Source organism: Bacteroides rodentium JCM 16496, assembly GCF_000614125.1.
Taxonomy (GTDB): domain Bacteria; phylum Bacteroidota; class Bacteroidia; order Bacteroidales; family Bacteroidaceae; genus Bacteroides; species Bacteroides rodentium.
The window spans coordinates 1-57671 of record NZ_BAKJ01000020.1 but is presented as its reverse complement, the minus strand read 5'-3'; the positions used below and the strand labels follow the sequence as shown (position 1 = coordinate 57671).

The 57671-nt window shown below is 47.6% G+C and carries 36 protein-coding genes and 10 pseudogenes (1 of these 46 running past the window's edge); 23 read left to right on the top strand and 23 right to left on the bottom strand.

What is annotated here, in order from left to right; translation table 11 throughout:
• From JCM16496_RS10730 to JCM16496_RS10705, 9 genes and pseudogenes are all read right to left on the bottom strand, one after another.
• On the bottom strand, positions 1-2907 hold the 5' portion of the coding sequence (locus JCM16496_RS10730) for a glycosyl hydrolase family 28-related protein (RefSeq protein WP_025834219.1). 96 nt of this gene lie to the left of the window's left edge; the window shows 2907 of its 3003 coding nt (coding positions 1-2907); it begins with the start codon at positions 2905-2907; its stop codon lies off the left edge, out of view.
• A gap of 29 nt (positions 2908-2936) precedes the next feature.
• Positions 2937-5956, bottom strand: a pseudogene (locus JCM16496_RS10725) (glycosyl hydrolase family 28-related protein).
• A 144-nt stretch (positions 5957-6100) separates the two neighbouring features.
• The gene (locus tag JCM16496_RS10720) at positions 6101-6820 is read right to left on the bottom strand and encodes a DUF3823 domain-containing protein (protein WP_025834217.1); all 720 of its coding nucleotides are present in this window, start codon (positions 6818-6820) and stop codon (positions 6101-6103) included.
• 25 nt (positions 6821-6845) lie between these two features.
• Positions 6846-7655, bottom strand: a complete 810-nt coding sequence (locus tag JCM16496_RS23725; RefSeq protein WP_244440322.1) for a RagB/SusD family nutrient uptake outer membrane protein — start codon at positions 7653-7655, stop codon at positions 6846-6848.
• Complete coding sequence (locus JCM16496_RS23720) at positions 7640-8809, bottom strand: RagB/SusD family nutrient uptake outer membrane protein (RefSeq protein WP_244440321.1); 1170 nt, start codon at positions 8807-8809, stop codon at positions 7640-7642. The genes JCM16496_RS23725 and JCM16496_RS23720 overlap by 16 nt, the downstream gene beginning before the upstream one ends.
• 13 nt (positions 8810-8822) lie before the next feature.
• A complete protein-coding gene (locus JCM16496_RS23715) occupies positions 8823-10001 on the bottom strand; it encodes a SusC/RagA family TonB-linked outer membrane protein (protein ID WP_244440320.1) in 1179 nt (392 codons plus the stop codon).
• A complete protein-coding gene (locus JCM16496_RS23710; protein WP_244440319.1) occupies positions 9980-11254 on the bottom strand; it encodes a SusC/RagA family TonB-linked outer membrane protein in 1275 nt (424 codons plus the stop codon). The genes JCM16496_RS23715 and JCM16496_RS23710 overlap by 22 nt, the downstream gene beginning before the upstream one ends.
• Positions 11251-12240, bottom strand: a complete 990-nt coding sequence (locus JCM16496_RS23705) for a SusC/RagA family TonB-linked outer membrane protein (protein ID WP_244440318.1) — start codon at positions 12238-12240, stop codon at positions 11251-11253. The genes JCM16496_RS23710 and JCM16496_RS23705 overlap by 4 nt, the downstream gene beginning before the upstream one ends.
• 235 nt (positions 12241-12475) lie before the next feature.
• Positions 12476-13483, bottom strand: coding sequence for a FecR family protein (locus JCM16496_RS10705; RefSeq protein ID WP_128809542.1), 1008 nt, complete (start codon positions 13481-13483; stop codon positions 12476-12478).
• Positions 13484-13635: 152 nt separating this feature from the next.
• On the opposite strand from JCM16496_RS10705, the pseudogene JCM16496_RS10700 reads away from it, so the two are divergent.
• The 4 genes and pseudogenes from JCM16496_RS10700 (at position 13636) to JCM16496_RS10685 (ending at position 18444) form a co-directional block, all read left to right on the top strand.
• Positions 13636-14213 (top strand): annotated as a pseudogene (locus JCM16496_RS10700) (RNA polymerase sigma-70 factor).
• Between the two features lie 354 nt (positions 14214-14567).
• Positions 14568-15062 (top strand): hypothetical protein, encoded by a 495-nt coding sequence (locus JCM16496_RS10695; protein WP_025834213.1) that lies wholly within the window; start codon positions 14568-14570, stop codon positions 15060-15062.
• Positions 15059-15988, top strand: coding sequence for a ThuA domain-containing protein (locus JCM16496_RS10690; protein WP_025834211.1), 930 nt, complete (start codon positions 15059-15061; stop codon positions 15986-15988). The genes JCM16496_RS10695 and JCM16496_RS10690 overlap by 4 nt, the downstream gene beginning before the upstream one ends.
• Positions 15989-15993: 5 nt before the next feature.
• Positions 15994-18444, top strand: coding sequence for a glycoside hydrolase family 9 protein (locus JCM16496_RS10685; RefSeq protein WP_025834208.1), 2451 nt, complete (start codon positions 15994-15996; stop codon positions 18442-18444).
• Between the two features lie 6 nt (positions 18445-18450).
• Here JCM16496_RS10685 and JCM16496_RS10680 read toward each other — a convergent pair whose 3' ends face one another.
• Entirely contained in the window at positions 18451-20394 is a 1944-nt protein-coding gene (locus JCM16496_RS10680) for a hypothetical protein (RefSeq protein ID WP_128809541.1), read from the bottom strand.
• Positions 20395-21184: 790 nt separating this feature from the next.
• Positions 21185-23818, bottom strand: a complete 2634-nt coding sequence (locus tag JCM16496_RS10670; protein WP_025834204.1) for a valine--tRNA ligase — start codon at positions 23816-23818, stop codon at positions 21185-21187.
• A 101-nt stretch (positions 23819-23919) separates the two neighbouring features.
• On the opposite strand from JCM16496_RS10670, the gene JCM16496_RS10665 reads away from it, so the two are divergent.
• Entirely contained in the window at positions 23920-24966 is a 1047-nt protein-coding gene (locus JCM16496_RS10665; RefSeq protein ID WP_025834202.1) for a DUF3810 domain-containing protein, read from the top strand.
• An 11-nt stretch (positions 24967-24977) separates the two neighbouring features.
• Positions 24978-25768: pseudogene (gene mazG / locus JCM16496_RS10660) on the top strand (nucleoside triphosphate pyrophosphohydrolase).
• Between the two features lie 97 nt (positions 25769-25865).
• Here mazG and JCM16496_RS10655 read toward each other — a convergent pair.
• The 6 genes from JCM16496_RS10655 to rpsA all read right to left on the bottom strand — a co-directional run bounded on the left by JCM16496_RS10655 (position 25866) and on the right by rpsA (position 31002).
• Positions 25866-26339, bottom strand: a complete 474-nt coding sequence (locus JCM16496_RS10655; RefSeq protein WP_025834200.1) for a hypothetical protein — start codon at positions 26337-26339, stop codon at positions 25866-25868.
• A 25-nt stretch (positions 26340-26364) separates the two neighbouring features.
• Positions 26365-26730, bottom strand: coding sequence for a hypothetical protein (locus tag JCM16496_RS10650; RefSeq protein ID WP_005831990.1), 366 nt, complete (start codon positions 26728-26730; stop codon positions 26365-26367).
• 47 nt (positions 26731-26777) lie between these two features.
• On the bottom strand, positions 26778-27332 hold the full coding sequence (locus JCM16496_RS10645; protein WP_025834196.1) for an RNA polymerase sigma factor: 555 nt from the start codon (positions 27330-27332) through the stop codon (positions 26778-26780).
• Between the two features lie 54 nt (positions 27333-27386).
• Positions 27387-28301 carry a ribonuclease Z gene (locus tag JCM16496_RS10640; protein WP_025834194.1) on the bottom strand — a complete coding sequence of 305 codons (915 nt, stop codon included), beginning with the start codon at positions 28299-28301 and terminating at the stop codon, positions 27387-27389.
• A gap of 34 nt (positions 28302-28335) precedes the next feature.
• Positions 28336-29127: a DUF8479 domain-containing protein gene (locus JCM16496_RS10635; RefSeq protein ID WP_025834193.1), complete on the bottom strand. Its 792-nt coding sequence runs from the start codon at positions 29125-29127 to the stop codon at positions 28336-28338.
• Between the two features lie 81 nt (positions 29128-29208).
• A complete protein-coding gene (rpsA, locus tag JCM16496_RS10630; protein ID WP_025834192.1) occupies positions 29209-31002 on the bottom strand; it encodes a 30S ribosomal protein S1 in 1794 nt (597 codons plus the stop codon).
• A 195-nt stretch (positions 31003-31197) separates the two neighbouring features.
• Between rpsA and JCM16496_RS10625 the strand changes: the two are divergent.
• A pseudogene (locus JCM16496_RS10625) lies at positions 31198-32017 on the top strand (alpha/beta hydrolase).
• 3 nt (positions 32018-32020) lie between these two features.
• On the opposite strand, the gene coaW reads toward JCM16496_RS10625, so the two are convergent.
• Together coaW and JCM16496_RS10615 are read right to left on the bottom strand one after the other, a co-directional pair.
• The gene (gene coaW / locus JCM16496_RS10620) at positions 32021-32851 is read right to left on the bottom strand and encodes a type II pantothenate kinase (protein WP_025834191.1); all 831 of its coding nucleotides are present in this window, start codon (positions 32849-32851) and stop codon (positions 32021-32023) included.
• Positions 32852-32920: 69 nt separating this feature from the next.
• A complete protein-coding gene (locus JCM16496_RS10615; protein WP_244440315.1) occupies positions 32921-35179 on the bottom strand; it encodes a DUF5686 family protein in 2259 nt (752 codons plus the stop codon).
• Between the two features lie 248 nt (positions 35180-35427).
• Here JCM16496_RS10615 and JCM16496_RS10610 point away from each other — a divergent pair, with 248 nt between their 5' ends.
• Both JCM16496_RS10610 and JCM16496_RS10605 read left to right on the top strand, forming a co-directional pair.
• Complete coding sequence (locus JCM16496_RS10610; RefSeq protein ID WP_025834187.1) at positions 35428-37617, top strand: glutamine synthetase III family protein; 2190 nt, start codon at positions 35428-35430, stop codon at positions 37615-37617.
• A gap of 227 nt (positions 37618-37844) precedes the next feature.
• A pseudogene (locus JCM16496_RS10605) lies at positions 37845-38545 on the top strand (Crp/Fnr family transcriptional regulator).
• Between the two features lie 88 nt (positions 38546-38633).
• On the opposite strand, the gene trxB reads toward JCM16496_RS10605, so the two are convergent.
• The 4 genes and pseudogenes from trxB to JCM16496_RS10585 form a co-directional block, all read right to left on the bottom strand.
• On the bottom strand, positions 38634-39584 hold the full coding sequence (gene trxB / locus JCM16496_RS10600; protein WP_128809540.1) for a thioredoxin-disulfide reductase: 951 nt from the start codon (positions 39582-39584) through the stop codon (positions 38634-38636).
• Positions 39585-39621: 37 nt separating this feature from the next.
• Positions 39622-40254, bottom strand: coding sequence for an outer membrane lipoprotein periplasmic chaperone LolA1 (lolA1, locus tag JCM16496_RS10595; protein WP_025834183.1), 633 nt, complete (start codon positions 40252-40254; stop codon positions 39622-39624).
• 41 nt (positions 40255-40295) lie between these two features.
• Positions 40296-42799: pseudogene (locus JCM16496_RS10590) on the bottom strand (DNA translocase FtsK).
• A 290-nt stretch (positions 42800-43089) separates the two neighbouring features.
• On the bottom strand, positions 43090-43326 hold the full coding sequence (locus tag JCM16496_RS10585) for a hypothetical protein (protein ID WP_025834181.1): 237 nt from the start codon (positions 43324-43326) through the stop codon (positions 43090-43092).
• A 360-nt stretch (positions 43327-43686) separates the two neighbouring features.
• Here JCM16496_RS10585 and JCM16496_RS10580 point away from each other — a divergent pair, with 360 nt between their 5' ends.
• From JCM16496_RS10580 to JCM16496_RS10515, 14 genes and pseudogenes are all read left to right on the top strand, one after another.
• Complete coding sequence (locus JCM16496_RS10580) at positions 43687-44292, top strand: DJ-1/PfpI family protein (protein WP_025834179.1); 606 nt, start codon at positions 43687-43689, stop codon at positions 44290-44292.
• Between the two features lie 8 nt (positions 44293-44300).
• Positions 44301-44759: a hypothetical protein gene (locus JCM16496_RS10575; protein ID WP_128809539.1), complete on the top strand. Its 459-nt coding sequence runs from the start codon at positions 44301-44303 to the stop codon at positions 44757-44759.
• A gap of 481 nt (positions 44760-45240) precedes the next feature.
• The gene (locus JCM16496_RS10570; protein WP_244440314.1) at positions 45241-45441 is read left to right on the top strand and encodes a hypothetical protein; all 201 of its coding nucleotides are present in this window, start codon (positions 45241-45243) and stop codon (positions 45439-45441) included.
• A gap of 237 nt (positions 45442-45678) precedes the next feature.
• On the top strand, positions 45679-48498 hold the full coding sequence (locus tag JCM16496_RS10565) for a DUF8487 domain-containing protein (RefSeq protein WP_025834172.1): 2820 nt from the start codon (positions 45679-45681) through the stop codon (positions 48496-48498).
• Positions 48499-48578: 80 nt separating this feature from the next.
• Complete coding sequence (locus JCM16496_RS23700) at positions 48579-48887, top strand: BT4734/BF3469 family protein (RefSeq protein ID WP_244440313.1); 309 nt, start codon at positions 48579-48581, stop codon at positions 48885-48887.
• Positions 48823-49377: a DUF5063 domain-containing protein gene (locus tag JCM16496_RS10555; protein WP_025834168.1), complete on the top strand. Its 555-nt coding sequence runs from the start codon at positions 48823-48825 to the stop codon at positions 49375-49377. The genes JCM16496_RS23700 and JCM16496_RS10555 overlap by 65 nt, the downstream gene beginning before the upstream one ends.
• 3 nt (positions 49378-49380) lie before the next feature.
• The gene (locus JCM16496_RS10550) at positions 49381-50004 is read left to right on the top strand and encodes a 3'-5' exonuclease (RefSeq protein WP_025834166.1); all 624 of its coding nucleotides are present in this window, start codon (positions 49381-49383) and stop codon (positions 50002-50004) included.
• Between the two features lie 49 nt (positions 50005-50053).
• Positions 50054-51235, top strand: coding sequence for a class I SAM-dependent rRNA methyltransferase (locus JCM16496_RS10545; RefSeq protein ID WP_025834164.1), 1182 nt, complete (start codon positions 50054-50056; stop codon positions 51233-51235).
• A gap of 315 nt (positions 51236-51550) precedes the next feature.
• The gene (locus tag JCM16496_RS10540; protein ID WP_025834162.1) at positions 51551-52807 is read left to right on the top strand and encodes a nucleoside permease; all 1257 of its coding nucleotides are present in this window, start codon (positions 51551-51553) and stop codon (positions 52805-52807) included.
• A 26-nt stretch (positions 52808-52833) separates the two neighbouring features.
• Positions 52834-53417 (top strand): annotated as a pseudogene (locus tag JCM16496_RS10535) (bifunctional nuclease domain-containing protein).
• Position 53418: 1 nt separating this feature from the next.
• Positions 53419-54116 (top strand): annotated as a pseudogene (locus JCM16496_RS10530) (16S rRNA (uracil(1498)-N(3))-methyltransferase).
• 22 nt (positions 54117-54138) lie between these two features.
• Positions 54139-55691 (top strand): annotated as a pseudogene (locus JCM16496_RS10525) (DUF4836 family protein).
• A gap of 41 nt (positions 55692-55732) precedes the next feature.
• A pseudogene (locus JCM16496_RS10520) lies at positions 55733-56376 on the top strand (ATP-binding cassette domain-containing protein).
• An 18-nt stretch (positions 56377-56394) separates the two neighbouring features.
• Positions 56395-57603 carry a transporter gene (locus JCM16496_RS10515; protein ID WP_025834160.1) on the top strand — a complete coding sequence of 403 codons (1209 nt, stop codon included), beginning with the start codon at positions 56395-56397 and terminating at the stop codon, positions 57601-57603.
• Positions 57604-57671: the final 68 nt, after the last annotated feature.

Sequence of the window (57671 nt, the reverse complement as noted above, 5' to 3'; positions counted from 1 at the left end):
TACCCGAATACGTCTCTGCTCTTTACCGGACTTGCCGTAGACGAATATTTCCCCGTCGGCCACGTAAACATTCCCGTCGACATCGGTCACATTGCTGTATTGGCCATAGGGGCACACAACGCCTTGCTCCGTCAAACTACCATCCTTTCCTACAGAGCATTGCACTGTCGTTTTATTCATCTCATTCACCACATAGACCGGTTCGCGTTGACCGGGGACTGTAGCAGTCAGAGCACATGAACGTCCCAAATCATAGGTTTCCGGAATAATTGTCACGCCATCCGGAGCGACAAAACTATACTCAGGCATACTGGCAACCACCTTGTCAAAGTCACCCCTCCAACGGCTGGAAGGATGAATGACACGCCGCACCTGTTTCACATCAGCTGTAGCCACACGTACCATCGGTTTCATGGTGGCATCCACGTTGTCCGGATTAAAAGAATACCCTAAAGCACTCCATCCGCTGTTGCCCCAACCGCTGTACATCGGATTGTCATCCGGCAGACGGGTGACTGTCTCCTGCCTGCCGTCCACCAGATAGCCCGGTTGCGGGTCGTAACGGAAGATAACCAACAGATTGTCCTGCGTATCCGTAGCCAACGTAAAGGGTTTCCAAGGATAATCGGCAATTAGGGTGACTTGTTCCGTGTCTGCCGACCACTTATAGATTTTCTTCAGGCGATTTTCGCAGAAATAGACGTTTCCTTTACTGTCGGCAGTGGCACCGGAGGCAAGCTCGAAGCCGGTGGCAAGCTTCACGGGCTTATCCATGACTGTACAAGAAGGACGAAGGCTCTTCTCACTGCCCGAAACCGTGAGGCGGGCAAAGTCCCAAGAATAAACAGGCAACTCCTTATTCATGTCATATACGGGGAACTCGATAACCGGCAATATCTGCGTATAATTGTGCATATTACGAAAAGTGATGTCCCGGCAATCCCACATGCGGAAGCCTATCTTCTTGGGCATAAAGGCACGGATAACGCGATACATCCATACGTTTATCAATTCGATATTCCGGCAATTTGACATTTCTGCCATGTGACAATCAGGCCCTTCACGACCTTCTTCCTCAAACTGGAAAGCATAAATTTTCCAGTTTGCCACATTGTGGAAACGGGCTTCGGTACGGACATGATGCTCCAAAGACATGGCATAGATACGTCCCGGAGTATTCGTTTCGCTAATATAAAGCCCACTGGCAGCATACGTACTGGCTGTCCAAACATCCTTAATAGTCCCGCCGCCATTGTTTGTAATCCATAAACTCCAATACTGGTTGTCCCAAGCCATATCCTTACCGGTTTCCATGACCGGAGAAGACGGGGAACTAATCCGACGCTCGCCCCTGCGGTAGGAAGGCTGCCCGGAAGCACCGGGAGAAGGCTTGCGCAAAGTGCCATGACCACCGACAAACTTCACATCATTCAAATAGGAGTGCTCGCCCGCCATCCATTTACAGCCGACAGCACGATAATTGTATGCACCGGTATTAATGCCTATGCCATTCAGTATGTCGCCGCCGCCTTCGGAAGATTCGACCAAAGGCACAGGCATGCCGAAACCGCTGAATGCAGGCTCGCTTTCTTTCAACAGAAATTGAGTCCCAAAAGGATGCAGCCCAATCAGCTTGGTGCCGGGAGACAGCTTCAACGTTCTCGTCAGGCGATACCAACCCTGGGGCACATAGATGTTTTTATGCAAAGAGACAGCTTTCTCAAAAACGCCCGTATCATCAGTCTCGCCATCACCTTTTGCACCCAAATCACGGATATTGACCCAGGTATCCATAGCAGGCAGAACAGGCAGGTCCTTTCCAAGTGTAACCGGCAGTTTTGCCACCGGCTCTATTTCACATATTTCCCTGAAAGAAGAAGCGTCATTCAAATCCTGATACACCAGGCCGTAAATAAACTCCTTGACTCTATACATTTTTGCTTTTCCGGCAACTTTCTTTCCACTTTGGGCATAGTCCACCAATACGGGCACATTCCTGCAATCCACATTCACCAGATTCAATTGCGAAAAAGTATTTCCCTCTACGCTTACCCTGACACCGGCTTCCGAAATATTCTCCCACAACGAATTCTCCACATGAAGACGGTCTGCCAGGTTCTCTGCCATTTCAAAGGCAACGGGTGTATTCTTCACATGCATATTGACGATGGCAAACCCCACCTCTTTTGAATAGACAGCCGCCTTCCGCTGCCCTTCAAAGTAAGTATCGACCATCATCATAGGCCACCCCGGAGAAGTCCTGGAGGAAATTATCCCATATTCACCACCATAGAACCTGACATCTTCCAGTTCATTGCCTACATCATACATGCCGGCTTTCCCCGAACCAATCCGAATGTCGCAATGATTGATAAATCCATGCTGGGCAAAATGCGCACGAATGGCGACGGCTTGAGGATTGCCCTTGTCGATGCGGAAATCCACATTGGACACTGCACTGTAGAAAGTACCCGCATTGGCATCCGAAGGCTGCCTGCCCTCCTGTGCCAGCCCTCCCGTAAACCATATCATATAGTTTTGGGCAGTCTGGTAACCGGGAGTATCGGCACCCAGATAGATGACCGGGCGCTTCTTTCCATAACCTATCAGGCGGACGGATGCGGGAATTTGAATGGTCCGGCTGATGCGGTAGTTTCCTTCGGGCAAGAACAGTATTCCAAAGTTCTTCTCGCGCTTCACCTGGTTGATAGCCTCTTGAAGCACATCGGTCACGTCGGACTTTCCGTCAGCCTTGAAGCCGTAGTTCTCCGGGGTGAAATAGAATGCTTCGGGGTCGTCCGGCCTTTGTGTATAGACGGAACTGCTTCCTGCCGCCCACCCGGACGGCATATTACAGATAATCCAACAGACTATCAGCAAGTATCTCATGATTTGATAATTTCTCATTACACAGATTGTTTTAATATGGATTTTCCTTATTTAATACGTACACCAAAGAACTTGGAACGGCCTGTGACAAACAATGTATTGCCATCCTTACCGCCAAACTGTAATGTGGACGGACGTTCGGGAACGCGAATCATCCCTTTCTTCTTGCCATCCTTATCAAACACATATATTTCTCCGTCAGCCACATAGAGGTTGCCCTCCTTATCTACAGCAGAACCAAATTCGCCCTGCTCCACAAAATAGTTCAAGTTAGAGAGCGTGCCGTCATCGGCCACATCCATCTTCACCATTCTGCGGTCATATTCATCAGAGGTATAGAAAGGCTTTCCCGGATAGGCTTCCAGCAGGGAAGAGCTGCGTGACAAGTCGAAGTAATGGGGAATGATGGTCTTTCCGTCCGGTGCCAGGAAGCACATTTCCGGTGTGTAAACCGATACTTTGTTGAAATCGTGGAAATCTCTCCAGCGGTTGGACGGATAGAGTGCCTTGTAGACATTCTTCACCTGCCCCATGGGAACACGCGGCAACAGTTTGATAGTTTCTTCCGGGTTTTCGGGGTCGATGGAGTACACACGCATCGTGAAACCGGAGTTACCGTAGCCACTGAACGAAGTACCTTTCGTGTCAGGCATAACCGGCATCTGCTCGGGCTTACCGTCAATCAGATACCCCGGCTGCGCATCATATCTGAACAATACCAACAGATTATCTTCTGAATCAAAAGCCAGATTGGAGGGTTTCCACGGGAAATCTGCCAACAGCGACAAGCTGTTTGTCTCGACCGACCACTTGAAGATGCGGCGCAGACGGTTGTCACAGAAATAAATATTTCCCTTACTGTCACGTGCAATACCTTCGGTAAACTCGAAGTAGGAAGCCAACTGGCTGACCTTGCCTACTTCGCTGCTGAACGGTTGCTGATTTGCTTCCTTGCCGGTTACAATCAAACGGGAGAGTTCCCAAGGACGTATATCAATGTTCTTGTTTGCATCGAACACGGCAATGTTGTTCGTATACTTGATTTGAGAATAGTTATGCAAGTTCAGGAATGCGATGTTCTCACAATCGCGTACACGAATGGAGCTGTAGTAAGGCTTGTTGATACGGATGACACGGAACATATAGAGATTGGCAAACGTCATGTCTTTGCAGGCATCCATTTCGATGGGCTGGCAATCGATACTTTCCACCGACTCTTCCTCAGTCTGCATGCAGTAGACCTTCCAATTGGACACCTTATTAAAACGCACCTCATTACGAACATGGTGTTCGATGGACATGGCATAGATGCGTCCTGGTGTAGTGGTGTTCTGTGCATAGAAACCGCTGGTGGCATATGTACTTGCCGTCCAAATGTCTTTGAAAGTACCACCACCGTTGTTGGTCACCCAAAGGCTCCAGTACTGATTGTCCCAAGCCCTGTCCATACCCGATTCTCTTACCGGTTCGTCGGGAGTGCTGACACGTGCAGGGCGTCCCCACCATCCCTTCGGAGCTTCCACACCGGGCTTGGGCTTCCACATGCCTCCATGTCCGCCTACAAATTTCACGTCATTGATATAAGAGTCGGCACCGGCCATCCACTTCACGCCTACAGCACGATAATTGATGCCACCGGTATTGATACCGATACCTATCAACTGGTTGTTTCCGCCTTCCGAGGATTCTACCATAGCTTTCGGGCCACCAAAGCCACTGAAGGCGGGTGTACTCTCACTCAACCGGAATTGGGTGCCAAAAGGATGCAAACCTATCAACTTGGTGTCGGGTCTCATCTTCAACGTCTCTGTAATGCGATACCATCCTTGCGGTACGTAGATGTTGTCATATCGGTCTATGGCCGCTTGGATAGCTTTCGTGTCATCGGTCTCGCCATCACCTTTCGCACCCAGTTCACGCAGGTTTACCCAAGTGCCCATGGCAGGCAGTGCCGGAATATCCATCTGTTGCATGGCAGGCATCTTCCGAATGGTTCAATGTCGACCAAGGTCTCATATTCAGGCATGTCCAACATGTCATCCATCTGAAGTCCGTGGTCGTAAGACTTTATCTTATAGATTTTATGGGAAACCTTCGTGTCCGTGTTGCTACGGGTATACTTGGCCAGCGTAGGCACATTTCTACAATAAACGTTGCGGAAGGTAATTTGGTTATTGCTGTTGTTTTCGTTAGTGATAACCACAGCCGGACCACTTACGCTTTCAAAGTAACTGTTCTCCAAGAAGAGCTTATCACAATAGTTAGGGTCAATATCGAATACGACAGGTACGTTCTTCACCTGCAGGTTTACCATGGCCAATCCTGATTCTTGACAACGCAGAGCAGCCACCCGTTGGCCTTCAAAGTAGGCATCGACCATCATCACAGGCCAGCCCGGAGAAGACTTGGTGGTATAGATACCATAATCACCTCCATAGAAAGCCACATTCTCCATTTCGTTACCGATGTCGAACAGACCGGCTTTGCCTTTACCTATGTTCACTGTTACATAGCTGATGAAACAGTGTTGTGCATAGTGTGTGCGCAAAGCCACGGCGTGCGGATTACCGTCTTCTATGCGAAGATTAATATTTGACATGGCGCTATAGAAAGTTCCTGCGTTGGCATCGCGAGGTTCTTTACCCTCTTCTACCAGTCCGCCCGTAAACCAGAACATGTAGTTTGCTTTTCCCTTATCCGTCGGAACTTCTTCTTGGAAACCCGGAGAGTTCTTCGCAAGAATAAATTCCGGTCTTTGTTCTCCATAACCTATCAGACGGATAGCCCCGGGAATATAGATAGTTTTGCTGATTTTATATTTTCCCTCAGGAATAAAAAGAATACCAAAATTCCTTTCTTTCTTCACTTGATTGATTGCTGCCTGCAAGGCATCCGACACATCCGTCTTGCCATCCGCTTTTATTGAGTAATTCTCCGGAGTAAAATAAAAGGCTTCAGGGTCATTGGGCTTCTGAGGATAGATAGAACGCTGCTCTACCGCACCAAGTGGATTACAAAACATCTCCAATAACAACAGCATCAACAGAATGATTTTCACCTTTTTCATAATAAACTATTATTTGATTAATTATTACAATAAAGGCGTTCTGTTCTTCCTTTGGACAGAACGCCTTTGTTTATTCAACCATGTCTCCCTTCACATCAAAGGGACTTGTTGCGACAAATATAGTCTTTTTGATATATCCGCTTCCTAAAATGATATAGAAACCAACGGGCTATAATTATGCCGGATAGTACCTACACTCGGAATATCCGCTTTCGCACCAATGCGGAAGAAGTAGTTCTTGCCGGTATATTTGAAAGAACTCTTGTTGGCATCAATGTCAATAGCCAGTCTATACGTTTGAGAGGGGTCGATATCAATAGCAGGAGCAAAGTCCATCTTGTCGGTACCACCGCTAAGACCAAACTTCACAATATTCCCGACCCACATATCCGAGAATGCAAACAACTGGATAGAAGAGAGCTTTTCATCACCCTTTCCGCCTTCCAACGAGAAAGTAGCCACTATCTGATTGCCGTTCTTCTCAATCTTCGGATTCTTGATGCGGATATAGGGAGTCACCTTGAAGTCCTTGGTATTGTCGCCTTTCTTCACTACCACATCTTTCTCTACAAAAGGATAGCAGTTGTTGTTTTCCATACGGATGTCATACGTTGCGGCAAACACCAGATTGTTGCGGTATTCACCCGTATTCATGAGTCTCCAGCTTTGAGTCTGCGGATTTTCAAATCCTAACTCTACCACTCTCAATTCACCCCCATCCTGCACATCCATACCCACCAGTTCACCGGTCTGTGCATCAAGGATAGAACCGTGAATGGAAGCGTTTGGGGCTTCATAATTATCTATTTCACAAGATGTCAGTGCAAATAAGCAGCTTGAAATCAGTAACAATATCTTTTTCATAATCTTCTAAGATTTTAGTTGAGTATTAATAACCAGGATTCTGAACTAAGCCATTCGTAGCAGTACCGGGAATGCCACGGTAATAAGATTGCGGTGCAAAGGTACGACCGTTTTGCTTCTCATCGCCGTGGAAGTTTGCACGTACGAAGATATACGAAGGTGTATCGGTGCGCAAGTCAATCATCGGAACAAGAGCCGAACGCATACCACCGTTATAATAGATGTGATTGTCACGACGACGAACCATGTCCCAGAAACGTTTTCCTTCAAAAGCCAGTTCCACACGGCGTTCCTTCAGGACGTTCTCCAGAGTAAGCGGAATATTGTCTGTGTGGGCAGCACGGTGACGAAGGGCATTCAGCAAGGCAGCAGCCTTGGCACGGTCTCCCTTACCGCTTTCAACCACGGCTTCGGCATAATCCAGATAGATTTCGGCCAAACGGATATCAATAAACGGAGTGGTCACGGAATTGTCGCGGCTGGAGAGAGAAGAAAATTTCTCTTCTTCCATATACTTACGTACAGAGAAGCCTGTAGTAGTATAGTTGCCGTTTTCCGAGTTACCGATATTGCCGAAACCGGAGTAACCGCTCGTACCTTCCGCACCGAAAGCAAAGTAGGTCTTTCCATCCTTACCTACGGCTGATGAATTGTTATAGACAACAACGCTGCCATTGGTTTGCACCAAACCACCTTGCATAAGAATAGGCACACCCGCATACGTTGAACCGGGAACGATGATACTTGCCTGCAAACGGGCGTCCTTATTCTGGAACGGCTCTGACAAGCTACCATACTGAATGTAAGGATCACCGGCATTTACACTACCCGGCAATTGCACATTGGCACATTTGCCTCGTTGCCATCGGCACGGGTCTTGATAGGGGCACTCTTGCCTGTTCCGTCGTCGGTATAATCTTCGAACAAATCAACCAAGTCAAGCGTAGGACTGAAACGGCCGTAGCGCAAAGCACCGGGATTCACTTGTGCCAGACTGTAGAACAACGACCAGCCATGACCGGAACGGTTGTTATTGACAGAGCCATCTACATAGCCGCGTGACAGCAACACCTCATCTACCGGCGTAGACTGGATGAAAAGTTTCTGGAAATTCTCGCGGGCTTCGGCCACGCTTGCCGGATTCGCTCCATAAAGTGAACCGCCATAGTTGCTCAGAATCTCTTCGGCTGCCGAGATACATTCACCATAGAAATAGTCGGCCTCACTCTTGTCTATACCTACCAATTTCTGTGTAACGGCATCGCCTGCCAACGGAGCTTTGTCCCAATACTTAGCCAAGGAGGCAGCAAACAAGGCTGTGCGCGACTTCATACCCAATGCCCCCCACTTGGTGAAACGATAGCCGTCACGGGCTGCGGGAAGTTCCTTAGCCACATCGCCAAATTCCTTGATGATGAACTTCCAAGTATCCGCCTCCGTGCTACGGGGCACCTTCAAAGCATCCGGATTGCCCGGTACGTAATCGCCATCCTGTACGCGGTCGATGACGGGCACGCCACCGTAACGTTTTGCCAGACCGAAATAGATATAGGCACGGGCAAACCGGGCTTCAGCAATCATACGGGTGGCATCTTCCTGATTCAAGATACCTTTTTCCAGAGAAGATTTCACCGTTTCTATAAAGATATTCACCTGACGGATGTCACCGTATGGCCAATAGTCAAAATTCTCGGTAATGCCACCGCCACCTTCGCTACGTGCTGCCTCGTCAGAAAGGAAAGCAATGTTGGAAGTACCGTTCACGCCATCATAATTGCGGGCATTGAAACCCGTATAGGGACGGAAAACAAAATCTTCCATAGGCACCGTGGCATATACATTTGCCAACAGGGCTTTCATACCCCCATCAGTCTCAGTCAGTCTGTCTCCCGACACTTTGTCGAGAGGTTCCAATTCCAGGAAACTATCACAACTTGAAAATCCTACAAGAGCACAAAGTGCCAAAGCGGACAATATGTTTTTCTTCATAACAATCTAAGCGTTAAAAATTAATATTCAAACCAATGTTATATGCCTTCATCAACGGATAGGCCAAGCTGGCACCCCAGTCGCGCTCTTCACGTTCGGGGTCCGCGTCTTTCAGCAAGGAATTACAGAATGTCAAAAGGTTGAAACCATTTACAAAGACACGGAGGTCGCTGATGCCCACCTTACGGGTAAGATTCTTTGGAAGCGTATAGCCCAATTCCAAACTCTTCAAACGCAGGTAAGTGGCATTCGGGTTCCAGAAAGGAATGGCACCCACACCCCAGCTGTTACCATTGTCCTGCGTACCGGTGAAGTCGCGGCGCAAAGCGGGGAACTTGCCCGACACCCACTGAGTGGAAGGATTGTAAGGGTCGTCGGTGATATTGGCTGTATGCCAACGATCCATGTACTTCTTCATCAATGTGGGGTTTGTCTTGGATCCATAACCGAATACGTCATCGTTGGCATAACCGATGACATAGCCGGCAGCACCCTGGAACAAGACATTCAGGTCGAAGTTCTTGTAAGTGAAACCTAAATTCAAACCAAACTGATAAGGAGGATTGGCTCCGGCACGGCGTGATTCGGGCAATTGGTCTTCGTATGAAATCACTCCGTCACCATTACGGTCCACAATGCGGAAGGCACCCGGAAGCATCATGGAGTTACCGTTGCTGCCGCCATAAAGAGGAGCTGTCTCAAACTCAGAGATATTTTGGAACTGTCCGTCTGTCTTCTGAATCCACATACCACCACCGGAATGGTTCCACATACCACCAATGGTACGGTTTTCGTAACCATTCAAGAAGCGGTCCATGGAGCTTTGGTAAGGAGCATGTTCTACTTTCAGATATTTATAGCGGGTAAACGAATAGTTGGCACTGATGGTATATCCCCAGTCCTTTCCAATCTTGCCACGCGTACCGAGTTCAATCTCCAGACCTCTGTTTTCTTCAGAGTTGATGTTCTCTTGCGGGAAGCTTGCACCGAAAGTATTGGGAATATCCTGGCGGCGGCTTGCCAACAGACCATCGTTGACACGGCGATAGATTTCAAATGTACCGAACAGTTTTCCGTTCCACAGGTCGAAGTCCACACCCAGGTTGGCAGTCTTTGTCACAACCCATGACAGATTGTCGAGAACGACACCCGGAGCTACCATGCCCATGGTCAGCTTGTTGCCATCGAGCACATAGCCAAGCTGCCTTGCGTATAACCTGCCACATACTGGAAGGCATTACCGGCATCATATCCGCTCTTGCCATAAGAAGCACGCACCTTCAAGTTGGAAACAAACGGCAATTTCTCTTTCATGAATTTCTCTTCAGAAACACGCCATCCGGCACTTACCGAGGGGAAGAAAGCCCAACGATGCCCCGGAGCATAGCGATAAGAACCGTCATAACGTCCTACAACTTCCAGCAAGTACTTGCCTGCAAAGTCATAATTGGCACGTACCAAGTAGGCGGCAAGGCGGGTCTCGTTGCGATAGCCGCTATTGGTTGCCGTGCTGGCATCGGCCTGGTTCAGGATGTCGTTGCTGAAATAACCATCGTACAAGCGACGTCCGTACAATTCATCGTAGCGGCTGCCCGATGCTTCGACAACACCTGTCACATTCAGGTTGTGCTTGCCAAAGCTGTTCATATAGTTCACTTGGGCACGTCCGTAAAGCTTTTGGAAAATACCCATCGTGTTCTGGTAGCGGTTCTCGCCGTATGTCTTGGTGGGCTGGTTGGTGAAGTAGTCGTACAACTGGTATGACTTCTGCAACTCAGAGTTATTGCGGTTGTTACCATTGAAAGAACCCAGAACACCTACGCTCAAGCCCTTGACGAAAGGCACTTTCCAAGTCAGGTCAACGTCTGCCGAATAGTTCACACCACGATTGCGGCGATAACCGTCCTTATCGGGATCAACCAAAGCTGCCGCATTCTTGCTTTCGGGAGCGATGTCTGAATAGTGGTCGGTAGAACCGATGGCATAAGGACCTACACCACGGTCGTTCACCAACAATGTCTTGAAAGTCCACATAAAGTCTTCGCGGGGGCGTTGTGTCTGATTCCAACGACCGGCAACCTTTACGTTCATGGTCAATCCTTTGGCCAGTTCGGCTGTAACGTTGGAACGGAAAGTGAAACGCTCGTAATACTGGACGCCGCTCTTCAACAGACCATTGTCACGGTTGTAACCGGCACTGACGAAATACTTCACCTTGTCGGTCCCCCCACGCACGGAGAGGGTATGGTTGGTGGCAAAAGCCAGCTTGTTCATATACATGTCAATCCAATCCCAGTCTTGATAACCTTCCACGCCATTCTTATATTTATCCAGAATATCTTGTGAATATACTTCGGCTTTCTTTCCGTTACGGCTCATTTCGTTTTCCATCACACGGAAGGTGTAAGCATCTACAGTCTCTTCCATACCCGTGGCATGTTTCATACCGAATAAACCGGAATAAGAAACGCGTGTCTTTTCCGAAGCCCCTGCTTGGTGGTAACGATGATTACACCGTTTGCAGAGTTCATACCGTAGATGGCTGCGGAAGCATCTTTCAAGATGGAGATGTTCTCGATGTCCTCGGAGTTGAGCTGGGCGAACTCTTCGTATTCGCGCGTTACACCATCGATGACAATCAACGGATTACCACCGCCACGGATACTGATCATGTTGTCGAAAGTACCCGGCTCACCGGTTTTCTGACGAATCATAAGACCCGGCATCTTACCTTGAATGTTATTGATGAGGTTCTCACTCTTGGTTGTCTGAATGCTTTCTGAGGAGATGGCTGTCACGGCACCCGTCAACGACTGCTTCTTCTGTACGCCATAACCCACTACTACCACTTCGTCCAACACTTCGGCATCTTCTGCCAACACGATTTTGAAGGAAGTCTTGCCTGCTACACGGACTTCCTGGGTCTTATAACCCACATAACTGATGATAAGGGTGGCATCCTGAGCAACGTTGCTCAACGTAAAGTTACCGTCAATATCTGTAATGACACCATTGCCGGTACCTTTCACCTGAATACTGGCACCGATGACCGGTTCGCCTGTGGCATCGGTCACCGAACCTTTCACCGTCAGCGTCTGCATAGTTGCCTGCACCCCATCGGCTCCTATTGCCTTATCATAGAGGACGATGTTGCGGTCGAGCACTTTATAGCCTACGTTGGTTCCTTTGAACACATCGTTCAATACCTTGAATATAGTCTTATTATTGGCTTGGACCGATACGCGGCGTTTCACATCAATCTGCTTGTTGTTGTAGAAGAAAACAAATTCGGTACCTTGCTCTAATTCTGTCAATACCTCATCGACAGTCTTGTCTTCAAGCGCAAGGTTTACCATTGTCTTTTGGGCATAACCTTCATTAGCCATGGTCATACCAACCAGACAAAACAACATAAATAATGCACATCTCATAGCAAGAGGGATTTTTTTCATGCACCTCATCAGGACACTTTTTGCCCTAAACGATTGGATACAACAGTGTTTTTTCATAATTTTGTATTGATTTCTAGTGAAAAAATAAAGTTTCTTTATCTGTCGCCAAACAGATATTTAAAAGTTACTGTGTTTCATGCAGGAAAATGCGCCAACATTTTTCTGCATGTTTTTTTATACATGCTACTGTTTCATCATACTGTTTTTTTTTAAGTTAATAAACTTCTATTACCTGTCTCTCTGTATTTGCGCCGTCATCTTCCACATACTTGAAGTGTATGTTCGAAGATATACGGAAATGCTCTAATATACGTTCCAAACGTTGTTTGGTGAATGTGGCTGTAAAAGAATTTTGCATTAACGAAGCATTCTTCAACCTAAACTTCACATTATACCGTTTACTCAGATTCTTTAACACCGTATCGAACGGAGTATTCTTAAAAATCAGGCGTCCGTCCTTCCAACTTGTCGCTACATCTACATTGACCTTCTTCAAAATCACCTTCCCCTGTTCTATGTCATAAACGGCCTGCTGCCCCGGCTGCATTCTTACCAGGCTTCTCTTGCCGTTGTTCACATAAGAGAAGCTGACACTGCCCGAAACCAAAGTGGTCTGAACAGTATGGTCCTCGCCGTAGGCCTCTACATTAAACTCAGTGCCGTGTACCGACACCTCCGATCGGTTCAGTGTGCCGACTACAAACTGCTTCTCACTTTTTACGACCGAAAAGAACGCCTCGCCTACCAAGTGTACTTCCCGCCTATCGCCTGCAAAACGAGAAGGATAGCGCAACTGCGAAGAAGAGTTCAGCGTCACTTCCGTCCCGTCCGGCAATTCGACCGTCGTTGTCATTCCGGGATTGGTGCGGACTTCCATCATCCGTACTTCCTCCTGTTTTCCCTTTCCTATATAAAGCATGAACCACGATATTGCCAGAGGGATGAATAAAATGGCGGCCGCCCGTTGCATCCCTATCAACAATCTGTGATACCTATTCCCTATATTCATCTTCCGATGTACAGCCGACAAGGCACTCCCGACATCTATCTTGGATGATGCCTGCGCCACGTTTGCAGCCAAGACTATCATCTGGATTTGCAGCGCTGTCCTCTTGTTTTCTTCAGAAGCGTTCAGCCACTCCTCTACCCAAACCGTTTCTTCTTCGGTCGTCACTCCTTCGTAGTATCGAAGCAGCAAGTCTTCAATTGCTTCTTTTTCCATGGTATCTATTTTTAAAAAGATTTTCTCTTCTATACTTTAAAGACGGACGGGAGAAAAGGATTCCTAAATGAAAACCAAAAAAATATTTTATACAGCTAAAAAATAATTAGAAAAAAGGCTACTTTTGCATAACAAAAAAGAATCTCCATGCTATGAAGGACATGTCATCAGAAGATATTTCTCTATTATCCGCCATCCAGAGGGGAGACAAAAGCGCCTTTGACATGCTGTTTCAGAAATACTACACGGTGCTCTGCACGTACTGCCATCGTTTTGTCCGGCTGGAAGATGCGGAAGAGATTGTACAGGATGTCATGCTATGGCTTTGGAAGAACCGCGAAAAGCCTGTTGTAGAATATTCACTCAAACAATACTTGTTCAAGCTGTCTATCACCGCTGCATGAGCCGGATTGCCCAAAACGAGGTGAAGCAGCGGGCAGATACCGCCTACCACGAACGAATGACCGCCATGCTGCACGAAGTGGACGTCTGCCAAATCAACGAACTGAGCAAACACATACAAAAGGCCGTCAGCGAACTGCCTCCTTCTTATAAAGAGGCTTTTGTGATGCACCGTTTCCGGAACCTGAGTTACAAGGAAGCTGCCGAACAGCTGAATGTCTCTTCCAAAACCGTGGACTACCGCATTCAGCAGGCTTTGAAGATACTGAGAAACAAGCTGAAAGATTATCTGCCATTGGTATTGCTGCACCTGCTCACCTCGCATTAAAACCATACACAAGCGGAACGTCCCCTATACCTTGTCGGCTACACACCGGGACTTAGCCCTAAAGAGTATAGGACTGAGAGGTCAAAACATCCGGATGTTTTACCCCAATACATGGGGATGTTTTCACCCAAAACACCCGGATGTATTGCCCTAAAACATCCGGGTGTTTTAATGGAAAGGATGCGGATGTTATGACCTCTCAGTATACGGGTCAGACCGGTTCAGTCCTGATGGGAGAGACACTAAGTCCCTATACATCCCGTATTCATTAATTATTCTAAAAAAAGTTAGGGAAAACTCCGGGCCACCGGTCATATAAGCAAGAAGTAACCCTATTATTATCATAACCTCAAAATGCACGCAATGAGAAAACTGATTATCCTATTGTCGGCGCTGGTGTACGTCATCCATGCACAAGCACAATTTTCAGTGACAGCCCACCAGGAAGGCTGGGACAATATTCCTCCCAAAGCACAAAAGCCGGGCTTTTTCTTCCAGCAATCCGTATTTGCCAACATGGACGGAGACGAAGCCCTTGAAGAAGTAATGCTTTTCGGACGAGACAACGGACACTACCCCACTTTCGACCTTTTCAAGGCATACTATGTAATCGTAGACAACTATACCAAGGAAATACAATATATCTCTGACGAGATTTATGTCACCGACAAGTACAATCTCCTTGTAGAAGACCGCAACAATGACGGTATCTCCGAACTCTACATATCCTACTTCAAAGACGGAAAGTTCAGCGTAGACGAACAAGGCTACAACCTGCGCGCGACACGCTGCTACGACCGCATAGAATGGAACCCTACTGGCAAAAACTTTAAATCTTCCGGAAAATGAAAACAAGACTGACACTTATCCTGGTACTCCTTATATATATAGGAACCGCCCCACACGCATACGCACAGCAAAAGAAAGTTATCAAAACCATGATGATAGCCGGACAGGACGGCAGCCACTACTGGCAGGGCGCCTGCGAGTGCATGAAGCAGATACTGGAGAACAGCGGAATGTTCAAGGTGGACTTTGCCTTCACCCCGAATTTCGGAGGAGACATCGCTGCCTTCAATCCCGACTTCGGGAAATACGATTTAATCGTCATCAACTATGGCGGAGCCACGTGGACCGAAGCGGTGCGCAAAAGGTTTGAGAAATACGTTGCCGATGGAGGCGGCGTAGTCGTGATACACTCTTCCGTTGTCCCCATGGCGGACTGGAAGGAGTACAACGAGATAATAGGCATGGGCGCCTGGGACGGACGAAACGAAAAGGACGGCCCGTACCTCTACTGGAAAGACGGGAAATACGTCTACGACTACTCTCCGGGATATGCCGGCTATCACGGTTTGCAACACGAAACCGTCATAGAGCACCGTGCTCCGCAGCATCCCATCCTGCAAGGACTGCCCACCGAATGGAAGCACTTCAAGGATGAGATATATACCCGTCTTCGCGGTCCGGTGAAGAACATGGAAATCCTTGCCACAGCCTACGAACGCGGTCGCCACGAACCGTTGATGTGGACCGTAAGCCACGGGAAGGGCCGCGTATTCGTTGACCTGCTGGGACACTGCGGCAACGACCCGAACATGACTTACTCCATGCTCTGCACCGGCTTCCAAGTGACCCTGCTCCGGGGATGCGAATGGGCCGCCACAGGGGCCGTCACCCAAGAAGTACCGGCAGACTTTCCGCTGAAGGACACCTACACACTACGTCCGGAGTTCAAAGCTCCCTTCCATGCTTACCCCGAAAATAAAGATTGAATACCATGAAACACATCATCCGAACCCTGCTGCTGGCATGCTGCTGCCTGCAAGCACAAGCACAAGCCCCGTGGAAACCCGATGCGGAGCTGGAGAAACAATTGCAGCAAAGCAACTACGTGCACCGCATCATGCAAGCCAACCCTGCGCACGCCGGACTGACGCGCTGGGAAAAGAAGGAGGTGCTGAAAAGCCGTGAACTCCCCCTTGCAGAAGACTTCAAAGCCCTGCGCCACACCGGACCCGGAACCATACACGTGGACCGGAAAATCACCATCTCCGGCAAAGGAAGCGTACGTCTGGACACGCCTGCCTCCCTGGGCAAGAAGAACCCGACCAACCGCAACTACGCCACTCCGGAGATTATCCGCCCCCTCGACCGGGAAGACTTGCGGGAGTACAACCGCTTTTCCGTCTGGGTATACGTGGATGCACCGGGCGTCTACCTCACCTTTGCCGGATTCACCTTATACAATGAAGGAGAGAAAATCATGCCGACTCCCGGACGCTTCGAAGGACAGCACTTTGAAACGGTCTATCCTAACAAGTGGCAGCGTATCATCTGGGAAATACCCGACCTCTACCGAGACTGTGTCACCGGCTTTTCTGTAAACATCATGCTTGCCGGTGCCCCTGCCGGAGCCAGCGAACGTATGAGCCTCTACATAGACGACATGCGCATCGAGAAGGTGGAAGCGGAGAACAGCCGGGGATTCGACCTGCGGAAAGATGCGATAGCCTATTGCCACAGCGGATATAAACCGGGAGCACGCAAGCAGGCACTGGTTCAGCATACGCAGGAAAAGGAGTTCAGCCTGCACGATGCCGTCACGGGACAAACCGTCTATCAAGGTACGGGAAACCCTATGAGCCAAGACTACAAGCAGGATAAGAAACAAGGCAAGAAACAGGACAACAAATCTGGCAAAGGCTTCCTTGTTCTGGACTTCAGCGACTTCAACACGCCGGGGCGATACTACCTTTCCATAGGCGACGTGCAGTCCAAGCCCTTCCCCGTCGGGAATGATGCCTACCTCTCCACAGCATGGCACACGCTGAACTTCTTCTTTTCCGAACGTTGCGGCTTCGACCAGCCCGGCATCCATCAGGAGTGCCATCAAGATGTCTTCGCCTACCACCCCGACGGGCGCAGCATGAGCGTTGCCGGAGGATGGCACGATGCCGCCGACCTGACCCAAGGAACGGGCAACACCGCCGAATCGTGCATCGCCCTCCTCGAAATGGCAAACGCCGTACAAGGCAAAGACAGTATCTTTTACGAACGCCTGCTGGAAGAGGCACGCTGGGGAGTGAACTGGGTGCTTCGTACCCGCTTCGGCGACGGCTACCGGCTGGGTGGACTGATTATAGGCATCTGGACCAAGAACATCCGCGGCGACAAAGACGACATGCAGACCGAAGCCCGAAACACGCCTACAGACAACCTGAAGGCCGCTTCCACCTGTGCCCTCGCCGCCCCTCACTTTGAGAAGAAAGACCCGGTATTCGCCCGCTGGTGCCGGAACAGCGCCATCGAGGACTTCCAATTTGCCATCGACCTGCTGGACACGCAACGAACGGAACAGAACGAAACCGAACTTTATGCCCTGGCCACCGTCACAGCCATGCGTTTGTACCGCCTTACACAAGATGTTTACTATCTGGATTGGGCAACCCGGCTGGCACGTACCGTCATGGCGGGCCAACAGTTGGAAAAGCGTACCGACTGGAAAATCCCCCTGCAAGGTTTCTTCTATGAATCTTCCTCAAAGAAGCGCATCCTTGCCTACTATCACCAAAGCCAAGAGCACTTGATGGCCGAAGGTCTCTCCATGTTGCTGACAGATGCCCCCACCCATCCGGATGCCCCGTTGTGGCGAGCCTCCTGCGAAGCCTATGCAGACTATCTGCGCGACATCTCGCAACTGACAGCCCCTTACGGCATCCTGCCCAGCGCTGTATACGAAGTGGATAATACCGATTACAAGAACCTGTACCATGAAGGTGACAAAGTGGGGCTTCCCAGTCTGGAAGAGTACAATGCGCAAGTGCGCAACGGCATCCCGTTGTCGAAGAATTTCTATCTGCGCCGTTTCCCTGTCGCTTATCAGTTCAGGGGATTCCACGCCGTGGTGATGGGCAAGGCAAAGGCAGCCTTTATCCTGGCACGCCTGTTCGACGACAAAGCGCTGAAGGACATTGCCACCCGCCAGATAGAATATATATTGGGGTACAACCCATTTGCCATGAGTACCGTTTATGGAGATGGATATGACTATCCGCCCCTCTATGGAGCCTACGCAGGAGATGTGGTGGGTGCCGTGCCCGTAGGCATTGAAACATTCGAGAATGACGATGAGCCTTACTTCCCGATGCAGAATAATTGTACTTACAAGGAAATCTGGACACACACCACAGCAAGGCTGATGTGGTGTGTGGCAGAGCTGTTCAGGTAATCATCACTATTCATTCCACAAATCAGGGATAGCCCCATGTCCGCGGGCATTCTCCGGTTGACGGTCAAAGGGCTGTTTGGTTCCCAAGTGGATTTCATACAGCACTTTGGCCGTTTCCATCATGGCCTCCACTTGTTCTTTGTATGGGCGGTCGGTCACATCAATCAGTCCACAGTTGTAATTCTCCCCGTCATTGCGCCCAGTCAAATCTTGGTCGCACCACTGGAAGTATCCGGTACCTATCAGCCCGGGATGCGCATAGGCATGCTCCGTATAATAGCGGTAAGCCACCCCGCGCTGTTCCTGCGAATCTACTTGCCAAAGCGACTGTGCCATTCCCCGGTCCACCGTGCCAAAATGGTATTCACCGATAATCATAGGCAGATTTGCCACCTTGAGCGCACGATCCATCATAACCGGATTGGGCACCAAATCGTAGCAGTTGAAACTGAGCACATCGAATGATTCGCCGCATATCCTCAGAATCTCTTCATCCAGTTCGAGGATATTACCAAAACGGATGCCCAGATTCAAGTGGTGTGGGTCGTGCTTCTTCAAGAACCGGTTTGTGGCAGACAGAAAAGTGCGGAAAGTAGTAAAGACAAACTCCTTACGGTTCTGTGGAGTGTCGCCATTCTCTTGCAGATACTTCTTCAAAGCCTCTTTGATGGGACGTTCTTTCCCCTCCAGAATCAGGCTGCAAAGGCGTGCTTCCTCATCCAACCAGGCAGGCTCGTTGCCGATGAAGTAGCCTATCAGCCAAGGATTATCTTTATAACCGGTCACAAACTTCTCCAAAGACTTGTCCACTTTTGCTTCAAAAGCAGGGTCGTAGACATCGCAAAGTCCCATCAAATCGCGCTCAATGCCAATGCCATGCAAAGGTATCAAGAAAGCTTTCCGGTTCATATTCATGACTTCGGCACTCGACCAGTTGGCAATGGTATTCAGCCCCCATTTGTCCATGCGCTTGAATATCAATTCTTTTGATTTTTCGGGGAATGCCTCGCCATGTCGGCGATACTGGTTCCAGAAACCGAAAGAAGCGGAACAGCTGCCACGATAGTTGCGACCGGCAAACTTTTCCATCAACTCAGCAAGAGGAAGTTCCTTGTACATGCCTTCGCGATGCTCTGCACCGCGCACGATGCCTCCTCCACCGGGGCTCACACAGTCCACGCCAACGGAGAGGAACAAGTATCCTTCCGGGTCGACAAACCACCAGCGGTCATCAATCTTCTCGGTACGGAAGAATCCGGTAGCTTTTACCCGCCGCTGCTTATAGCCGCCAAATTTGGAATAGTTATAAGCATCGGTGGTAACCGCTTCATTGTCTTCGGCTTCCCACTCCCGCTGCAATTGCTCAAGGGAATGCACTTTTCCCTCATATTCCACCAAGTTGGACTGCCCGAACTCATCCACAGCAGGCACATCGCCCATATACATGTCTCCCGGGTCCTCACGCGACAAAGTCACCGAACGGATTTCAATCATCGGGTTGTGAATAGGCTTGCGCATGCGGATGCCAATGGAGTCCACACCTTGCAACGGGCCTCGGTTGCCTCCCAGATTAATCCATCCCATGTATCGGGCATGGTTAAAGGTAGCAGCCAAATCAACAGCCGCATCAGGCAGTTCGGTGAAATATTTTAAAGGAATGGCCAATTTGTTCCAGGCGTTAGGAACGTATGACATGATACGCAATTCATTGTAGCCGTAGTCGGAGGTGAAACCCAGATGGAAACGTTGGGCAGTGGATATCTTATACTCCAGTACCACAAACTGATACCCGTCCCAGTTATCCGGCAGTTCAGGATTAATGTCTTTCAGAGCAAATTTCTGCCCTGATACTTCTTTGGTACTGTCAAACAGGATTTTGAATGTCTGTTCCGCCGGCTTGCACTGCACGAACAACGACATTGCCAAAGTTGCCCATAAAAGGGGCTTCATGTTGTTTTTCATATTCAGGAATTTATTAGGGGTGAATAATTAATATCTTTATTCTACTTTAGTCGCTCTCTTGAATTAAAGACACATTCCCTAAACAAATTCCTAAATATTCAATGTATGTTTCTAAACATTGCTTCATATAGAAATGGTTGCCCAAGTCCAAGCATAAGATTACTGAAACATTTGAAAAGAAGCATATAAGATAAAAATACTGTCCCTTCAACACCTCTAATGAATGGATGCGAACAACCACCCTTTCATCCTTCATCGTCATTCAGAAAAAGACACATCAATAGGTTAATTGCATTTTAGGTTCATCCCTTCATAACTGCAAAAAAGCACGAATTCATCGGGATAATATATGACTGCACACCTTTTCAGAGCCCTTTCATATAGTTATTTTTTGCTACATGAAAAATTAAGCTGAAGGGATGAATGAAGAATTCAGGAAAGCCATAATAAAGGTAAAAAGAGATGAAAGGAAAGGAGACGGTACATCTATATATCCAGCGTGCTACATCTATATATCCAGCGCGGTGCATCTATAGATGCAGGATAGCAAATTTAAACCTAAGGTTTACGCTTGCCCAACCTTAGGTTTAGCGACATAAACCTCTATCTGAGTTGACAGCATCCGGTGTTTGAGCCGTCAGATACCGGACTTTGTCAGCTCAAACTCCGGTGTCTATCAACTCAGATAGAGGTCTATAAAATTGAAATCAATAAAAAAGGAAAGCCCCGAAGCCTTCAGACTTCGGAGCTTTCCTCTCATTTCATACTCTACAAACAATCATGCCTTCTTCAATGCCGCAATGCTTTCTTGCAGGGACTTGATGATACTTTCGGCATCTGCCTGCTTCTTGCGTTCCATCTCAATGACAGCGGCAGGGGCGTTGTTCACAAACTTCTCGTTGCTCAATTTCTTCAACACGCCTTGCAGGAAGCCTTGTTTGTGTTTCAACTCAGCTTCCATACGGGCTATTTCGGCTTCCACATCAATCATGTTGCCCAGGGGTACGGCATATTCGGTAGTGCCCACCATGAAGGAAGCGGCACCGTCTGCCTTGCTCTCTACCACATTGATTGCAGAGAGATTGCACATCTTCGTGATAACCGCGTTGAATGCCATAACCGGGTTCTCGCCGATAACCTGCAGTTCGAGTGCTTCTTTCTGGGCGATGTTCTTCTGCAAACGGATGGAGCGGATATTGCTGATAACCTCTTTTACCACCTCAAAGTTGCGAGTGATATCCTCGTCCGCCTGTGCCGACATTGACAGCGGGCTTACCATCAGGCTCTCGCCATCCTTGCGGTCGCAAAGATGTTGCCACAACTCTTCGGTGATGAACGGCATGAACGGATGGAGCAAGTGCAACAGATTGTCAAAGAAGCCGATAGTGGCATCATACACCTGCTTGCTGATGGGCTGGCCGTATGCCGGTTTAATCATCTCCAGATACCAGGAAGAGAACTCATCCCAGAACAGCTTGTAGACAGCCATCAACGCCTCGCTCAGACGATACTTGCCGAACAAGTCTGCCACTTCGGCAGCCACCGCATTCTGCTTGGACTCGAACCAGCGGATAGCCAATTCCGAAGCCTCGGGCACAGCGACTTCCGCACTTACCTCCCAGCCCTTGATCAGACGGAAAGCATTCCATATCTTGTTGTTGAAGTTACGTCCTTGCTCACACAGTGCATCGTCAAAAAGGATGTCGTTTCCGGCAGGAGCCGAAAGCATCATACCCATACGTACACCGTCGGCACCGTATTTCTCAATCAAATCCAGCGGGTCGGGAGAATTACCCAACGACTTGGACATCTTACGTCCCAGTTTGTCACGGACAATACCCGTAAAGTAAACGTTCTTGAACGGCATCTTGCCTTCGTACTCATAGCCTGCCATAATCATACGGGCTACCCAGAAGAAGATAATGTCCGGACCGGTCACCAGGTCGCTGGTAGGATAATAGTAGTTTATCTCCTCGTTACCCGGATTGTTGATGCCGTCAAACAAAGAGATGGGCCACAACCAGGAGGAGAACCAAGTATCCAGACAGTCTTCGTCCTGACGAAGGTCTTCCTGTTTAAGACCGGCATTACCCGTTTTCTCTTTTGCCAACGCCAAGGCTTCTTCGGGAGTGGCAGCCACTACATAACCACCTTCCTGCAAAAAATAAGCAGGAATGCGATGCCCCCACCACAACTGGCGGCTGATACACCAGTCCTTGATATTTTCCAACCAGTTCTTGTACGTATTCTTATATTTGGCAGGATAGAACTTCAACTCATCATTCATCACCGGCGGCAAAGCCATGTCGGCAAAGTGCTGCATCTTCAGGAACCACTGCATGGAAAGTTTCGGTTCGATGGGCACGTTGGTACGTTCGGAGAAACCTACCTTGTTGGTATAGGCTTCCACTTTCTCCAACAGACCGGCAGCAGCCAGGTCCTTCTCAATCTGCTCGCGCACATCGAAACGGTCCATACCGATATACAAGCCGGCAGCTTCACTAAGCGTTCCGTTATCATTGAAGATGTCGATGCTCGGCAGGTTGTACTTCTCACCCAGCATATAGTCGTTCACATCGTGGGCAGGGGTTACCTTCAGGCAACCTGTACCGAATTCGATGTCTACATAATCGTCCTCGATGACCGGGATAACGCGTCCTACCAACGGAACAATCACCTTCTTGCCCTTCAACCAAGTGTTCTTGGGGTCATTCGGATTGATACACATGGCGGTATCTCCCATGATGGTTTCGGGACGGGTGGTGGCAACCACTGCATAACGTCCTTCGGGGTCACCTTCTACCATATACTTCAGATAGTACAGCTTGCTGTGCTCTTCTTTGTAAATTACTTCCTCGTCACTAAGTGCGGTCAGTGCCTTGGGATCCCAGTTCACCATGCGGACACCACGATAAATCAGACCTTTGTTATACAAGTCTACAAAGACCTTGAGCACGCTTTCACTGCGTTTCTCATCCATAGTGAAAGCTGTACGGTCCCAATCGCAGGAAGCGCCCAGTTTGCGGAGCTGCTTCAAGATGATGCCACCATGTTCGTCAGTCCACTCCCAGGCGTGCTTCAAGAACTCGTCGCGGGTAAGGTCCGTCTTCTTGATGCCTTGTGCGGCAAGCTTGTTCACCACCTTGGCCTCGGTAGCAATGGAAGCATGGTCAGTTCCCGGCACCCAGCAGGCATTCTTGCCTTCCATGCGGGCACGGCGTACCAAAATATCTTGTATGGTATTATTAAGCATGTGTCCCATGTGCAACACACCGGTGACGTTTGGAGGCGGAATGACGACGGTGTAAGGCTCACGACCATCGGGTTTCGAACTGAATAATTTGTGGTCCAACCAATACTGGTACCACTTTCCCTCCACGTCAGCGGGATTGTACTTACTTGCTAATTCCATGTTTTTAAATCTCTATAATTAATTTATTGCGAATAACGGGCGCAAAATTAATGAATTAAAATTTAAATATATATTTTTGTCCCTACAAAACAGTATATAAAATGAGGGGGAAGCTAAAAATCCGATATATCATATTAATCGTATTACTGTCTATTGTATGGGCAACGCAGCTCATTCCAATATTGGGCGAAGTATATGCCCGGTCCATATACCCCACTATTTCCCATTTCTTGTCCTCCTTTTCAAAACTCATACCTTTTGCCGTAGGAGACTTGTTTATTTTCCTCAGTGTACTCGGCCTCCTTTTCAATCCAATCCGGGCACGCTATATCCAGAAAAAGAAGTGGAAACAGATTCTGCTGAACGAGATGGAATACTTGCTGTGGATATATGTATGGTTCTATCTGGCATGGGGACTGAACTACTCACAGAAAGATTTCTATGGCAGGACAAACATACCTTATACTGCCTATACTCCCGAAATTTTTCAGTCATTTGTTGACAGCTATATAGACAAGCTAAACGCTTCTTATACAGACATCACCTCCATTGACGAGCCACTTGTCTGCCGGGAAAGCGTATACGGATACAACCAAATCAGTGATACGCTGGGGGTACACCGCCCTCCTCACTCTTCTCCACGTGTGAAAACCATGCTTTTCACCCCGTTCATTTCCATGGTAGGCGTCACGGGAAGCATGGGCCCCTTCTTCTGCGAATTTACACTGAACGGTGATTTGCTCCCGTCGCAATATCCCGCTACTTATGCCCACGAGCTGGCCCACCTACTGGGCATCACCAGTGAGGCTGAAGCAAACTTTTACGCTTATCAGGTCTGTACCCGTTCGCAGGTAAAAGAGATTCGTTTCAGCGGGTATTTCTCTGTACTCTCACATGTGCTGGGTAACGCCCGCAGGCTGATGAGCGAAGAAGAATACGCAGAGCTTTTCAGCCGGATACGTCCTGAAATCATAGAACTGGCCCAAAAGAACCAGCAATACTGGATGGAGAAATACAGTCCGCTCATCGGAGACATCCAGAACTTTATCTACGACTTGTACCTGAAAGGAAACAAGATTCAAAGCGGACGCAAGAACTATTCGGAAGTAATAGGCTTGCTTATCTCATACGAAGAATGGAAAAACTAAATTTCAAAACCATGCATACAAGAAAAGAACAGATGGAAGCCTTCGGTCGCTTCCTTGACATACTCGACGAGCTCCGCGAGAAATGTCCCTGGGACCGCAAGCAGACCAACGAAAGCCTGCGCCCCAATACCATCGAAGAAACTTATGAACTTTGTGACGCCTTGATGCGCGATGACAAGAATGACATCTGCAAAGAGTTGGGTGATGTGCTGCTGCATGTGGCTTTTTACGCAAAGATAGGCTCCGAAACCGATGATTTCGATATGAAAGACGTATGCGACCGTCTTTGTGAGAAACTTATCTTCCGCCATCCCCATGTCTTCGGCGATGTAAAGGCCGAAACCGCAGGCCAGGTTTCTGAAAACTGGGAACAGCTGAAGTTGAAGGAAAAAGATGGGAACAAAACAGTGCTGAGCGGTGTACCCGCTGCCCTACCCTCACTCATCAAAGCCTATCGTATCCAGGACAAAGCCCGCAATGTAGGATTTGACTGGGAGGAACGCGAGCAAGTGTGGGGTAAGGTAAAAGAAGAAATCCAGGAATTCCAGGCTGAAGTCGCCACATGGATAAAGAAAAGGCTGAAGCCGAATTCGGCGATGTCATGTTCAGCCTCATCAATGCTGCCCGCCTCTACAAAATCAATCCGGACAATGCACTGGAACGCACCAACCAGAAGTTCATCAACCGATTCAACTATGTAGAAGCACACAGCATCAAGGAGGGTAAAAATCTCCATGACATGACGCTGGAAGAAATGGATAAGCTATGGAATGAAGCGAAAGCGTTGGAGAAGGAATCCTAGTATTCACCACAGAGGACACAGAGTCGCACAGAGTTTTTTCAGGTCACTGACAACATAATATAACTCTGTGCGACTCTGTGTCCTCTGTGGTGAATACTTATCTTTTCCCTAGCGATTTTCTCTGAGGGCCATCCCCCTTTTTATGCATGCCTTTCAGTAATTCACGGTGGAAACGCATCTCGGCTTTTTGCACCAGATAAATCTTTTTACAAGGCAATATCTTCTTGAACTTATCAAAGTAGGTCTTGTCCAACCGGTCAGAAGCAATACGGGCATCATATACACCTTCCATAATTTCCTCATACTGTGCTTCGGTTGTTTTTTCATCTTTCCCTTGCCGGAGCAACTTCCAAGCCTCGTCATTCAGCTGCTTTTTCCGGTCCTGCAATTCAAAATACAATGGGAAGAACTTGGCTGCCTCCTCACTTGTCAGTCCGGCTTTCTCCGTTATAAACGCTTTTTGTTTGGCACGAAACTCTTCAGGTGACAGATGCTGGTCACATCCATCGCTCGCCCAAAGCAGAGGCATAATGCCACATATCATAACCAATAAAACAATTAGTTTCTTCATTTTTAAATAGTTGAGTGTTGTTACCTTATTCTGCATCAGAGTCTGCCAAATAAACATACAATGAATAATCATCCAGCATGGAATTCTCTACAGCCATATTAATATATTCCATTTCTGTTTCCGTATCATCAGCAGCCATACGCTCTACAGATGGAGTATGCTCCGAAGAAGCTACACGGATAATCAATGCCGCACCTATAAACATGGCGGTCATATACAACCAAGGCCTTACCTTCTGCCACATTGTAGGCTCTGTCTGCACTGCAATGAGTTTTTCTTTTTCGGGAAGCCGGTTCATTACCTCTGAAGTAAGATTCTCAAAGTAGCCTTCAGGAACGCGGAAAGGATTTTCCGTCCCTATCTTTTTCTGTATTTTATCTTCTTCTTTCATAAGCTTTCTCCTTTCTGTTTAGTTAGACATTGTTTTATGGCAAAGGTTTAATACTCCTCACCCAAAAACTTTTCTATTTTCTTCACGGCATGGTGATAGGAAGCCTTCAAGGCACCTACGGAAGTGCCGAATATCTCGGACATCTCGTCGTATTTCATTTCCTGGTAATACTTCAGATTAAACACCATACGTTGTTTTTCCGGCAAGGCAAGCAAGGCTTTTTGCAAAGCCATCTCTGCTTTATCACCGGAGAAATAAGGATCACTTTCAAGCTTTTGAAGTGCATCTGCCTCGGGATCATCCAGAGAGACTGTGGAAGCAGCCCGTTGTTTGTTCAGAAAAGTGAGACATTCATTCAAGGCTATGCGATAGAGCCACGTGGAGAGTTTAGCCTCCGCCCGGAAATAATCTATGTTGGTCCATGCTTTAATGAAAGTATTCTGAAGCAAATCATTGGCATCTTCATGAGAGAGGACCATACGACGAATTTGCCAATACAGCTGTTCGCTATATTGGGCAACAATCATCTCAAATCCCCGCTTTTGTGTGCTTTCCTCTTGTAGAAGAGCCAACACTTCGCGTTCATTATAGGAAGGGGTCATAAATTTCTATTCGTATTTGTTGTTTTAGACTGCCAAAGATACGAAAAGTTTAATTCATACCGATACACAAAGTGTTTCTTTGGCAAGCTGGGTATCCGGGAAAATAGCGGATGCTTCTTGAAGCAAGATATTCTCATCTTCGTATCGTGCCGAAAAATGCCCTATCAGCAACTTCTTCACTTCAGCTCTCTTGGCTATTTCAGCCGCTTGTGCAGCAGTTGTATGAAATGTTTCCCTAGCACGCGGTGCATCCTCATCCGCAAATGTCGCTTCATGAAAAAGCAGGTCAACCCCTTTTATCTGCTCTACGATAGAAGGAAGACAGATGGTATCCGAGCAATAGGCATAACTGCGGGACGGAGCAGAAGGACGGGTCAACAAGCTGTTGGAAACAGTTTTTCCCTCCGGTGTCACGTAATCGGCCCCATTCTTTATACGATTCAATTCGTATACCGGCACTTGGTAGAAATCGACCATTTCACGGATAATATGGTTAGGACGCTGCTTTTCTGCAAACAAAAAGCCACAACACGGCATACGATGACGCAAAGGAATAGTAGTAACCGTCAACGAACGGTCTTCATAAATCAGCGTCGGTTCTTTCGTATCAAACTCATGGAAAAGGACCTTGTACGTCATCTGCCTATTAAAAAAATCCAGCATAGGTGTCAGCAATGTTTCCAGCCCTTTTGGAGAATGGATATGCAATTCGGCTGTACGTCCTAAAAGGTTAAGTGTAGAAATCAGTCCCAATAAGCCAAAACAATGGTCTCCATGCAAGTGAGAGATAAAGATATGATTCAAACGTGAAAACTTCAGGTGTGATTTACGGAACTGCAACTGCGCCCCTTCCCCACAATCAATCATAAACAGCTTGTCACGCACGTTCACAATTTGAGACGTAGGGAAATGACGCGTTGTGGGTAAAGCGGAACCACAACCAAGAATATGTAACTCAAATTTTTCCATTCCAAACCTTCCGAACTGATTTCTACTTCTTGATTTATAGAAGAGCCTTTATCTCTGAAACTCCAAAGGATATTTCCAAAGTCTCTCCGGAATTATTTCCCTCATACAAATAACCCACACCCTTATCGCACTTCACACATGCTTCCAGAAACATGCGCAAAGCAGGATCGGAGGTATTCAAAGAGTTCTTTACATTTGCCTTCATCTGTTCGGCATTCTCCTTCAAAGCAGCCACCTGCACCACTGACTCGTCAATCGTATAGTGATAAAGTACCCTATCAGATTCGATTGTCAATTTATCAAGCGTAGTGGCTTCGTCCACCTGCATCGGGCACGATACGTTGGTCATCCTTACTTGCTCTTCCAACTTCTTCTTGTCACTGCCTTCAGCCGTTAAACCGCCATTCAATATATCTTTCAAGTCCTGAGTAGTCAGATAGCACTCCACTTCTTTGCCGGATGCCTTGCCTTTATATATGAATTTCATACCGGAGCCGGTGCTGACAACCAAATCCAGCATCTCTTTAATGGTCCCTTGCGGATTGCCGAACATAGCAGTCACAGCAGACTTCATGGCATCAGGATTTTCTTTCAAAGCATCCATATTGAGAATGCTTTCATTCATAATCATCACATATATCACATCCGACCCGTCGAAAGTGATACTGGATATTTCACCGGAAGCTCCCATATCCATGGGACACTGTTTGTTGGCAATTTCTATAGCTAATTTCAGTTTAGATTTCTGGCCGCATGCAGTTAGTAACATCAGTGACAGGCAAGTGAGCACCATCATCTTCCCCGCATTTTTGAGCATATTTTTCATAATGAATAAAGATTAAATAAAAGAAAGGGCACTTGTTGTGTGTACAAGCGCCCTACTCTTAGTTTATAGATTGGTCAATAATTACTTCTTTCCAGCTTCCATCTGTTCCTTCAAAGCAGCCAAAGCGTCGATATCACCCAAAGTAGTAGATGCAGCCTGGTTTTGGATAGCAGGAGCAACGTCTTCTCTCTTACCGGTTGACTTCTTAGCAGCCTTCTTTTCAGCTCTTTCTTCTGCCTTTGCAGCATCTTCGAAGATACGGCTGTGAGAAAGGATGATACGCTTAGCGTCCTTGTTGAACTCAATTACCTTGAATTCAAGTTTCTCGTCCAACTGAGCTTGTGAGCCGTCTTCCTTAACGAGGTGCTTCGGAGTAGCGAAACCTTCTACACCATAAGGCAGAGCAACTACAGCACCCTTATCCAGCATTTCGATGATAGTACCTTCGTGTACAGAACCTACTGTAAATACAGTTTCGAATACATCCCAGGGATTTTCTTCGAGTTGCTTGTGGCCAAGGCTCAAGCGACGGTTTTCCTTGTCAATTTCCAGAACTTGTACGTCAATGTCAGCACCAATCTGAGTAAATTCAGACGGATGTTTAACCTTCTTCGTCCAAGACAGGTCAGAGATGTGAATCAAGCCGTCAACGCCTTCTTCGATTTCAACGAATACACCGAAGTTAGTGAAGTTGCGAACTTTTGCAGTGTGCTTGCTGCCGATAGGATACTTCTCTTCGATAGTTTCCCAAGGATCAGACTTCAGCTGCTTGATACCCAAAGACATCTTACGTTCTTCGCGGTCCAAAGTCAGGACTACTGCCTCTACTTCGTCACCTACCTTCATGAAGTCTTGTGCAGAACGCAAGTGTTGTGACCAAGACATTTCAGATACGTGAATCAACCCTTCAACACCCGGAGCGATTTCGATGAATGCGCCGTAGTCAGCCATAACAACAACTTTACCCTTCACGTGGTCACCAACTTTCAGGTTAGTATCCAGTGCATCCCAAGGATGCGGAGTAAGTTGCTTCAAGCCGAGAGCGATACGCTTCTTCTCATCGTCGAAGTCGAGGATAACGACGTTGAGTTTCTGGTCGAGCTCAACCACTTCTTTCGGATCGCTGACACGGCCCCAAGAAAGGTCTGTAATGTGAATCAAACCATCTACGCCACCCAAGTCGATAAATACACCATAGGAAGTGATATTCTTAACGGTACCTTCGAGAACTTGTCCTTTTTCGAGTTTACCGATGATTTCCTTCTTCTGTTGTTCCAGTTCGGCTTCGATAAGAGCCTTGTGAGAAACAACCACGTTCTTGAATTCCTGGTTGATTTTAACAACCTTGAATTCCATAGTTTTGCCAACGAATACATCGTAGTCGCGGATAGGCTTCACGTCGATCTGAGAACCCGGCAAGAAAGCTTCGATGCCGAATACGTCTACAATCATACCACCCTTTGTGCGGCACTTGATGTAACCCTTGATAATTTCTTCGTTTTCCAAAGCAGCGTTTACGCGATCCCAAGAACGGGTAGCACGAGCTTTACGGTGAGACAGAACAAGCTGTCCTTTTTTGTCTTCCTGATTTTCGATGTATACCTCAACAGTATCACCTACTTTCAGTTCAGGATTGTAGCGGAATTCACTCATCGGAATGATACCGTCTGATTTGTAACCGATGTTCACAACTACTTCACGCTTGTTCATTGCGATTACGGTTCCGTCAACTACCTCGCGGTCGTTAACCTTGTTCAACGTATTGTCATACGCCTTTTCCAAGTCTTCGTGACTTGCAGTCGTTACGGTTTCGCCGTTTTCATAAGCATCCCAGTTGAAGTCTTCAATAGGAGCTACATTCTTTAAATTTTCCATTAATAAATAAATTGTTTAACTCGTTAATTAAGTGAGACTTTATGTTGACTCATTGTAAATCGGGTGCAAAGATAGAAGTATTTTCTTGAACTACAAAACAAAAAGCATTCAAAACAACAGTGGAATAATCAATTAAAGAACAAAAAAATGTTACCTTTGCAGCGTTTCATTTATACATAATCTCAATAACTTATCATGAAAAAGATAATCGCATGCATTTCCATCATTTGCTATACATTATTATGTTATAGCCAAAATCAGACAACGGACAACAACTACCGTACACAAAAGAACATTTCCTATCTTCATCCCGGCGAAAAGGACAGTTATAAGCTGGAACGATGCAAACTCGACCTCCACTATCCTACTGACAAAAAAGGATTTGCCACCCTTATCTGGTTCCACGGTGGAGGGCTGGAAGTCGGAGAAAAACATTTTCCGAAGGAGTTCCTTGAGCAAGGCTACGCCGTGATAGCCGTAAACTACCGACTCAGCGCGTGCCCAAAATCCTGCCTACACGGAAGATGCCGCAGAGGCCGTTGCCTGGACTTTCAAGAATATAGAAGATTTCGGAGGAGATAAAGACAAAATATACATAGCCGGTCATTCAGCCGGTGGTTATCTCTGTCTGATGCTCAATCTGGACAAGAGTTACCTGGCAAAGTGGAATATTGATGCCAACAGCCTGGCAGGCGCTTTCCCCATCAGCGGACAGACCACCACTCATTATACCATCCGCAAAGAACGCGGACTGCCTTCCGACACTCCGATTATAGATAAATATGCTCCTTCCAATAACGTAAGAAAAGATGCTTCACCCATGATACTTATCACTGGCGATAAAGAGTTGGAGATGCTGGCACGCTATGAGGAAAACGCCCATTTGTATGCCCTCCTCAAAGCATTGGGACAAAAAACCATCCTCTATCAGATGGAGGGATTTGACCACGGTACGGTGGCCGCTCCCGCCTGCACCTTGATAAACAGCTATATGAAGAAGGCAGACAAGAAGTAACCACTACCCTTGCCTTTCTTTTATGTATGCCAATGCCGCTCCTATCGCTGTTCTATATTCAGCATAGGGCGGTATATGGAAATGTACATGATAGATGGCTTCCATTTTAGAAAACACCTCCCGGCACTGAGGCAGTTGTGTAAGATTTCCTATCAGAACGAAATCCTTGATAGGACTATTCAAAGCAGACAGTACGGCAGCCCCTCCAATGGTTTGGAGTACCGTATAAATTATACCGCAGGCAATATCTTCTTGAGAAGCATTACTATCCGCTTTTCCGAAAAGAGAGGCGGTAGCACTCACCGGCAAGTCAGGCAAAGCAGTGTTGCAAATATCACCTATCTGCAAGTTGACATGGGTCACATCCCCTTTCTCAGCCAACTCGGACACTTGATGAATATCATGAGTTTTCAACAGCAACCTCGATAATCCCTGCAAGGTACCTCCACCAATCCCCAAGCCGCCAATATGCTGCACCTTGTCTCCGTCTATTTTCACAAAAGAAGTGCCGGTACCCATGCTGACTACAATCAGTTGGTCGATATCCGTTGCATGTCTGGCTCCCAAACCATTGGCAATAAACTCATCTGTTTTGCAGGTAGGCAGTCCATATAGAGGGCTATTGACAAATGCGCTTCCCACTCCCGTCAGCATCACCTGCTCCACATCAGCCAGCTGTATACCATTGTCATAAATATACTTGCCGAATGCTCCGAATAAGGAAGTCACCGGGTCAGTAGCCGTAATAAACATTGGAGACTGTATCTGTTCTCCATTGATTCCAACGATTTTCGTGGTACTTCCACCTACATCTATTCCTATTACTATACCCATAGCTCCAAGTAATTTGCAGCAAAGATACAAAAGAATCGATAATTGACAATTAATCACATTACCACATTGCTATCTGTTAAACAGCTCGAAAGTAAATTTGCAACCTATTTCCTGATACTTCCAGTTTGCAAAGCTGGCAAACAAGCCAAAGTCAAATATATGTGTACCAATGCCATATCCTACTTCCAGATAAGGTTTCAAGTGAGGAACCACCAATGCATTCAGATACAGACGTTCATTCAACACATATTGGGTATATTTCATCAGATGGCGGAGCAGCAGGAAAGGCGCTTCATAGGTAAGGTGTCCGCGGACGTATTTGCGGGAAGAGTTATACCAACGGCCGTCCAGCAACTGGAACACCCCGCCAATATCATCACTCCAACCCATAGGAAGATTGGAACGCCGCAAATTGGCAAAGTCCACAAAGTACAGCTCCTTCTGATTGGTGAACTCTCCCCATCCAAAACGCCAATAAATATCACGCATCAATCCCAAAGAAACCTGATGCTGCAAATCAATCTCTACACGCTCGTATGAACCGCTGCTCTGCAACACCCCACTGAGTCCCCGCTCCCAATCTACTGAGATGGAAGGATACTTGGAATGAAGATTTACCTTACGGTCGCCATTCATATAATAGTATTGTCCCGGAGTCCAGGTGAGACGGACGCGGGGGGCAAAGCTATTATAGGTATGGCGGAACTTGTTCAGGATATTCGGGTCGAAATTCGGAAAGAAGGATGAACCGCCGGAACCGGCACGGGTGGCCGACTTGGTAGGCGGCATGCTCGGGTAGTTCAGTTCAAACCGGGAGCGGTTCACTTCCGTACGTCTGTGCATGGATACACCCACTTCCAGCGACAGACCGTTTACTATTTCCCAGCTATGACGCAGATTCAGATACAAATCTTTGAAATAATCCAAGTGTATCTGGTTGAAGTCAAAAATACTGTCGGGAATGGCTTTCAGGTCGTCCAGCACATCACTGCTGTAAATCCGGTTACCGTTACCTAACTCCAGATGCAATGCTGCACGCTTACGGGGCCAATAATCAAAATCGGACCTCACCCTCCAGTAAAACTCTTTTTCCTTAAAATTATAACCTATCCGGGGAACGATGCGCAGCAGGCGATCACCGGTAAAAATACGGTTGTACTTGAACTCTTGCCGATACGAAATTCCATGCTTGCCGCTATAGCTCAAAAGAAAAGGATTGATTAGCGGTGAACAGCGCACACTCCCCAATTTATCAAGGTCTACCGTATAGCGACTGATCAATGCATCTCCAATCTGCCCCCAAAACTCCAGGTTCTTATTCACCGGTTTCTTTTTCCGGGTGAGCGTATCCCGACGCAAGAAGAAATCCTGATACAGTGTCTCCTCATGCGGAGTCAAAGGAATGGGACGCAAAGTTTTAAAGTAAGCAGTATCACGTAGATAAGCATTCGTATCAGTACGCAACGTGTATGAATCGGACAAGTCATATTGGCTTTTCTGTGCCGACTTCCGTATATCACTGCCGGGAGACTTCTGAATGATGTTCTTATAATCAAGTACAGCTTCATAAGTGCCATCTACCACATTTCCCAAAAAACGGAACGTTGCATCCACATCATACTGCACCGGAAGAAATTCGTCGGAATCGCCCACATTGCCCATCTTCACCAGATTATTGAACCGCACCATCTCATTGCGTCCGGAAAAACGCATCTCGCGTACACTCCACACATTATCACTCACAATCAGATAACCGCCCACCAGCTGAAAGCTTTTGCTTTTCGGCATAAAACGGATTTTATACTGAAGGGCATGCCGTTCCCCCATCACCGTATCAATCCGGTAAGTATAATATTTCTTGGCATTGGGGGCTAAAGGAGAGAGTAGCTTATCATATAATAAGGTAGAAGAATAGATGTTGATATGAAAATATTCCGGCAGTCGTCCGTCCATTTCCCAAAACTCGGAAGCAGTACCGACACTTGCCTTTACCTTCTGGTCATAGATGTCGGGAGCAGTAAAATGCAAATCGCTATAAGTTTCCATCATATATTCCCGCACCCCTTTCTTGGGCCGAAACATGGAAGGAATATAGCGCAGAATATGATTCTTCTTACGGATATTCACCCAGCCTTTTATGTAAAGCTCAGCCTTGTAGCTTTCAATAATCCGTTCGTAAAGAGGGGCAAAGAAGATGACTTTCTCCATGATGGAATCTGCCGAACTCACATGTTTGTCAACCGGATAAGATACCCGTTCCGCCCCTGCCTTCTGTACAAAAGAAAACAAGAAGCAAATCCAAATCCATATAAACAACAAACGTTTCAACCGCAATTTCTCCTTATAGAATCGGGACAAATATAAAAAGAATTCGCGTAATAACGATTATTATTCAAATTAATCGTTTCTTCCTGGTTCAATCTATAAAAAACACTTTTTTTGCCGCAAGGGAACATTTTTAGGGGGCTATTCTCAAAAAACACTAATATTTTCGAGAATACCCCCTAAAAAAGAGGGGGTAGTTCAGAAAAAACACGTATTTTTGCGCCCAACAACCAATAAAAGGAAAGACTTATATGTCAAAAATGCGATTTTTTGCTTTGCAAGAACTTGCCAATCGGCAACCTCTTGAAGTGACCACCCCTTCAAACAAACTGTCCGACTACTACGGCAGCCATGTCTTCGACCGTAAGAAAATGCAGGAATACCTGCCCCGTGAAGCCTACAAAGCCGTGACCGACGCCATCGAAAAAGGCACTCCCATCAACCGCGAAATGGCGGACTTGATTGCCAACGGCATGAAAAGTTGGGCAAAGTCCCTCAACGTCACCCACTACACGCACTGGTTCCAGCCTCTGACGGACGGAACAGCCGAGAAACATGACGGCTTCATCGAATTCGGAGAAGGCACGGAAGTGATTGAACGCTTTTCCGGCAAACTGCTCATCCAGCAGGAACCGGATGCATCCTCTTTCCCCAACGGGGGTATCAGAAACACATTCGAAGCACGAGGATATACTGCTTGGGATGTTTCCTCACCCGCCTTTGTGGTAGATACTACGCTTTGTATCCCCACCATCTTCATCTCTTATACCGGCGAAGCGCTCGACTACAAGACTCCATTGCTCAAAGCCTTGGCAGCCGTAGACAAAGCTGCAACAGACGTATGCCAACTGTTCGACAAAAATATCACACGTGTCTATACTAATTTAGGTTGGGAACAAGAGTATTTCCTCGTTGACTCGGCATTGTACAATGCCCGCCCGGACCTTTGTCTGACCGGACGCACCTTGATGGGACACTCCTCGGCCAAAGACCAGCAGCTGGAGGACCACTATTTCGGCTCCATCCCCCCACGTGTCACAGCTTTTATGAAAGAACTGGAAATCGAATGTCACAAACTGGGTATTCCGGTCAAGACACGCCATAATGAAGTAGCTCCCAACCAGTTCGAGCTGGCGCCTATCTTTGAGAATGCCAACCTTGCCAACGACCACAACCAGCTTGTTATGGACCTGATGAAACGCATCGCACGCAAGCACCACTTTGCCGTGTTGCTTCACGAAAAGCCTTACAACGGCGTGAACGGCTCCGGCAAGCACAACAACTGGTCGCTCTGCACCGACACGGGTATCAATTTGTTTGCACCGGGCAGGAACCCGAAAGGAAACATGCTGTTCCTTACCTTCCTGGTAAACGTACTGATGATGGTATATAAAAACCAGAACTTGCTGCGCGCCTCCATCATGAGTGCCGGAAACAGTCATCGTCTGGGAGCCAATGAAGCGCCTCCCGCCATTCTGTCCATTTTTCTGGGCAAGCAGCTCTCTTCCATACTCGACGAGATAGCCCGCCAGATAAGCAGCAGCAAGATGACATCGGAAGAAAAGACAACACTGAAATTAGGTATCGGACGTATTCCTGAAATATTGCTGGATACCACCGACCGCAACCGTACTTCCCCATTCGCCTTTACCGGCAACCGCTTTGAGTTCCGTGCCGCAGGTTCATCCGCCAACTGCGCCGCCGCCATGATTGCCATCAATGCGGCTATGGCCAACCAGCTGAACGAGTTCAAAGTTTCCATCGACAAACTGATGGAAGAAGGAGTCGGCAAGGATGAAGCCATCTTCCGCATTTTGAAAGAAACCATCATTGCTTCCGAACCTATCCGCTTTGAGGGCGACGGCTACTCCGAACAATGGAAACAAGAAGCCGCCCGCCGTGGTCTGACCAATATCTGCCACGTTCCCGAAGCCTTGATGCACTATATGGACAACCAGTCCCGTTCCGTACTCATCGGCGAACGTATCTTCAACGAAACGGAGCTTGCCTGCCGCCTGGAAGTGGAACTGGAGAAATACACCATGAAGGTACAGATAGAAAGCCGTGTACTGGGCGACCTTGCCATCAACCACATTGTACCGACTGCTGTTATCTACCAAAACCGTCTGCTGGAAAACCTCCGCGGCTTGCGCGAGACTTTCTCTCCCGAAGAATACGAGGTTCTCAGTGCCGACCGGAAAGAACTTGTACGCGAAATATCCAAGCGCGTGACCGCCATCAAGGTACAAGTACGCGAAATGACCGAAGCCCGCAAAGTGGCCAATCACATGGATAACTATAAGGACAAAGCTTTCGCTTACGAAGAAACCGTACGTCCTTATCTGGAAAGCATCCGTGACCACATCGACCACCTCGAGATGGAAATTGACGATGAAATCTGGCCACTTCCGAAGTATAGGGAGCTACTGTTTACGAAATGATTTTCACCACAGAGGACACAGAGGAGCACAGAGCCTTACAAATAATAGCTGTGACAAACAGTGCGTTTTGCATTTGAAAAAGAAAAGCTCTGTGCTCCTCTGTGTCCTCTGCGGTGAACCTTTAAATGCCACTCTCCCACCTTCCGCTTCATCTTTTTGTCACATTTGTGCAATATTTAATTTTTTCTTTTTACATTTGTGCTGTATAACACAGTTTTGCAGCAGTTATGGTAAAAGTAAACTTATCTGATATTAATGTTCCGGAGTTGATTGCAGATATATGGTCTCCCCTGAATGACGAACAACGGGAATTCCTCGCCAACCACTTCACACTCCAGAACTACAAAAAAAACGAAGTCATCCATTGCGAAGGCGAGACACCTACGCACTTGATGTGTCTGCTGAGTGGAAAGGTAAAAATCTATAAAGACGGAGTCGGTGGCAGAAGCCAGATTATCCGTATGATTAAACCTGTCGAATATTTCGGTTACCGCCCTTACTTTGCAAAAACAGACTATGTCACGGCAGCATCTGCATTTGAGCCGTCTCTTGTTTGCCAAATCCCCATGACTGCTTGATGACCCTGCTCACACAAAACAACGACCTTGCCATGTTCTTCATCAAGCAATTGTCCGTTGACTTGGGCATTGCCGATGAACGTACCGTAAACCTGACGCAGAAACATATCCGCGGAAGACTTGCAGAATCCCTGCTATTCCTCAAAGAAAGTTATGGTTTGGAGGAAGACGGCTCCACCTTGAGTATCTATCTCTCGCGTGAAGACCTGGCCAATTTGTCAAACATGACCACTTCCAACGCCATACGTACGCTGTCACAGTTTGCCACTGAACGGTTAATCACCATCGACGGGCGTAAAATCAAAATCATAGACGAAGAAAAACTGAAGAAAATCAGCAAGATAGGATGAAGATAAAGGATTAGGGATGAGCTTATACCTCTTGTTATATGTATAATACTGTCACAAACTAATCCCTAATCCTTAAAACCCCTAATCCCTAAATCAATCCCTTTGCAGACAAGTATCTTTCCGCTTCAATGGCTGCCTGGCAACCGGTTCCGGCAGCGGTGATGGCTTGACGATAGTGAGGATCAGCAACGTCTCCGGCGGCGAATACGCCCGGCACTTTCGTACGCGGTGTTCCCGGCTCGGTGACGATATAACCTATTTCGTCCGTATCTACATAAGGTTTGAAAATATCTGAGTTGGGTTTATGGCCGATAGCCAAGAAGAAACCGTCAATAGCCACATCATAGCGTTTCTCATCAGGTTCACCCATACGCTGTACCAAATGTACACCTTCCACACCGTTCTCTCCAAACAAGCCTACGGCATTATGTTCGAACAGTACTTCAATCTTGTCATGCTTCATCACACGCTCCTGCATAATCTTGGAAGCACGAAGATAAGGTTTGCGGACAATCAGATAAACCTTGGCAGCCAGTCCGGCAAGGTAAACGGCTTCCTCGCAGGCAGTATCTCCACCCCCTACAACAGCTACCGTTTTCTTGCGGTAGAAGAAACCATCACAAGTGGCACAAGCGCTGACACCCATTCCCGCATATTTCTTTTCATCCTCCAGCCCCAGATACTTCGCAGCGGCACCCGTAGCAATAATCAGCGTTTCAGCCTCAATCACCTTTTCGTCATCAATCGTAATCTTGTAAGGTGCTTCAGCAAGATTGGCTGCGGTAGCAACTCCATAACGCAAATCTACACCAAAACGTTCGGCTTGCTTCCGCAGGTCTTCCATTAATTCCGGACCTCCGATACCTTGGGGATAACCGGGGAAGTTCTCCACATCAGTAGTGGTTGTCAACTGGCCACCGGGCTGCAATCCTGCATAAAGTACCGGTGAAAGATTGGCACGGCCTGCATAAATAGCGGCAGTATAGCCGGCAGGCCCCGAACCGATAATCAGACATTTTACTTTTTCTGTTTCCATCATTATATTATTTACTATTTGACTATTTACAATTTACTATTTAGCGCATGTCGATGACTTCAGCTGTGGGATAGGCTTTTTTGTCAAAGACAAAGAAACTATCCGGATAGGATTGTCCGGTCTGGTAGTTATTAATAAGGATAGTAGTCATATACTTACTTCCTCGTGGTGCCAAGTGCACTTGATGCAGACGATACGTATCCTTTGTCACGAACAGATAGACACTTTCAGGGTCTTTCCTCTTGTCGACAGCAGTCATGGTGATGTAATAAACAAACTTGTCCTGCTTACCACCGACACTGCCCAACTTCAATTTGTATCCCTGCTTGTAGAGGGACAACCAAGCATACGGATTAAGAGTCTGCAATTCCTCCTGCGTAGGTTCCGATATATTCACCTCATCTGCCGAAGCCACATAGCTCCACTGCGTATGTCCGTCGAACCAAGTCTTCATACCCTCGGTCTCAACCACAAATTTCTCACCTTCCAGATAGAGAACTCCCGCATAAGAGCCTTGTTGTTCGTTCACGGTAAACGCCAGCTTCACCCCTCCCGCTTTCCGGAAGGCTTCGGCTGTACGTTCTAATATACTTCGGGCATCCGGTTGTTGCGCCGACATCGGCAAAGCCAGCAACAGCAATAGCATGCCAATTAAAAGCTTATCAAGTTTCATCATTCCATAACAAGTTTCATTATTCTATAAATAACCATTCCTTATTGCAAATTGTTTAACCGCATTTCCAGGTCGTTCTCATCTACGCAGAACACCTCACGCGGCTTGCTGCCTTGCGCCGGTCCCACAACTCCCGCTTTCTCCAACTGGTCCATGATGCGACCGGCACGATTGTAACCGATGGAAAACTTACGCTGAATGAGCGACGTGGAACCCTGCTGGTGAATAACAACGAGACGGGCTGCATCCTCGAACAAAGGATCGAGACGTCCCATATCCACATCCCCCAAATCACCTCCTGCATTTTCATCCACATATTCGGGCAGATAGAAAGCAGTGGGGTAACTCTGCTGGCGGGCGATAAACTTCGTAATCTCTGCCACTTCGGGCGTATCGATAAAGGCACACTGCACACGCACCGGGTCAGCTCCCTGCAGGAATAACATATCACCGCGACCTATCAGCTGGTTGGCTCCCGGACGGTCGAGGATGGTACGCGAATCGACCATGGCCGATACACGGAAAGCGATACGCGCCGGGAAGTTGGCTTTAATCGTACCCGTAATGATGTTTGTTGTCGGTCGCTGTGTAGCGATAATCATATGTATACCCACGGCACGCGCCAACTGGGCGATACGGGCGATGGGCAGTTCCACATCTTTGCCGGCTGTCATAATCAAGTCACCGAACTCGTCGATAACGACTACGATGTAAGGCATGAACTTATGCCCCTTTTCCGGATTCAGACGACGGTTGATGAACTTCTCGTTATACTCCTTGATATTGCGCACATGGGCAGCTTTCAGCAAGTCATAGCGGGTATCCATCTCCACACAGATGGAGTTCAGGGTCTGCACCACCTTCGTGACGTCCGTAATGATGGCGTCTTCCCCGTCGGGCAATTTTGCGAGGAAGTGATGCTCAATCACGGAGTAAATGCTGAATTCCACCTTCTTGGGGTCTACCAGCACAAATTTCAGCTCCGCCGGATGCTTCTTATATAATAAAGAGGTGATGATGGCATTCAACCCCACGGACTTACCCTGACCGGTAGCACCGGCAACGAGCACGTGCGGCATCTTGCACAAATCCACCATAAACACTTCATTCGTAATCGTCTTACCCAGTGCGATGGGCAAGTCGTAAGTAGACTCCTGGAACTTCTTGCTGCCGATAATGCTCTGACCGGATACAATCTTCGGATTGGAGTTGGGCACTTCGATACCAATCGTACCCTTTCCCGGAATGGGAGCGATGATACGGATGCCGAGCGCCGAAAGGCTGAGGGCAATATCATCTTCCAGACCGCGTATCTTCGAAATGCGGACGCCCTGCTCGGGAGTGATCTCATACAGCGTCACCGTAGGACCTACCGTCGCCTTAATGGTACTGATTTCTATGCCGAAACTACGCAGAGTATTGATAATCTTATCCTTGTTCGCGTTCTGCTCTACCATGTCAATGGTCGGACCATTGTCATCGTAATGCTTCATCAAGTCTATTGTGGGGTAATGATAGTTTTCCAAATCCAGACGGGGGTTGTACGGTTCCTTCTCCGTTCCCACATACTCCTCCTCCTCTGCCTTCTCAACCTGGAATGCCGGCTCCTTCTCTACCGGCTGTTCCCGAAAAGGGGGCACCGGCTCCGATGCAGGAGTCTCAAAAGTCATGGTAACGTCCTCATCCGCAGACTTGGCTGGCTTTACCTTTCCATCACTTCCACCCAAGTCAAGGTGATTTCATTCAGCGATTCGGGCTCTTCTTCCTCTGTGGCAATCTCCTCCTCCTTTTCAATAACCTTTTCCGGCTCCGCAGCTTCCGGTGTCGGAGCAGCCGCCTTTTCCTTTGCACCCCAAGAGGTCTTGAACTCTTCCGGCGTTTCACCCTGCGCGCTTTCCACCTTCTCCTTACGCTTCAAGAAGCTGAGACTGAACAATCTGCGCAACCAGATGACAGTCCGCGCACTCAGATAGATGAGGAAACAGATAGCCGTCACCAGCAATATCAGCCAGACTCCCGGCACACCGACTTGAGATACAAGCCAGTTGCTGACATTGTATCCGTGCATACCACCCAGATAGAGGAAAGAGTCCTTGTACTGGTCTACAAACGCAAAACCGAAAAATACCGAGAACCACACCAGCATTAACGAACAGCCGATGAACCACTTCCACAAGCGCACCACACGCACCCGCATCAGCTTCAATCCCGCCACAGCCAGGAACACGAGAATCAAGAAAGACGATACGCCGAAACAATCATTTATCAGATAGCTGGCCAACTGCGCACCGCGGCTACCGGCATAGTTCTTCACCCCATTGTTAGTGGAAATCAGCTCCTGCGCACTGCCTCCGTCAATGATGCTCTGGTCTGCCGCTCCCGTGAAAAAGAACGACGAAAAGGCGAGCAACAAATAAACCGAAAAGATTACCAATACCAAACCGATAACGAAATGAACCGTTTCACTTCTGAATAACGTAGCCACTTTCCCGAAAAACGAGAGTGACAACTCCGTATCTTTAGCTGTTGAATTTTTCTTTGCCATATTTTTTAGATAACTATTGAGAATTGATTGCAAAAATAATAAAAACTATCCTTCTGCCGCGTTGTTTTCATTCTTTAATTTCTCGTCTGCCAATTGCAGGTATTCCTCATCTACCACTGTATGTTATCGCATGTTTTACTCACGCGCTTGCCCAAGCCACCGTAATACACTCATTTGCAGAAAATTGCATCATGCAAGCGTACCTCAATACTTTGTCCACTAACACATTTTCCTCACAAAGGCGACGAATCTGCCGCGTCGCAGTCGTGCGGGTTCATGCAAAGAGGATGTCAAAAGCACATGAACGCTTTCATGATGTTATAATATTGTGTGACAAGCAGCGCTTGGCTTTTGTATGCATAGGCTATGAATCCGGTACCTGTCAGCTTGGACACCAGTGTCTGACGACTCAAACACCGGACTTTGTCAAAGTGCGGTTGCTGCCCCTGAAACAGCATGGCCAGGGCAATTTCTCCCTGCCTGCATCCTATTCCCCCCCTATCTGCTCCGTCTGTACTATTTTTCATTACCTTATGCTCCCTACCACCCCGCCCGTTGGGCACCCCTCCTCCCCGGAGGAGGGGAATTAAGATACCCGCTCTATCCGCTTTTCTTTTCGCAAATCATTTCTGTTCTACTATAAACAGGCCCTAAAGATGTCTTTTATGAGCCTTTCCCAAGTCTCTTTTTGGTCTTTTTCTTCCTTCACATCCTTCACCTTTGTAAGAGCCGTTTGGCTGACAGCTGTTTACAGTGAAGGATGCTTTGGCAAAAAGACAGAAGGACGAGGATGTAAAGCATAAAACTTGCTTAAAAAAATCAGATACGATTATCCCCCCCTGATTTTTTATGTACTTTTGCATACAATTTAATTTGAATAGAAGAATATGAACAACGAAATTCTATACATCCTTTTACCGGATTATGCAGCGCACGAAGCCGTCTATCTTTCGCAGGCTATCGCATCCGACGAATTTGCGCTGAAAGAAAATCCGAAATACGTCAACAAAATTGTAGCTCCGACCATGGAGCCTGTAAAATCAATAGGTGGCTTCCGCACGTTGCCGGACTATTCGCTTGACACGATACCGGACGACTATGCCGCATTGGTGTTGATTGGCGGCTTCGGATGGACTACACCTGTTGCCGACAAAGTTGTGCCGATTGTTCGCCACGCCATTGAGAATGGGAAAGTGGTCGGAGCAATCTGCAATGCCTCTTCGTTCATGGCAAGGCTAGGTTTCCTCAATAATATAAAGCACACAGGAAACGGCCTTGACCAGTTGAAGCTGTGGGGTGGAGAGAATTACACCAATGCTGCGGGATATGTCCATGTGCAGGCTGTCTCGGATAAAAACATAGTGACCGCCAACGGCTCCGCAACACTTGAATTTGCCAAAGAACTGCTGACACTCCTTGAAAACGATACGCCGGAACGCATAGGGATGTACTATCAGTTCAACAAGCAGGGTTTCTGCGAATTATTCAAATAGAGGATATTATGAAACATGGAATTATATCGTCAGGCATTATGGTACTATGGTTCGCTTCTGCTGTATCATGTAGCCATAACAAATCAAATAATGCCGATGATTCCGTTTCCAGAGGTGTAGTTCAGCCAGTAGCCATAACGGCTAGTCCTACAGATGAAGATTTCATCGGCGAATACACTGATCCCCACGATGGTTCAACGCTTAAAATCGACAAAAGCACTAATTCAAGACCGAGTGTAGAAATCGGCTTGTTCAGGTTGACTGATATTGATGACGGAATCGGCAGATTCACGGATGGCGAATTGACATTCACCGCCACGGATGCGGCAGGTAACCCCATACAAGGTAAAATTTCGCTTGATGGGAATATCGCTGTTTTGGAATTTACCGAATCAACATGGAGCTATCTCCCCAATGGCACCACCTATCGCTTCAAACGTGATACTGCGACTATGAAGCAGGAGTAGGAACAAAGCTGGCTGTCAGTGCTGCATGAGTCATGTTATCCCTAGCTTGCGGATATGTATCCCAAGACTTGGTCTGTCTGTCCCAAGGTTTGGTTTTTCTATCCCAAGCCTTGGGATAGAACTTTCTCTATACTTCGAAACATTTTAGTATTAATTCCCGGAACTTTTTTTATATAATGCCGGCATCTTTTTTATTAGTATCCAACAATGCGGAATATAGTACGGCTCCGCAAACACTCATGTTCCTAACGGACCGTCAACTGCTGATTCGCATAAATAATATGTTTAGGGAAATGCGCCGTAAACAGCAACAGTTATTGTAGATACAAAAAGAGGATGTGTCAGAATTCACCCCAGATTACACGGATTAACACAGAATGGGATTAATCTACTGATAATCAAGAATTCTTATCTGTGCAAATCGGTGTAATCTGGGGTGAATTTTGACAACCTCTTGTCATGGTCTCATTATAAGGGTCTTTTGACAGTTACCAACCCGGAAACCCGTGCTTGGTATCTGAAGGATTCACAGTATTACGAACGCCTATTGCTTTCGCACGACAAGGACAAGGTGGAAACGGAAATGAAATCCCTTACCCGCTCGTTTGAGCAAGATAAGCTGGAGTTCATCAAAATACATGCTTTATATGTCCACCGAAGAGGAACTGCGGTACGAGATTGAAAGACAGAAAAACTTTTACCGGTTGCAGCACACGGAAAAATCAATAGAGTAACGACGTCTGGTGAAAAGATTGGTTATAATGACGAACACTCAACAACACTAATATCAAGCATGAAGACAACAATAAAAAAACATCCCGTCACATAATTGGAAACATTTTGTATACAGAGAGACGGGAGCAATGCCCTATATTTGCAACCGGTCAATCAATCACCGGCCATGAAAAACAGGTAGTTTATGAGAAATTTCATTGTATTATGCTTATTGGCATGTCTGGCATCATGTACAGACAAAAAAGAATTCCAGACAATAAGAGAACGAATCGATTTATCAGGAAGTTGGAACAGCTCATTAGGGAGCTGCACATTGCCCGGTACGACGGATGAAAACAAGTTGGGAGACGGCAAGCATCCTACCAATGTAACCTCCCAGTTGACACGAACTTATCCCTACTCCGGCATCGTAGAGTATGAAAAAGATGTTGAAATTCCCGTACAGATGGAAGGAAAACGCCTGATACTTTTCATGGAGCGTACAAAACCCAGCACTCTCTGGATAGATGGAGACAGTATAGGCACGTCAGGACATATCTATGCACCTCACTGCTATAGCCTGCCGGCTTTGGCACCCGGCAACCATCATGTTAAGATACGCATTGACAATTCCCCCAGCTCCGTACCAGCCGAAATACAGGGTTCGCATGCCTGGACTGACGGCACACAAACCAACTGGAACGGCATTTTGGGCGATTTCTACATCGAAGCGACCCCACACACCTATCTCAAGCAGGTACAAGTCTACCCATCTGTAAAGGAGAAAAAGGCCCGCATCCATGTAAACATATACAGCGATTCGGAGCAATCGGGCGTAGTGACCCTTTCTGCCAAGACGTGGAACACCCAACAAGAACACCAGTTGCCGGACATGGAAAAACAAGTCGGCTTGAGCAAAGGTGAAAATAAGATAGAACTGGTGCTCGACATGGGCAACCGAATGCAGACATGGAGTGAATTCCACCCCACACTTTATGCACTCAACGTGGTCCTTGCCACAAACGAGGGTAAAGACAATATAATAACAGATTTCGGTATGCGCGACTTTGCCACCGAAGGTACTCAGTTCACCATAAACGGATTCAAGACCTTCTTGCGCGGCAAGCACGACGCTTGCGTATTCCCGCTTACCGGATATGCGCCAATGGATGTAAAGTCCTGGCGAAAAGTTTTTCAAACAGCCAAGAGTTATGGCATCAACTACTACCGTTGCCATTCCTACACCCCGCCCCGCGCCGCTTTTGCCGCTGCCGACATCGAAGGTATCTATTTCCAGGCCGAGTTGCCTTTATGGGGAAGCATTTCACCGGACAACCATCGCCTGAATGACTTCTTGCTGAACGAAGCCTATATGACCCTCGACTACATGGGCAATCACCCCTCATTCACCATGTTGGGACTGGGCAACGAGTTAGGTGGCGACGTTGACCTGATGCGCAATTGGCTGGACGGATTCAGAAAGCACGACAACCGCCATCTGTATTCGTTCGGCTCCAACAACTTCCTGGGTTGGGGAGGCGCCATAGACGGTGAAGATTACCTGACAACCTGCCGGGTAGGAGGAGGCGAAGGCTATACAACGCACGTACGCAGTTCGTTTGCCTATGTCGATGCCGAAAAGGGAGGTATCTTGAACAACACCCGTCCCAATACCCGTGCGGATTATACTGCTGCCATAGCAAAATCTCCCCGACCGGTCATCAGTCACGAAACCGGACAGTTCCAAATTTATCCCGACTACAAGGAGTTGGAGAAATACACCGGCGTATTGCATCCATATAACTTGGAGATATTCCGTGACCGGCTCAATGAAAATGGACTGCAGAACCAGATTGACGCATTCCATCAGGCCACCGGTCGGTTTGCCGTCGAATGCTACAAGGCCGATATTGAATATGGTCTGCGCACTGCCGGTTTAGGCGGATTCCAGATGCTCGACCTTCAAGACTTTCCCGGACAAGGCTCGGCACTGGTAGGCATTCTGGATGCTTTCATGGATAGCAAAGGCATTGTCACTCCCGAAACATTCCGCGGCTTTTGTGCCCCGGTGGTACCGCTGGCGCTTATGGACACCTACTGTTACAGCAACAAAGAAGAGCTGAACATAGGCCTCGCCCTAACAAATTACGAAGAGCAACCATGGTCTGATGCATTATGCTGGCGTCTGGAAAGCTTGAGCGACGGCGTAACTTTTATTCGCGAAGGCAAAGTCCCCGCCCATGTAGAGCAAGGAAAAGTAATGCAGGTGGGCGAGTTGAAGAGTGCCCTTACCGAAATAGACAAACCTGCCCAACTGCGACTGACACTGACCACCGGGAATTATCATAACTATTATAACTTATGGGTATACCCCGACCGGGCACCGGAAAGCGAAGCGGACATCTTCATCTGTCAATCCTTGGACGACGAGGCGCGAAAGAGACTGGGCCAAGGAGGAAAGATACTGCTTATACCCGACCACAAAGCCATTGAAGAACAGAGTGTAGGCGGACTTTTTACTCCTGACTACTGGAACTATGCCATGTTCAAAAGCATTTCGGAAAACGCCGGCCGCGAAGTTTCGCCGGGCACCCTCTCCTTGCTGATGGACGAGACACATCCCTTGTTCCGGCAGTTCCCCACCGAGTGCCATAGCAACTGGCAATGGTGGAGCATCGTACGCCACGCCCGCCCCTTTATTCTGAACGCTACACGCCACGAATACAAGCCGCTTATCCAAGTAGTAGACAATGTGGAACGGAACCACAAGTTAGGCTTGCTATTCGAATTTGCCGTAGACAACGGTAAGGTATTGGTTTGTATGAGCAACCTCGAAGCAATTCGCCACACTCCGGAAGGAGGTCAGCTGCGCAATGCCATTTTAAGTTATATGAAGTCGGCTGAGTTCTCTCCCACCGAGACGCTGACCTCACAGCAGTTGCAGCACATATTAACAACCGAGGTGAAGAAGCAAGACATTGTCGGTGTGAAAAACCAGTCGGATTATGACGTACAGCCAGAATAAAAAATAAGAAACTTACCCTTATACGCACCGCTCGTGAAACCGGCAAAGAGACATTCAGCACATGGCCCAGCGACACCGTGATGGAGAAGATAATCTGCCCTGCCGCAGAATATACCCGCAGCAAAGAGGGGGAAAGATACCTGAAAACCTACAACGGACTGGTACAGATTGAAGTCAACCATCTGGCCCTGCTGACAGACCCCAGCGGCAGCCGCCGGAAGACAAGAGGAACAGAATATCATGTAGTGAAAAAAGAAGAATCCTGCCAATTAATTTGCTTCTACTTTCGGTTTGCGCTATCTTTGCGTTTCAAATCAAGAAGATATGAAAAAAGAAAGTCAAGTGATATTCGACCGGAATGCCGTAGAGTTTGTGACCGTAGCCGCTGAGTTCTGCAAGTTTCTGGAACAAGCGGAAGGGGTGAAACGTTCTGCGTTCGTCGATACCTCCTTAAAAATACTTCCGCTGCTCTACCTGAAGGCCTCCATGCTGCCCGAGTGCGAAACCATAGGAGACGAAGCACCGGAAACATTCGTCACCGAAGAGACCTATGAGGTACTCCGCATGAACCTCGCCAATATCCTGGCCGAGAAAGACGACTACCTGGACGTATTCGTATCCGACATGAAGTATAGTGACCAGCCCATCACCAGGAACATTTCCGAAGACTTGGCCGACATATACCAGGACATCAAGGACTTTATCTTCGTATTCCAGCTGGGTTTCAACGAGACGATGAATGATTCGCTTGCCATCTGCCAGGAAAACTTCCGCCTCCATTGGGGACAGAAGCTTGTCAACACCCTGCGTGCCCTGCACGAGGTGAAGTATGCGCAAGGCGAGGATGAAGAGGAAGAAACCGCTGACTTTGAATTTTAAATTATGGTTATCAAAAGAACAATAGATAAAGAAATCCTGAAAGACCTGCCCAAAGCCGCCTTTCCGGGACAGATACATGTCGTACAGACACCGTGGGAAGCGGAGAAGGCAGTCGCCTATCTGAAGTCCTGCCCGTTGCTGGGCATAGACAGCGAAACCCGTCCGTCGTTCACAAAAGGACAGATACACAAGGTGGCCCTGCTGCAGATTTCCTCAGAGGAACATTGCTTTCTGTTCCGTCTCAACCTGACGGGACTGACCCTGCCGGTTATCACATTGCTGGAAAACCCGAGTGTAACGAAAGTAGGCCTTTCCTTGCGGGACGACTTCATGATGCTGCACAAACGCGCGCCCTTCGAACAGCATGCCTGCATCGAATTGCAGGAATATGTCCGCGCTTTCGGCATCCAGGACAAAAGCCTGCAGAAGATATACGCCATCCTCTTCGGAGAAAAGATTTCGAAAAGCCAACGCCTTTCCAACTGGGAAGCCGAAACCTTGACCGAACCTCAGAAACTGTATGCCGCCACCGATGCTTGGGCATGCCTCAACATCTACAACAAGCTACAAGAACTGAAACGGACAGGAGATTTTGAAATAGAAGCTAATAGTAATGTGCCAATGTGATGCACATTACCACATTACCACATTAATCACATTAGCACATTATATATATATGTACAAAGTATACCTTAAACCCAATAAAGAGGAGTCATTAAAGCGTTTTCACCCGTGGGTGTTTTCCGGTGCCATCGCATATTTCGACGGAGAACCCGAAGAAGGGGAAGTAGTTGAAATCTATACTTCCAAAAAGGAATTCATAGCCAAAGGGCATTTTCAGATTGGCAGTATCGCCGTACGCGTACTGACCTTCCGCCAAGACGAAGAAATCAATGCGGACTTCTGGAAACGCAAACTCAGCATAGCATACGACATGCGCCGCAGTATCGGCATAGCCGGAAACCCGACAAACAACACCTATCGCCTGGTGCACGGGGAGGGAGACAACCTGCCGGGGCTGGTTATCGACATTTATGCCCGCACCGCAGTGATGCAGGCACATTCTGCCGGCATGCACCTCGACCGCATGGCCATTGCCGACGCCCTTACCGAAGTGATGGGCAGCCAGATTGACAATATCTATTACAAATCGGAGACGACCCTTCCCTTCAAGGCCGACCTCTATCCGGAGAATGGTTTCTTGAAAGGCGGCAGCACAGACAATGTAGCCATGGAGTACGGCCTGAAGTTCCACATCGACTGGCTGAAAGGTCAAAAGACCGGTTTCTTCGTAGACCAACGCGAGAACCGTTCGCTACTGGAACGTTATGCCAAAGGCCGCAGCGTACTGAATATGTTCTGCTATACCGGCGGCTTCTCCGTATATGCCATGCGTGGAGACGCCAAACTGGTGCATTCCGTGGACAGCTCCGCCAAAGCCATCGACTTGACCAACAAGAATATAGAACTGAACTTCCCGGGTGACACCCGCCATGCCGCCTATGCAGAAGATGCCTTCAAATACCTGGACCGCATGGGCGACCAATACGACCTGATAGTTCTTGACCCTCCTGCTTTTGCCAAGCACCGCGATGCCCTGCGCAATGCCCTGCAAGGCTACCGCAAACTCAATGTCAAGGCTTTCGAAAAAATCAAGCCCGGAGGTATTCTTTTCACTTTCTCGTGCTCGCAAGCCGTCAGTAAAGAAAACTTCCGCACAGCCGTGTTTACAGCCGCTGCCATGTCCGACCGCAGCGTACGCATCCTGCACCAACTGACGCAACCTGCCGACCACCCGGTAAGCATCTACCATCCGGAAGGAGAATACCTGAAAGGGCTGGTTCTATATGTAGAATAGAGGAAAAAGCAGGCTTTATTGGCCCATTTTTCTTAAATAGAGTTAATAAAAAGCAGAAATATATCGAAATAGCATGTTATATAACATAAACCGTGTATATTTGCACTGTGTTTTTCATGGTATTAGATTTAAGGTTAATAAAGATTGGGTGTCTGGGATAGATACCCTTCTTTTTTTATAATACATTCCTTCCCCAATATACCCCTATATTAATCCCTTTCATTGAAAGAAAAAGCCGTACAGTACTTGTTTTTCTCCTTGTCTCATTGTACATTTGCATCTATTACATAGTTCAAAACATAAAAAGCTAATATTATGAGCATCAAATTCCGACTCACTGCCATGCAATTCCTGCAATTCTTCGTTTGGGGAGCATGGCTGATTTCATTAGGTGGTTACATGGGCGGTACGTTACATTTTGAAGGCGGACAAATCGGAGCAATCTTTGCAACCATGGGTATAGCCTCACTGATAATGCCCGGACTGACCGGTATCATCGCCGACAAATGGATAAACGCCGAACGCCTTTACGGCATACTTCACCTCATCGGTGCCGGTGCTCTGATTTATGCTTCCACTGCCACTACGTACACCCACATGTACTGGGCCATGCTGCTCAACATGCTTGTTTATATGCCCACACTATCCCTGGCCAACACTGTGTCCTACAATGCGCTGGAAAGATATAAAATGGATTTGGTGAAAGACTTCCCCCCCATCCGTGTATGGGGAACGGTAGGTTTTATTTGTGCCATGTGGGCTGTGGACCTTACCGGGTTCAAGGCAAGTGCGGCACAACTCTATGTGGCAGCCATCTCGGCAGCCATGCTGGGGCTTTACGCCTTCACCCTTCCTGCCTGCCCTCCCATGCGCAGTGAAGGAAAAACGATGCTCTCCGCTTTCGGACTGGATGCACTGGTGTTGTTCAAGCGCAAGAAGATGGCCATCTTCTTCCTATTCTCCATGTTGCTGGGAGCCGCCCTTCAAATAACAAACACCTATGGTGACCTTTTCCTGGGCTCGTTTGCTTCCATACCGGAATATGCAGATTCATTCGGTGTGAAACACTCCGTCATCCTGCTCTCCATCTCGCAAATGAGTGAGACGCTGTTTATCCTTGCCATCCCCTTCTTCCTGAAACATTTCGGAATCAAGCGTGTTATGTTAATCAGTATGTTTGCATGGGTATTCCGTTTCGGGCTCTTCGCCCTCGGAGACCCGGGAAGCGGACTTTGGATGCTCATTCTCTCGATGATAGTCTACGGCATGGCATTTGACTTTTTCAATGTATCGGGCTCGCTGTTTACAGAAATGGAGGCACATCCCAGTATCCGTGCCAGCGCACAAGGCTTGTTCTTCATGATGACGAACGGTGTGGGAGCCATCATCGGAGGTTATGCCAGCGGAGCCGTGGTGGATGCCTTCTCGGTATATGCCGAAGGCGGAGGACTGGTAAGCCGCGACTGGACACCGGTATGGTTTATCTTTGCAGGATATGCCTTAGTCATTGGTCTGTTATTTGGAATAGTATTCCGCTATAAACATAATCCGGAGAAAATAGAGAAAAACTGATTGAGAATCAGGTTGATTTAACAGGTATGAATAAGAAAAAGATAGAATTACAAGTACTAAACATTTCCAACAGCCAGGCGCAAGCGGGCGCTATGCCCTGGTACTGGGTGAAGCGGGCGGCGAGCGCCAGCTTCCGATTATTATAGGTGCCACCGAAGCACAAGCTATGGTCATCGAGATGAAAGGTATTGTACCGCCCCGTCCGCTGACCCATAACCTATTCGCTTCCGTCCTTGAAATACTGGGTGTAAAACTAATGCGTATTCTTATCTATAAGGTAGACAACGGAGTATTCTACTCTTACCTTTATATGAAAGCCGAAGAAACCATTCTCCGGATTGATGCGCGTACCAGCGACGCCGTTGCCCTGGCATTGCGCATGAATGCCCCTATCTTTGTCTACGAAGACATCCTCGAAGCAGAATGTCTGAAAACCGTCGAAGGTTCCATCGACCCGATGGGAGGCGGCGAACCGGACAAAGACGAACTGCTGCAGGAAGACACGATAGGCATACTGAAGACAGCCCTGCAGAAAGCTATCGAAGAAGAGGACTACGAACGAGCCGCACAAATAAGGGACAAAATCAATCAACTCAAGAACAATTTGTAATATGCACGTATTCTATACCCCCGACATACAAGCCCACGCAGAGCTGCCCGAAGAGGAAGCCGCACACGCCATACGCGTCTTGCGCTTGCAGGCTGGAGACGAGGTCATGCTGACAGACGGAAAAGGCTGCTTTTATCGTGCCGAAATCAGTACGGCTACAAACAAGCGCTGTCTGGTGAATATCCTGGAAACCCTTCCGCAAGCCCCCTTGTGGAAAGGTCATCTGCACATTGCCATGGCGCCTACCAAGAATATGGATCGCACAGAGTGGTTTGCCGAGAAAGCGACGGAAATAGGGTTTGACGAACTGACATTCCTGAACTGCCGTTTCTCGGAACGGAAAGTCATCAAGACGGAGCGCATCTCCAAAATACTGGTTTCCGCCATCAAACAGTCGCTCAAAGCACGCCTCCCCCAACTGAATGAGATGACAGACTTCAACAAGTTCATCACACAGCCTTTTCCGGGTCAGAAATTCATCGCCCACTGTTATGAAGGCGAAAAACCGCTTTTGAAGGATATGGTACATCCCGGAGAGGACGCCCTCGTACTAATCGGTCCTGAAGGAGACTTCAGCGAAGAGGAAGTCCGGAAGGCGGCGGAAAACGGGTTTATCCCCATCAGCCTGGGAAAATCAAGCTGCGCACAGAGACGGCGGCACTGGTTGCCTGCCACATCCTCAACTTACAGAATCAATGATACTCACTAAAACAAAAACTATATGAAAAAGAACCTATTCTTCCACTTCTCAGTACTGGCAATGCTCATCGTGCTGATAAGCGCTTGTTCGTCCAAAAAGTCGGAATATACCAATGTGATTCCCTCCGATGCCTCGCAAGTCATCGCTGTCAATTTAAAATCATTGGCAGACAAGGCCGGAACAAAGGACAAAGAGAACAAAGAAGCTCTGCAAAAGCTGACAGATGCCTTGAAAAGCGGTATGAATGCAGCCACTTTCCAGCAATTGGAGCTGTACTGAAAGACCCTGCCAAATCGGGAGTGGACGTTCATGCGCCCATCTATATCTTCAATGCTCCCTCGTTCCCCTACACAACAATGGTAGCCAAAGTTCAGAACGAGGATGACTTGCTGAAACTACTGGAAGTTACGGAGAAAGAACAGATAAGCAGCCACGTGGCAGAAGCGGACGGTTACAGCTTTGCACAAATCAACAAGCAGGCACTACTCGCTTTCACTCCTACCACGCTTATGGTGGTGAACTACACCGGCACATCGCAACTGGAAAAAGTCAAGGAGGGAATTCCCGCCCTACTGAAACAGACGGAAGAAAACAGTATCAACAGCAATACCGCTTTCAAGAAGATGCAAAAGCAGAACGGAGACATCAACATGCTCATTACTCCCTCCAGTCTGCTGAGTGCCTATGCCAATCCGCTGAATTACGGAATATCCAAGAGTATTGATTTGAAAGACTTGAAGATGCTGGGAAGCCTCTCTTTCGAAAAAGGAAAAATTGAGCTGAAGATAGATAACTATACAGAGAATGCAGAACTGAAAACTCTCTTCGAAAAGCAGGCCAAAAGCACTTGCCCCATCGAAAACACATTCCTGAAATATTTCCCCAAATCTACGCTGGCACTGCTCAGCATAGGTATCAATGGAGAGGAGTTCTACAATGTGCTGCAAGAGAATGAGCAGTTCCGCAACGATTTCTCCATTACCAAAGCCGCTGAAGTGAAGGACTTGTTCAGTGCTTTCCACAACGACCTGACCATAGGCCTTATCAATGTAACCATGAACAGCAATCCTTCTTTCCTGGCCTATGCCAGCGTAAAGAATGATGCTCCTCTGAAAGCCCTTTATGAGAAAAAGTCCGAACTGGGACTGAAATGCGGCGAAGACATCGTGAAATTGAATGAGAATGAATATGTCTATAAATCACGCGCTATCAACATATTCTTCGGCATACGAGACAAACAGATGTACGCCACCAATGACGAACTGCTGTATAAGAATGCCTGCAAGACCGCCGACCCGTCTGCCAAAGAGACTGACTTCGCTTCCAGCCTGAAAGGCAAGCGTACAGCCTTTGTCATCAATGCGGAAGCCGTACTCGACCTGCCCGTTATAAAATTGCTTGTTGGATTCGGCGGACAAGAGTATAGCACCTATTACTCGCTGCTCGGCAATATCTCGTATCTGGAAGCTGTCGGCACCGAGGACAAGGCAACCGTTACCCTGCAACTGAAGAATAAGGATGTAAATGCGTTGAAACAGATTGTGGACTTCATCAAACAGTTTGCAGGAATGTAATTTAAGGATTAAGGATTAGAGATTAAGGATTAATACCACTCATGAATAGGATTCACCTACGGCAAACACTACCTCAAGTGTTTGCGACCGTGATGCCATTATCTCAGACGTATGGCATCGGGACATTACGTTCCACAAAGGGAAACGTTATCTCATAGAAGCCGCTTCGGGTACCGGAAAGTCATCGCTCTGCAGCTATATTTACGGCTATCGGCACGATTATCAGGGAATCATCAACTTTGATGAACGCAATATCCGTTCACTCTCCGTCAATGACTGGATAGATATACGCAAACACTCTCTCAGCATTCTTTTTCAGGAGTTGCGTATCTTTCCCGAACTTACCGCCATCGAGAACATACAACTGAAGAACCGGCTTACCAATTTCAAAAAAAGGAAAGAAGTCCTTACCCTCTTCGAAGCCATCGGCATTGCCGACAAGGTAAACGAAAAAGCCGGAAAGCTATCTTTCGGCCAGCAACAAAGAGTCGCCTTTATCCGCAGCCTCTGCCAGCCTTTCGACTTCATCTTCCTGGACGAACCCATCAGCCATCTGGATGACGAGAACGGAACAATCATGGGCAGACTGCTGACAGAAGAAGCCAGCCGCCAAGAAGCGGGAATCATAGTGACTTCCATAGGTAAGCATCTGGAACTAGAGTATGACGAAATTTATCAATTATAAATGTGTTAATGTGCTAATATGAACCGACTTGTTTGGAAACTTCTCCGTCAGCACATCAGTGTCGGACAGTTGGCAGGCTTTTTCCTCGCCAATCTCTTCGGCATGATGATTGTATTGCTGAGCGTGCAATTCTATCGTGACGTCCTTCCCGTTTTTACGGAAGGGGACAGTTTCATGAAGAAGGATTATATCATTGCTACCAAGAAAATCAGTACTTTGGGCAGCTTTGCCGGGAAAAGCAATACCTTCTCCAAAGATGAAATAAAAGACCTGAAAGCCCAACCTTTCACCAAGGGAGTAGGCGCGTTCACTCCTTCCTTGTTCAAGGTCTCTGCCGGACTCGGTATGCAGGAAGCCGGTATCCGCTTGTCGACAGAGATGTTTTTCGAGTCTGTACCCGACGAATATGTGGATGTCAGTCTGGACAAATGGCATTTTGATGAAGATACCCGGGTAATTCCCATCATCGTTCCGCGCAATTATCTGAACCTCTATAACTTTGGCTTTGCACAAAGCCGGAGTCTGCCGAAACTCTCCGAAGGCCTGATGAGCCTGGTACAGATGGATGTGATGATGCGGGGCAACGGACGTATGGAACAATATAAAGGCAACATTGTAGGATTCTCCAACCGGCTGAATACCATTCTCGTTCCCCAATCCTTCATGGACTGGGCCAACAAGAATTTCGCACCGGATAAAGAAGCGGAACCGTCCCGGCTGATTGTGGAAGTAAAGAATCCTACCGACACAGCCATCACCGACTATTTCCAGCAAAAGAATTACGAAACCGAAGGCAACAATCTGGATGCCGGAAAGACAACTTATTTCCTGCGCCTCATTACGGCTATCGTCATGGGCGTAGGATTGTTCATCAGCATTCTGTCATTCTACATCCTGATGCTGAGCATCTTCCTGCTTCTCCAGAAGAATACGGTAAAACTGGAAAACCTACTGCTGATAGGATATAGCCCGACGCGGGTAGCCACGCCTTATTATATACTGACAGTAGGGCTGAATATACTGGTACTGTTCCTCGCCATCGGCTGCGTGGCATGGGTACGCAGTTACTATATAGAAGTAGTCAGGAATCTCTTCCCGCAACTGGAAAGCGGGTCACTGCTTCCATGTATATTGACCGGTTGCCTGCTGTTCCTTGCCGTATCACTGCTGAATATGCTGGCCATACGCAGGAAGATTATCAATATTTGGAAAGGGGGAAGAGGGTGAATTCTAAGTCCTCTCCAAACAATATTTATAAAATCTTACCCAAGTTTACGAACATTAACGTATCCTTG

What these genes read in the sequence shown, in the direction of transcription:
- JCM16496_RS10720 (WP_025834217.1), bottom strand. Translation starts at nt 6,820, where the DNA reads ATGAAAAAGATATTGTTACTGATTTCAAGCTGCTTATTTGCACTGACA.
- JCM16496_RS23720 (WP_244440321.1), bottom strand. Translation starts at nt 8,809, where the DNA reads ATGAAGAAAAACATATTGTCCGCTTTGGCACTTTGTGCTCTTGTAGGA.
- JCM16496_RS23710 (WP_244440319.1), bottom strand. Translation starts at nt 11,254, where the DNA reads ATGAAACATGCCACGGGTATGGAAGAGACTGTAGATGCTTACACCTTC.
- JCM16496_RS23705 (WP_244440318.1), bottom strand. Translation starts at nt 12,240, where the DNA reads ATGAGATGTGCATTATTTATGTTGTTTTGTCTGGTTGGTATGACCATG.
- JCM16496_RS10705 (WP_128809542.1), bottom strand. Translation starts at nt 13,483, where the DNA reads ATGGAAAAAGAAGCAATTGAAGACTTGCTGCTTCGATACTACGAAGGA.
- JCM16496_RS10695 (WP_025834213.1), top strand. Translation starts at nt 14,568, where the DNA reads ATGCACGCAATGAGAAAACTGATTATCCTATTGTCGGCGCTGGTGTAC.
- JCM16496_RS10690 (WP_025834211.1), top strand. Translation starts at nt 15,059, where the DNA reads ATGAAAACAAGACTGACACTTATCCTGGTACTCCTTATATATATAGGA.
- JCM16496_RS10685 (WP_025834208.1), top strand. Translation starts at nt 15,994, where the DNA reads ATGAAACACATCATCCGAACCCTGCTGCTGGCATGCTGCTGCCTGCAA.
- JCM16496_RS10680 (WP_128809541.1), bottom strand. Translation starts at nt 20,394, where the DNA reads ATGAAGCCCCTTTTATGGGCAACTTTGGCAATGTCGTTGTTCGTGCAG.
- JCM16496_RS10670 (WP_025834204.1), bottom strand. Translation starts at nt 23,818, where the DNA reads ATGGAATTAGCAAGTAAGTACAATCCCGCTGACGTGGAGGGAAAGTGG.
- JCM16496_RS10665 (WP_025834202.1), top strand. Translation starts at nt 23,920, where the DNA reads ATGAGGGGGAAGCTAAAAATCCGATATATCATATTAATCGTATTACTG.
- JCM16496_RS10655 (WP_025834200.1), bottom strand. Translation starts at nt 26,339, where the DNA reads ATGAAGAAACTAATTGTTTTATTGGTTATGATATGTGGCATTATGCCT.
- JCM16496_RS10650 (WP_005831990.1), bottom strand. Translation starts at nt 26,730, where the DNA reads ATGAAAGAAGAAGATAAAATACAGAAAAAGATAGGGACGGAAAATCCT.
- JCM16496_RS10645 (WP_025834196.1), bottom strand. Translation starts at nt 27,332, where the DNA reads ATGACCCCTTCCTATAATGAACGCGAAGTGTTGGCTCTTCTACAAGAG.
- JCM16496_RS10640 (WP_025834194.1), bottom strand. Translation starts at nt 28,301, where the DNA reads ATGGAAAAATTTGAGTTACATATTCTTGGTTGTGGTTCCGCTTTACCC.
- JCM16496_RS10635 (WP_025834193.1), bottom strand. Translation starts at nt 29,127, where the DNA reads ATGAAAAATATGCTCAAAAATGCGGGGAAGATGATGGTGCTCACTTGC.
- rpsA (WP_025834192.1), bottom strand. Translation starts at nt 31,002, where the DNA reads ATGGAAAATTTAAAGAATGTAGCTCCTATTGAAGACTTCAACTGGGAT.
- coaW (WP_025834191.1), bottom strand. Translation starts at nt 32,851, where the DNA reads ATGGGTATAGTAATAGGAATAGATGTAGGTGGAAGTACCACGAAAATC.
- JCM16496_RS10610 (WP_025834187.1), top strand. Translation starts at nt 35,428, where the DNA reads ATGTCAAAAATGCGATTTTTTGCTTTGCAAGAACTTGCCAATCGGCAA.
- trxB (WP_128809540.1), bottom strand. Translation starts at nt 39,584, where the DNA reads ATGATGGAAACAGAAAAAGTAAAATGTCTGATTATCGGTTCGGGGCCT.
- lolA1 (WP_025834183.1), bottom strand. Translation starts at nt 40,254, where the DNA reads ATGAAACTTGATAAGCTTTTAATTGGCATGCTATTGCTGTTGCTGGCT.
- JCM16496_RS10585 (WP_025834181.1), bottom strand. Translation starts at nt 43,326, where the DNA reads ATGAAAAATAGTACAGACGGAGCAGATAGGGGGGGAATAGGATGCAGG.
- JCM16496_RS10580 (WP_025834179.1), top strand. Translation starts at nt 43,687, where the DNA reads ATGAACAACGAAATTCTATACATCCTTTTACCGGATTATGCAGCGCAC.
- JCM16496_RS10575 (WP_128809539.1), top strand. Translation starts at nt 44,301, where the DNA reads ATGAAACATGGAATTATATCGTCAGGCATTATGGTACTATGGTTCGCT.
- JCM16496_RS10565 (WP_025834172.1), top strand. Translation starts at nt 45,679, where the DNA reads ATGAGAAATTTCATTGTATTATGCTTATTGGCATGTCTGGCATCATGT.
- JCM16496_RS23700 (WP_244440313.1), top strand. Translation starts at nt 48,579, where the DNA reads ATGGAGAAGATAATCTGCCCTGCCGCAGAATATACCCGCAGCAAAGAG.
- JCM16496_RS10555 (WP_025834168.1), top strand. Translation starts at nt 48,823, where the DNA reads ATGAAAAAAGAAAGTCAAGTGATATTCGACCGGAATGCCGTAGAGTTT.
- JCM16496_RS10550 (WP_025834166.1), top strand. Translation starts at nt 49,381, where the DNA reads ATGGTTATCAAAAGAACAATAGATAAAGAAATCCTGAAAGACCTGCCC.
- JCM16496_RS10545 (WP_025834164.1), top strand. Translation starts at nt 50,054, where the DNA reads ATGTACAAAGTATACCTTAAACCCAATAAAGAGGAGTCATTAAAGCGT.
- JCM16496_RS10540 (WP_025834162.1), top strand. Translation starts at nt 51,551, where the DNA reads ATGAGCATCAAATTCCGACTCACTGCCATGCAATTCCTGCAATTCTTC.
- JCM16496_RS10515 (WP_025834160.1), top strand. Translation starts at nt 56,395, where the DNA reads ATGAACCGACTTGTTTGGAAACTTCTCCGTCAGCACATCAGTGTCGGA.